Origin of the sequence: Marinomonas balearica (assembly GCF_004362145.1) — a bacterium.
GTDB lineage: Bacteria > Pseudomonadota > Gammaproteobacteria > Pseudomonadales > Marinomonadaceae > Marinomonas > Marinomonas balearica.
In genome coordinates this window covers 3,022-60,692 of record NZ_SNXC01000017.1, presented here as the reverse complement: position 1 = coordinate 60,692, position 57,671 = coordinate 3,022, and the positions used below count along the sequence as shown (strand labels likewise).

The window sequence follows — 57,671 nt, the reverse complement described above, 5'->3', positions numbered from 1 at the left end:
ATAGTCATTTTTAAGACCGTATTTCAGTAATGAAAAAGGCATCGCTTACATCTCCGTCTGCATTTGAGCTGAAAAGGGTTTATTGGTCGGTAAGTTAATTTGATTTTTAGCTGCGGTTAATGTGTTTTGCATCAAACACGCGATCGTCATGGGCCCTACTCCGCCGGGCACAGGGCTCAGCGCTGACGCAACACCAGAAACAGAGTCAAACTCAACATCCCCTACTAGTTTTCGTTTTCCATCTCGGCTTATTGCATTGATTCCCACATCAATGACAACAGCCCCTGTTTTCACCCAGCTCGACTTAACCATTTCAGGTTGGCCGACTGCAGCAATCAATATGTCGGCTTGTTGGCACAATGACTCAATATTTTGAGTGCGAGAATGAACAACTGTGACCGTGCAATTGGCTTGCAACAATAACTGTGCCATTGGCTTGCCAACGATATTAGAACGCCCGATCACCACAGCGTGTTTTCCAGAGAGGCCACTTAGACAGTCGCCAAAATGTTGACGCAACATCAGCATGCAACCGAGTGGCGTACACGGCGTTAGACTCGCCTCTCCTGTACCAAGACGTCCGACATTTTGAGGGTGAAATCCATCTACGTCTTTTTCAGGCGCAATGGATTCGATCACCTTTTTCTCACAAAGGTGAGAAGGCAACGGCAACTGAACCAATATTCCATGAACATTTGGGTTGGAATTTAACTGCTCAATCACACCATCTAACTCGGATTGAGAGCAGTCTTCACTGAGGTAATGCTCAATTGAGTTAAGCCCCGCTTCTTTTGCGCGTTTTACTTTACTCGATACATACACCTGACTCGCTGGATCGTGGCCGACTAGAACCACGGCCAGACCGGGAACCACATTATGGCTCGCTTTAAACTGTTCAACCTCTTTAGTCAGTCCCTGAATAAGACCATTCGCAAGACGTTTCCCGTCAATTCTATCCGCCACGTTGCCACCTTATCTAAACTGTCGTTTGGTTTTCTGCTTCATTACCTAAAAGACGTATTGAAGGTTATTTAAAAACAATCGTTTTATTGCCGTACATGAATACACGATGTTCTAAGTGCATACGCACCGCATTTGCTAAAGCAACGGTTTCCGTATCGCGCCCAACGGCCACGAGACGCTCAGATGAATAAGTATGATCAACAGGCTGAACCGCTTGCTCAATGATTGGGCCTTCATCTAAATCTGAAGTGACATAATGTGCGGTCGCACCAATTAGCTTAACGCCACGTTCATGGGCTTGGTGGTAAGGCTTAGCACCTTTGAAACCGGGTAGAAAAGAGTGATGGATATTAATCGCACGACCGTGCAATTTTTTACACAAGGAATCCGAAAGAATTTGCATATAGCGAGCCAATACAACCAAATCGGTATTGGTCTCTTCAACAATTTGCATCAATGCATCTTCTTGATCGAATTTATTCTCTTTGGTCACAGGCAAATGGACAAAACGAATACCTTCGCGCTCCGCCATAGATCGTAGGTCTTTATGATTTGAAACAATGGCTGTGATTTCCATCGGAAGCTCACCTTTACGGTGACGATAAAGCAGATCATCCAAACAGTGATCAAACTTGCTGACCATTAGTAGCACCCTGACTGGCTCATCCATATCATAGATACTCCAATCCATATTAAAGCGCGAAACTTGATCATCCAAACCTGCTCGAATACTGCTAATAGAATTATCATCAGACTCGACCTTACACAGAGCACGCATGAAGAAGCGTTGGGTGTCTTCATCATCGTATTGATGCATTTCAGAAATATAGCACCCGTGATCTGCCAAATAGGTAGAAACGGACGCCACGATTCCACTTGTTGCATCACATGAGGCTTTCAGTACGAACTCTTTCGGTTGAGACATGAATCACTCCTCTAAATCTTTAAATACATATATGAATAAACTTTTTGTACTTATCACTTTAAATACAGGTTTAAATTCAATATATTGAAATAAATTTTATTTTGAAAACAAAATCACAATATTTAAGTAACTATCACCTAATTTTATTCAAATATGAAAAATATTTTTACATGAGGAAGAAAATGCCGGAATCCACCAACAATAAGGTGCCTGATTACTACGTACCAGCATTGGCACGAGGGCTTCAAATCATCGAAATGTTTGATAAGGAAAATCGAGTATTAAGCACTCAAGATTTTGCAGACCAACTAGGAGTAAGCGCATCATCAACGTATCGTATTGTTCAAACCTTATTGGACATGGGGTATCTGAAAAAAGTCACACGCAATGCTTACGAACTGGGACCGCAGGTTGTTTCCAGAGGCTTTGCTTTTTTGGCGGGGAAAGATCTTGTCGACATTGCTGCTCCTCACTTAAACGCACTGCGCGACAATACTTCTATCTCTTGTCATTTGGCCATACGTGATGGGTTAGACACTGTCTATATCTACCGAGCGCAAGCTGCACAGCGTTTATCAGTAAATATGCCTGTCGGCGCTCGATTACCTTGCCATTCGAACGCCATGGGAAGATTACTATTGCAGCAGTTAAGCGACATTGAGTTCAATGCAATGTATCAGACCATTCAACTAGACCGTTATCCAGGACCTCACCCTCAAAGCCTCCCAGAACTGAAAACACTGTTAAAAAAAGAGTGGCATCAAGGATATTCTAGTAACCGATCTGACAACGCTACCGCAATCGCCGTACCTGTGACCAATTATTTAGGGAAAACCGTTGCTGCGATCAACATTTCTGGCGCGGACCAAATCATGAACAATCAGGAACAATTTGAAGAAGCAAAAACATTATTGCTGGAAACGGCAAAGGCTATTTCAAAAGAAACACCTTAAAAGATAAAGCGAGATAAGAAAAAGAAAAGAATCGAAAAGAAAAATTTAGGGTGAACATCCATGTTCCATATACATTTAAAGGGGTAAATGAATATGTTGTGTTTAGCGTTTAGCGAACTGAACAGGGCGGATCGTTAAAGACGCTTTTGAAAGACTTACAACACACTTAACGATCTTGCGGATTCCCGCTTTAATCCACTTTGCGAACAACAAATGAGCTTCTAGTTGAGCATGAAAAAAGTCTAGCTCAATATCAGATACATGAGCATTTGATTTTGGTTTAGCTAGGTAATAGTCGTTATTTAAATTCATTTGTGGCTCCAATATGGTGAATTTGATTGGAGACGATCATATCTTGATAAGATATATCTGCTCTCGTTGTCATTAAGAGGCATAATATCGACAAGCAATTAGCATAACAAACGATATAATCTTAGGTAATAGATTATTTTTTCTCACCTTATTAAACTGACGACGAAAAAAAATGCACCTCCCTATAAAGAAAGTGCATTCTTACGAGCAACACCCTGTTAGACCACCATTAACGCATCACAAATGGATTTCCCATCGGCTCACTGGAAGTACTGATCCAAGTCGTTCGTATACGAATATAATCTTGAATAGCCTGTATCCCGGCTTCTCGCCCATACCCTGATTGATTCACTCCACCGAAAGGAGCAATAGGCGAAACCGCTCGATACGTATTTACCCAACAAATACCGGACTGAATTTTTTGCGACACTCGCATAGCTCTGGACAAGTTTTCCGTAAAAAGGCCAGATCCTAGTCCAAATTGAGAATCGTTGGCTAGCACAATTGCCTCTTCCTCGGAGTCAAAACAAGCAATAGACAGAACGGGGCCAAACATTTCAACTTTTAGGGTTTCAATATCGTCGGTGGGACACTCAACAATCGTCGGTTCAAAATAATGTTCGGATCCAAGGTCTGACAGTCGCTGGCCACCGCTTAATATTTTGGCACCTTGCTCCTTCGCTTTCACAAGGGTGGATTCAATGCACTCAATTTGAGCCATAGTACACAAAGGCCCAATATGCGTTGCTGAATCAAGCGGGTTACCTACTACAATTTGCTTGGTTTTTTCCAGCAATAAGGCGATGATTTTGTCATAAAGTGGCCTTTGTACGTAAACGCGAGATCCTGCGACACAAGACTGACCCGAGGCTCCAAAGTTACCGGCGATAATGCCGTTTGTTGCGCTTTCTAAATCCGCATCATCAAACACTAAAATTGGAGACTTCCCGCCCAGTTCAAGCGATGTGACCGCAAAATTATTCGCCGTATTACGAACCACATGTTTTGCGGTTTCCGGCCCTCCGGTAAACGCCAATCTGTCGATATCTGGATGGGATGTTAAAGGAATCGCACAGCCTTCGGCATCTCCCGTAATAACCGACACAACACCATCCGGAAAACCTGCTTCGCCGATTAGTTTAGCAAATTCTAAAATCGCAGCGGGGGCGACTTCTGATGCCTTTATCACCACAGAGCAACCCGCAGCCAATGCTGGAGCCAGTTTCGTCGCGGTAAGAAACATTTGAGCATTCCACGGGACAACCGCGGCGACCACTCCAATGGGTTCCGGCTTGGTAAACACATGCATATCTGGCTTATCAATTGGCAATGTTTGCCCTTCGATTTTGTCAGCAAGCCCAGCATAATAACGATAGTAATTTGCAACATACTTCGCTTGAGACATGGTTTCGGCTGCCAGTTTGCCGCTGTCGGTCGTTTCAATCTCCCCAAGCGTTTGCGAATGCTGTTCCAATAGATCAGCCAATTTATACAGCAAGGCTCCTCGCTGGGTTTGCGTTAATCCACCCCAGTTAGATTGAGACAATACGCGACGCGCCGCTTTTACAGCACGATCGACATCGTCTACTTCAGCACAAGCAAATGTTGCCCATTTCTGCCCTGTGGCAGGGTTAATGGAATCAAATACCCTACCTTCTTTTCCCTGCACCCATTCCCCGTCGATTAGCAACGGATAATGAGGATAGTTTTGCTCCGACATAAATTACTCCTTAACTGAATGCAGGCATGACTTCATCAATGAATCGGCGCAATGAGATTTCTTTCTCGCTACGGCTCATACCGGAGTCGGACCAGTATGAGAACTCATCGTATCCTAGATCTTCATAATGCTTCAAACGCTCAATAATTTGCTTTGAAGTACCAATCATTAAGTCTTTGCGGATAGCTTCTTTCTTATAGAAAGGATGATTTTCAATTTCGTCTTTTGTTAAAGACTCAATCAGACCATGATTGATGGGTCTTTCATTTTTAAACCATGCACCAAAATAACAATAAAATTCATGTAATTTCGCTGCGGCACGATCTAACTCGGACTCGTCATTTGCAACATAAGCATGTTGTAAAATCATGATTTTGGTACGACGATCGAATTTATTACACGCCTCATTGTACTTAGCTATTAGGGTCTCGACTTCATCCAGACCTTGCCAAAGGGGGGTTACTTGTACATTACAGTGGTTACTGAGAGCAAATTCATGACTGTTAATATCGCGCGCAGCGACCCAAATTGGCGGACCATCTTCGGTAAGCGGTTTAGGAGCCGAAGTCGTTTTAGGAAATTGGTAGTGCTTGCTGTCCTGTGTGTGATTTCCTTTCCATAAACCTTTTATCGCTGGCACCATTTCACGGAGGCGTTCGCCGGCCTCCCATGCATCAATGCCCCCTTGAACCATGCGTTCATATTCAAACGAATAAGCACCACGAGCGATACCAAGCTCTAGCCGTCCCCCCGTCACGATATCCGTCATCGCAGCTTCTCCAGCAAGCTTTATCGGGTTCCAATACGGAGCAACGACCGTTCCCGTTCCAAGACGTACATTCTTAGTGCGGTGTGATAGGTCAATCAGGTTTAAGAAAGGATTGGGAGCAATGGTAAAATCCATTCCATGGTGCTCACCCGTCCAGATGGTGCTCATACCACCTTCGTCAGCTATTTGGCACAACGAAATAAACTCATCATATAAATCTTGCTGACGCTGATGTTCGTCAACACGCTCCATATGAGCAAAAAGTGAAAATTTCATCGCACCTCTCCTTCTTTTTCATTACCAATATACAAACGAAATACGCCATTTTGTTTTTCTTCTACATAGCGCGACACCATCGACGCGATGTCTGAAGAAGCAAAAGTAACGCCACTTAACGCGTCAAATGACACAAATTCGCACTCTGCAACATCGCATTTTGAATTTGCTTCGGCTCGGTAGTAGGCACTAAAACTGCCAGTTTGGCTTTTTTCATATACGGAGAAAACCTGACCTACCTCGGCACTGATCCCGATCGAATGGAAGTATTCTTTTAATGAGGATTGTGAAGAGCGCCCCGCTGCCATGGATGTTTCTGGCAAGCTATATCCTTCAGAGGTTTTTTTGAGTAATAGAGCATCTTGATATTCCACTAAGCTTCCGACTTGAGCGATAGCCGCGTCAGTATGTTCTTCCGCTTTGTGCTCCATCCCTAGGCTGAAATACCCGCCTTTCGCGTAGCCTAATCCAAATTTCTCAGAACTTGAGAACCCTTTTACTTCACCAATAAGAAGCAAATGATCGCCAGCAGGCACTTTTTGGAATGAAGAACACGAAAAATGCGTAACCGCTCCGTCTATCAATGGAGAGCCAAACTCATCTTCGTGCCACGCGACTTGAGCAAAACGATCGCCTTTTGAACCTGCAAAAATATTGGATGCGTCTTGCTGATCTTCGGCCAATATACTTACGGCAAAATGATCACACGACTCAAAGATATCATAGCTTGATAACCTCGTTGCAGGGCACACCAACAATAATGGCGGATCCATAGAAACAGAGGTAAAAGAATTCGCAGTAAAACCGACTTTTTCGCCACTTTTACTGACGGCGGTAACAATCGTTACGCCCGTTAAAAACGATCCGAAAGCATTACGTAATTCGCGTACATCAAAATCACTCATAAAAACCTCCTATGCTGAATTAAAACAGCGCTTAGAGAATTCGATCACTAATGGGTTTATTTCATCTGAATGGGTCATTGGAGCCATGTGGCGAGCTTGCTCAACAACATAAACTTGCCCGCTCGGGCACAACTGGGCCATTCGAGACGACATTAAGGGAGAAGAATTTGGATCTCCTTCGCCAGTTATAAAAAGAGTTGGCAAGGCTAGATTTTCAAGATCGGTGTCTAACGGGCCATCATTCATACAAAATATTTCATACGCTTGGCTATAACCGTCTAGGTTGGCCTGACTCAACCATTGAGCACAAAGTTCAGCGTTTATTTTGCTTTCTCCCTCAAGAGGGAAATCAAACCAGCGTTTTACCGGTGCAGTGACATCCAAACTGTCGATGTCTTGTTTTATTTCTTGAACTCGCTCATAAACTGCGCGCTTTGCAGCTTCTGAACGCTGATACACTGAGTTCATTGCGATGATACCTCGACAACTTTGTGTGTTTCGAATACCAAAATTTAACGCAATCATTGACCCCATAGAGTGCCCTGCAATTACAACAGGCGCTTGGATGTCGCACTCAATCCATTTAGCAATCACATCTGTGTAGGCTGAAATCGACGTGCACTCAGGCATCAATTCACTTTCTCCGTGTCCTGGCATATCGACCAGGTACACGGTGAATTGCTCAGCTAAAACGTCCAATTGTCGGAACCAAGCTTCCAACTTCAACCCCACACCATGAATTAGGACAAGTGGATCACCTTGCCCTAATGTCACATACGACAGTCCTGTAATGGACTTAGACCGCTGCGGGATTTTCAATGTCATGTCCCAACTCCTTAAGCTCTTGATAGCGATCACCGATTCTATGATGAGGACGACCGCCCGAAGAGCCGCCTAAAACAACGACGATTTCATCGGCACACGGCGCATCATTAATATTGAATTGCAGTGTTAAGTAATGAGAGCGGCGTCCCCCATCGTTTTTATCCATCATTGGAACAGAAATAGGCGCATTTGCCGGCCCACGAGTATTGGTAAACGACAAGAATGACTTAGCCTCTACCGCTTCACGATAGAAATTTCCGAAATGTAAGGTGTGAATCAGTGCGGAGGCGTGTTCAATTTCGCCGTTTAACCCAACGACTGCCGCTTTACCAAATGCTTCTATGTTTTCAGCGCCACCCGCCAACTCGCAGATTTTGTTCGTTAGCAGTTCACCCAGTTGTGGGCCGTAATCTCGTACAACAGGGCGCAAATCTTCAACGTATTGACCTGCCCACGGGTTTTTTACAACAGCAGCAACTGCAAACATACGCAGAGGCTTCTCTGCTTCTTTAAAACCCTCAATGAAAGTTTCTTCTTCAAAGCTCACTATTTTTCGAATTTCTAAACTCATACTCAATTCCTAACAGTTGTATTTTGTCGGTGTATCAATGACCTCTTTATCGTTATGCAGCCTCGAACTTCGTGAGAAGTTAAGCGTGCGATAAAGACAAACGCACTAAAGACAAAGAGTGACAACACAGTCACGATGTCATATGGTATACCATAATATGGAAACATAAACATACTATCTAATATTGTGCAATCATAAATGTGCTAAAATCGCTCTACTATTGATTTGTATTGAGGAAGGAAAAGTCGAATGTTAAAGGTCGAGCGCCCGAAAACACTCAAAGAAAATGCCTTAGAATCTTTAAGGGACGCAATTACCGGGAATGTGCTAAAACCAGGAGCCCGACTAGTTGAACGCAATTTGTGTGAAACAATGGGAGTGAGCCGAACCGTCGTAAGAGAATGCATCCGGCACTTAGAAAGCGAACGGCTCGTGGTTGGCATTCCTAATTCTGGTTTTGTCGTCGCATCCCTGAGCGAAGACGAAATAAAAGAAATATACGAAATCCGTGCTCTTCTTGAATGTTCAGCAGTGACAGCCTGTTGTGAGAAAGCCTCGAAAGACGTTATCGATACTCTGTACCAACTGCAAAAAGAAATTGCATCTTCGCTTGAAAAAGATGACATAAAAACAGGGCTTGTACTGACAACAGAGTTTTACGAGCTCATCTTTAAAACCGCCGAACGACATGTTTCTTGGGATCTCGTCGCGCAGCTAAATTCTAGAATATCAAGATTGCGAGGGTTAACTCTCAGCACAAGTGGTCGTAAAAAGTCAGGACCTAAAGACCTTTACGACATTGTAAAAGCGATGGAAGAAAAGAACGCAAAAAAAGCAGGCGATATCTGCGCTAGACACTTAAAGGAAGCATACGAAATAACCACTCATCTTGATCAGAACGGTCAAAAAGGTTAAGCCGATGAAAAAAGCGAGATAAAGATACACTCAACCGCTTAAACCCTCTCGACTTGATCGCTACTTTCTCTAATGAGATGAAAACAACGGAGGCTGATTTTCAGCCTCTTTCAATCACTATGAGGTAACAGATGAACAAAGAACGATTTGAACTAGGCTTGGAACAACGTAAATCGACTTTAGGTGCGGAATACGTTGAAAACAATCTTGCAAAAGCAGATGACTTTAATCGCCCTTTTCAAGAAGCAATGACAGAGTGGTGCTGGGGATTCGGTTGGGGTGACGATGCCATTGAGCCGAAAACACGCTCTATGATGAATCTAACCATGATAGCTGCGCTTGGAAAGATGGAAGAATGGGAACTCCACCTTAATGGAGCCATCAATAATGGCGTCTCTCTTGAAGAAATTCGCGCGATCATTCATAGCATCGCCATCTACTGCGGGGTTCCTCAAGGAGTAGAGTGTTTCCGACTCGCTCGACCAATTCTTACTGAACGTGGGCTGTTAGCCGCAAAGGATTCAGAATAAAAGAGGTGTGATTTTATGAAAGGATATTGGATCGCTTTTGTTGATGTTCATAACCAAGATCAATATCAAGATTACCTCGCTTTAGCGCCAGATGCGCTAAAAAAATACGGTGCAAAAATGCTATCAAGAGGTGAAAACGTTACCGTTATTGAAGGGTTTGATTCTGCACCTGATCGTGCCGTTGTATTTGAATTTGATACCTACGAAACAGCGTTAGCCTGTTACCAGTCTCCTGAGTATCAAGCCGCAAGAGAGCACAGAAAAGATTGCTCTCACGCCCATATTCTTATTATGAAGGGACTCGCGTAAATTCCGCCCAACATTGGGCAAATAACATTTGTCCGTTCACCATCAACCGTGCTCACTTAAATGGCACGCTACTGTGTTACTGCTCGATGAACGATCATCGAGCCCCCTCTTTTTCCCAATTTTCTAACACGATCGAAAATACTTTGATCAATGAAATTTAAGTACATAAAAAAAACCACATCAGTACTTGCATAAAAAATGGTATACCATATTATGGAACTTCAAGGTTATTTTTCACTCAACTAAAAACACCAATAAGAGTGCTAATAATCATGTATCCAGTGGCAACAACCATTGCATCAATTGTTTCAAACCAAAAACTATTTAAAAGCACAAAAGGAACAGAACATGATGATGAACACAATACGAGGAGCGATCATTGCCGCAGCATGCTGCGCAGGCGTTACTCAAGGTTATGCACAAGAATCCGTAAACTTTGTCAGTTGGGGCGGCTCTACACAAGACGCTCAAAAAGAAGCTTGGGCAACCCCTTTCACAGGTAAAACAGGCATCAAAGTCATTCAAGACGGTCCAACAGACTACGGCAAACTAAAAGCCATGGTAGAAAGTGGCAACGTTCAGTGGGACATAGTCGACGTAGAAGTTGATTTCGCCTACCGTGCAGCGAAAGAAGGCCTACTTGAACCGCTTGATTTCTCCATTATCGATAAATCAAATATCGACCCTAGATTCGTATCCGATTACGGTATCGGCTCCTTCTATTTCTCATTCGTACTCGCGTACAACATGGGCAAAATTTCAGGTCAACCAGCGGGATGGTCAGCATTGTTCGATACTGAAACCTTCCCCGGCAAGCGAGCACTTTACAAATGGCCAAGCCCTGGCGTAATCGAGTTAGCCTTACTTGCTGATGGTGTTTCCGAATCCGATCTATACCCTCTTGATCTAGATCGTGCGTTCAAAAAGCTTGATACCATCAAAAAAGACATTATTTGGTGGGGTGGCGGTGCTCAATCTCAGCAGTTGCTAGCCTCAGGCGAAGTGTCAATGGGACAATTCTGGAACGGTCGTATGTTTGCCCTGCAAGAAGACGGCATACCAGTAGGCGTGAGCTGGGAACAAAACCTTGTAATGTCTGATTTCCTAGTCATTCCAAAAGGCGCTAAAAACAAAGATGCTGCAATGAAATTTTTAGCCTACTCCACCAGCGCACAAGGTCAGGCAGATTTTGCTGAATTAACGGCATTTTCTCCGATCAACAAAGAAAGCGATTCTATGATCAGTGAAGACTTAATGGCATTTATGCCAACAACTTACGCTGATGATCAGGTGTCTCTAGATTATAAATATTGGGCTGAGCATGGCCCAGATATTGCTAAAAGCTGGAATGAGTGGCTACTGAAATAGACCTTAATAAGCTTCGGTTTTAACTTTGGTTTTATTGCCCTGATAGCGACTTCATTATCAGGGCAATTCATCAGTCCACTGTTTTAGGAAGGCCTGCGCCATCCTGCTTTGTCCAGAATTAAAAGCCCAGTATTAAGAGAACTCCATCTGCACGATACACATCGTATAGCACTGTTTTCACGCTTTAAGGTACGCAACCATGTATATGACTTTGTCGAGAAAAAAGTGGCGGGAAGGTACTCTATTAATCCCTATTCTGCTGTTTTTATGTGTATTTTTTCTCATCCCCCTAGCAGGTCTTTTACTCAGAAGTTTAACTGAGCCAAGTTTCGGCTTGCAAAACTTTGAACAACTTCTAGCCACATCGACCTATGTTCAAGTTCTTTCTAACACCTTTCTCGTAGCCACTCTGGTGACCGTTATTTCACTCGTGCTCGGTTTCCCTCTCGCTTGGTGCATTACGCTCATGCCAAATGGCTGGGGACGCTGGCTTCTGGGTGTGATTCTCTTGTCAATGTGGACAAGCTTGCTTGCTCGAACGTATTCATGGTTGGTATTGCTTCAAACCTCCGGTGTTATAAATAAAACCTTAATGGCGATTGGGATTATTGACGAGCCCATCACAATGGTTCACAACCTAACCGGCGTAATTATCGGTATGAGCTACATTATGATCCCATTCGTTGTTTTGCCTTTGCAGGCGTGTATGAGTGCGATCGATCCAATGGTTTTGCAGGCAGCTTCGATTTGTGGCGCGCCAGCACGCACCGTTTTCTTTAGAATTTTCTTACCTCTTTGTAAGCCCGGTCTATTTTCAGGCGCTTTAATGGTGTTTGTTATGTCATTGGGTTACTACGTTACTCCGGCATTACTAGGAGGCGTTGAGAACATGATGTTGCCTGAATTTATCGTTCAGCAAATCCAAACCTTCTTAAATTGGGGGCTTGCAAGTGCGTCGGCCGCATTGCTCATCATTCTAACGATTGTGATGTTTTACTTTTATCTGAAAGTACAAACAGATTCACCCGTTTCAACAAATACAGGAGCCTAGTTATGCTACTTTCTCAAGGTTCTATGGGATGGAAGCTTAAATCATCGCTGTATGTAATCACTGGCGCGATTGCGGCTTTTTTAGCGCTCCCTATCTTCTTTATCGTTGCTTTGTCGTTTGGCTCGTCTCGTTGGTTGGTGTTTCCACCGCCAAAATGGACGTTAAAATGGTACGAAAAGTTTTTTGAAAACCCACAGTGGATCGACTCGGCAATGACAAGCCTCCAAGTCGCTTTGCTGACATCCGTTATCGCAACACTAATCGCGCTGCCTGCGTCGTTTGCTTTAGTACGCGGAAAATTTAAAGGTCGGGACTACTTATACAGCCTTTTTACCCTTCCGATGATTGTCCCTGTGGTGATCATTGCAGTCGCCGTTTATGGCGTCTTTTTAAACTTAGGCCTAACAGGAACGCTGTTTGCTTTTGTCGTGAGTCACGTCATTGTTGCTTTACCGTTCGCCGTCATCTCGATTATCAATTCATTACGCTTATTCGATAAATCCATTGAAGACGCGGCAGTAATCTGTGGAGCACATCGTCTACAAGCCATTTTCAAGGTGACTTTCCCTTCTATTAAACCGGGTATCTTCGCAGGCGCTCTATTCGCCTTTCTTGTTTCATGGGATGAGGTTGTAATCAGCGTCATGATGGCCAGTCCAGAATTGCAAACACTGCCAGTAAAAATGTGGTCGACATTACGACAAGATCTTACACCTGTCATCGCGGTTGCATCGACCCTTCTTATTTTTCTTTCTTTAATCATTATGGTTATGGCTGGCCTTGCCCGTCGATACAGCAACCGTTAACCACTCACTAGGAGAATCGATATGAGCTTACAAACAAACAACGGCACTTCTTCCCATTCCCCTTTAGTGTGTTTACAGTCTCTAAACAAGGAATACGGCAACTTTACCGCGGTTGATCACATCAATCTAAACATTCAAAAAGGTGAGTTTCTTACCTTTTTAGGCTCCAGTGGGTCTGGTAAAAGTACGACGCTGTCTATGATTGCTGGGTTCGAAACACCGACCTCTGGCGAAATATTATTAAACGAACATTCGCTTATTCAAATTCCATCGCACAAACGCGGTATAGGAATGGTGTTTCAACACTACTCCCTGTTCCCTCATATGAACGTGCGTGACAATATTGGCTTCCCTTTAGATATTCGAAAGATCCCAAAAGCGGAACGAGATAAGAAAGTCGATGACATTCTAAAGCTGGTTCAATTAGAAACATTTGCAGATCGTCGCCCTTCCATGCTTTCAGGAGGTCAAAAGCAACGCGTTGCGATTGCTAGAGCACTTGTATACGAGCCAGATATATTGCTGATGGATGAACCATTAGGAGCCTTGGATAAAAAACTACGAGAAGACTTGCAAGATGAGTTGCGTTTACTCCATAAAAGACTTGGCATCACCATCATTTACGTCACACACGATCAGGATGAAGCCATGCGTTTATCAGAGCGCATCGCAATCTTCAAAGAAGGTAAAATCGTTGGTTTAGGCACAGGCAAAGACTTATACCGTAAACCACCCAATGCCTTTGTTGCGTCTTTCTTAGGAAGCTCTAACTTCCTAAAAGTAAAAGTAAGTGGGCCTAACTCTGCCACATTTGAAGGACAAACAATCCAGTTAGACAGCGAGCACGACGTTCCATTTAATCAACAAGCACTGCTTATGATTCGCCCTGAAAACCTTCAGGTTCTTAGCGAAGACCAAGCAACGCAGTCTCCCATACAAACCGATGAGAACGAGGCGTTTGGTACGGTTAATGAATCCGTCTTTTTAGGGGAGAGCCTGACATGCAGTATCACTACTGCCGACGGGTCTTTGGTCACGAGTAAATCCATTGCGACAGACCTTCCAGAAATTGAACCCGGAGCCAAAGTTCGATTGCGTTGGAAAGTTCAGCACAGTTCAGTGTATTCAAAATGGGAACGCAGTGACATTGAGAAGGACGCTTCTTAACTAGAAGGCTTTTGTTATCCAACGCACTCTGCGTTCGTATGAGTTCCATTAGAGAAGAAGATTTCGAACGAATATCATACGACCCAAAGTGCGCTTCTTGCCTCCGTTCCGCGTACGTTAACCTTTCTGATATTTCATTTTAACGATCATCTTCGTTAAATTCTCAAATGTCTCCGCTGTAGATTCTAACAATAGCTTGTTTGAGAGCCATTTCGGTATTGCACCAGCAGCGCTTCCACGACCTTGATACGATATTTGGACACGCTGATCGCTTATCGTTTTAATACGCCACATACCAGACACTTGCTCCATCCGAACGTAGGCAGGATCTTGAGGGAAATCTTGCCCTACATCGGTCACTTCGATTCGATAGCCTTTTCCGTCTCCATCAGACACAACATAAGAGTACGTCACCATATCTCTATCCCGCACAGGCCACGGCGCATTGTAATAGGAATGAACTAATCGCTCTTTTATTGACGGGCGAGCTTTCACCACAACGGCTTTGCAGTTTGCTATCCACTGAGAAGCAGCGTCGGTATCCTCCAGAAGCTTAAGCAATGCGTCTGGCTTAGACCTCACCGTCGCAATCGCTTTGACCTCTAGACCTACCTCCGTTAGCCGCGAATACACAGCCACTGAGGTGCTTTTTGAATATAGCTTCCATTCTTGCGAGTATGCACTTGCAGTAAAAAGCAGCAAGCAAAAACCCACTCCATTGAATCTTATGTTTTTTAAGATGAACGACATGAATAGAGTAAACTCTGGCCAAGTATCAAGATTAACGTACTCGTCGGCACATTCTTAAACAAGCACTAAAACGACAAATCTCTGCCTTCATTCAGGTATTGCTTAAAAAGACCATGGAAATGTGAAACAAAAAATAAGGCAAAAAAAACCACGCCGTTAAGCGTGGTAAAATTTGGGTAATGAGGCGAGATCAACCCTTCTAAGCGTTTCCAAGGAATCACCTTATCCATTTCTAAAAGAAAGCGTTCGCGTTTTGTTTGTTTACGCTTGCAGTTATGTTCGGCATCGGAAAAGCTGAGTTGATCCATGGTATTGTTCCAAGTCGAAAGAAATAAAGAGAATCATGCCATAAGTTCGTCTTTTTTCAGAGGTTCCTTAGAAAAGTGATAAACCACCCAAATTACTGACTGATATTGGGCTTTTCAGAATGTTAAGGCATGCAGCTCTACTTGATCGCATGTTTCCTAGGGTTTGAAAAACAAGAGTGGGCCAACATGAAGCTGGCCACAATTGCTCAACTAAGACTTTGCTCTGCGTAGACGGCGAAAAATTGGTACGACGCACAATATCAGACATAGACCAAAAAGCACTTTAGAAAGCGGAGATGCAATAAGTGCTGTGAGATCACCTTGATGGATCAACATTGTCAGTCGCAGGTTTTGTTCAATCATGTTTCCAAGAACGAGACCCAAGACAATCGGTGCAAGTGGGAAGTCCAGACGATTGAGAATATAGCCAACTATACCCATTCCGAACATAATCCATACATTGAACATGTCATTGGATAGTGCATAAATCCCAACGAGTGTCAGGCACATGATCATTGGCGCAAGGATCACTTGTGGTAAGCGCATTACTTGAGAAAATAGACGTGTCGCAATATTTCCACCCAGTGCAAAGAGCATGAAAGAAGTAAAGAGCATCTGCCACATAAAGCCGTAAACAATGTCCGGTGTATCGCGGAATAATTGCGGACCAGGCTGTAAGCCATGTACCAAAAGACCTGCGAGTATCACTGCAGAAACGCCACTTCCTGGTACTCCTAGAACCAAGGCGGGGATCATTGCGGCAGAGTTGTCCGAGTTGTTGCCGGTTTCCGCAGCTGCGACGCCGCGAATATCACCTTTTCCAAAAAGTTCTGGGTTCTTGGCTGTCCGGCGAACTTCATTGTAAGCGAGAAAAGCCGCCATCGACCCACCTGTCGCAGGTAATATACCGACACCAATACCGATCAGGGATGAGCGCAACCATGTAGGCAATAAGTACTTGAAATTTTTAAAGAATCCATCGTCAGGATGACCTTTGATTTCGATTCGTTCTGTATTTTCGCTGTATCGTTTTTCAATCATTCGAATGGCCGGCGGGATTGCATAGAGTCCTGTTAGAATAACCAGTAGGTTAATGCCGTCGATAAGCTCGAGTCGGCCGAATGTAAAACGCTGTTGTCCCGTGACAACATCCGATCCAACCGTCCCAAGAAGCAAGCCAATTGCAGCAGCAATCAAGCCTTTGATCGGATCTTTTCCAAGTAGTATTGCGATGGACGACATGCCCAAGATCCCAAGCCAAAAATACTCCGAAGGTCCAAAGAGTAAGGTGACCAAGACTAATGGTGGTGCGAGCGCCATTAATGAAATCGCACTGAGCGCTCCACCGATCGCAGAGGACCAACAGGCCACTTTAAGTGCTAGAGCTGCACGGCCCTGTTTAGCCAATGGGTAGCCATCGAAAGTTGTCACAATGGAGGGTGGAGTGCCCGGTACATTGAGCAAAATAGCCGGTACGGCGCCACCATACATAGCACCGTTGTATATGCCAGCCATAATCCCTAGCGCCACAAGAGGTGACATTGAGAATGTCAGTGGGATTAATACCGCAATCGCCATCGTCGCGGTCAGGCCTGGAAGTGATCCGACTACCATTCCGGCAAGGGTGCCAACGACCATAGCCAGAACATTGTGCCATGCAAGAACAGCAGGAAGAGCGTGAAAAATAGCTTGAAGCGTTTCCATCATATGTCCTTAAAAAGAGGTCGAGAGAAGCGTTACAAAGAACTCTTCAGGTAGAGGCCGTTCAAAGAGCGCCACAAAAATCGCATACACAAAAATGCAGAACCCGAGTGCCGAGCAGATAAGAGGTATGGGTTTATGATATCCAGCGCCCTTGGCTATGCCGATGATCAAGATGAACGAAGTAGTGAAAAAACCAAGGTAGGGTAAGGTCAAAAAATACAGCGCCAGCATTGCAAACCCGATGAACATACGTTTGCCTGAAATCGCAAATCGCCATTGTTTTGCTTCATCGTTAAGAAAATGTGCCGCTTTGCCTATAATGCCGCGAACGAGCAAAGCCGTGGATAATATACCGATGATCAAGAGCAGCGCTGCTGGGAACATGCGTGCGTCCGTAGGCAGATCACTGATTTGAAACCATCCGATAATTACCAATAAAATCATGCCCGCTGCGGCGGAACATTCGGCTATACGAAAGCTCATAGAGTTGCTCCTAATGTGGAATCTAATAGGGTCACAGCGCTCTGCACTGTGACCCATTGAAAGCCTTGTGGCTTATTTACTCCAAGGCGTTGCCGCCCAAGCTGCATCTAAAGATGCGCTAACTTGGGAAAGGAACACATCGTAATCCGCACCACCGATATAGTGCACTGGAACACCAGCTGCTTTCGCTTTGGCAAGATATTCCGGATCATTAACCGCTTTTTCAACCGCTGCTGACAAGATCGCAACCACTTTAGGGTCTGTTCCTGCCGAAACTGCAAGGCCACGCGAAGAACCAGAGATAACATCTACGCCTTGCTCACGGAATGTCGGTGTGTCCGGCGACATTGCATTGCGCTTATCACTCATGACACCGAGTAGACGCATTGAACCATCTTTAACATACTCAGTAGCTTCAGACAGGTTAAAAGCTGCGACCTGAATATGGCCACCCAAAAGTGCTGTTCGCAAAGGTGCTGTTGCGCCGAATGGTACGTGGTTGAATTTGGCGCCTGTTGCCGCTTCAACACCAAGGATGGCAATATGTTCTGATGAACCAATCGAACCGGATGTACCGATTGGCAAAGCGCCTGGATTTTTTGTGCCGTAATCGACCAGATCTTGTAGAGTTTTTAATGTGCTGTCGGAGCGCACAACGATCACACCTGGATCATATACAAGGTTGGCAACACCAGTGAAGCTTTTAGGGGAATAGGCTGTGTCGCGTTCGTAAGAATAGCTGTACATGGCAGGCAAGTTGATGAAGCCCATCGTATAACCATCTTTTTTTCCTGTCGCGAGCAATGAGAAACCAACTTCGCCCCCTGCTCCAGGTTTGTTGATGATTACCAGATCTTCGCCAAGGTATTTCTCGATGTAAGGCTCGATTGTTCGAGCAGCAACATCTGTGCCGCCGCCGGGATTAAATGCCACTATTACGTCTATGGCATGGTCTGGGTAATTTTGGGCTATGGCAGCGGTCGAACTTAGCACCGTAAGGCCAATAGCTGCGATTAATGAAAGTGAAAATCTAGGTTTGGTCATGTAAGTTTCCTTTTGCTATGGTTGAAGCATTTGAGCCACTTTTGCGGTCTTTTCTGGGAAGCAGCTTTTTGCTTGCGTCTTCCCACTCGTCGCCCTCAAGTTCAGGGCTATTGTACGCTTGAAGGCGTTCAAAATAGATCTCAGCGTCACTTGCAAACAATGCAGCGACAACGCCGCGCATGAGTCGATCTGCGCCTGAAGAAATGGCTGGAATGTCGCCAGACAGCTTGCCGTGGGACAGCATTGCAGCATCATTGAAGCAATGGATTCGTGACAACATCGGGCAACATCCTTGCTGCTTTTCTAGAAATTCGAAGGTGTCGCCCAGATAGGGTGCATCCAACATGCCCGAAAGAGGCTTGCCCATCGATGGATCGTAAACGCCGTCTTTCCAAGTGCGAATGTGCTCGGAAAAGGCCGAAAATTCTGCTCGCCCTGTAAAATCATTACGAAAGCCAGTGGCGGCTATCAGAAAATCTGCCTCAAAGGTATGAAGCGGCGTTTTGACGGCAATCTGACCGTCTATTTCGACCACATCTTCTACAGGGCAGCCCAAAAATATACGGGCATTTTCGTGCTCTGTGACGCGCAATGTGGATGGACGTGGTGGTGGAACTTGCTGTTCGTTTACATAGGCAAAGTATTTGTATTTCCACTCGTCTGGCAAGAAACGCATGCCATTCACAACGCCTTGCGAGCTAATGCCTGTCATCTTGTTGATGCGCGGCATCTCTTTGCGGCGGATCAACATATCGACATGCGCCGCACCCGCTTCAAGCGCTGTCGCAGCATTGTCCATTGCTGACGCGCCAGCTCCAATAACAACCACACGCTTGTTTATTAATGTGGAAAAATCAATGTGATCAGCACTATGCGACCAATATTGGTGATCGACCTTTTTCAAAAAGGCAGGAACTGCACCGCCGCCAAGTCCAGAGCGCCCAGTCGCTAAAACGAGGTGACGGCAGTATTGGATACGACGGCCTTTGTTGTCTTCGATGCTCACTGCTATGATATTTTCCCCCGCGTCCTGAACATCAAAAACACGAGTTTCATTGACAACTGGTAGAGATAAAACTTCGCGATACCACCGTAGATAGTCCATCCAAACATTTTTTGGGGCGAGCGTCAGCGCCTCAAATCCATCTTCTCCCCATTGTGCCTCATACCACGCACGAAAGGTCAGAGAAGGAATGCCAAGACTAGGTCCCGCGAGCGTTTTTGGTGAGCGCAAGGTCTCCATTCGTGCAAAGGTTTCCCATGGTCCTTCTAGTCCTTTTGGCGCTGTATCGTACAGCACTATATTGTCCACACCTGCCAGCTTGAGTTTCGCAGCACCAGCAAGACCACACATCCCCGCACCAACAAAAATCACATCCCAAACGTGCTGGCCATTATGATATTTTTGTTCGACCCACGACTTCGAAGGCAGCTCCAAAAGCGTTAAATCTTTAGCGATCTGTTTATTGAGTGTGGCGATACCGTCAGGATTATTTGTCATATAAGTGCCTTTTAATTGGAGTGTCCGAGGGGATGCATAAGTCGATTGGCCCAGCCGAAGATTGCTATGGCATGGATAAGGTCGATGATTTCGAGCTTATCCATGCCTGCCTCAGTGAGCGCATCAATGTGTGAGTGGTTGGCTTGAGGCGGCGTTGCGGTTAGAGCTGTGGCAAAAGCGAGAATTCCGCTATCGCGTTTAGACAATGTATCAGTACGTCCCGCAAAGAGCGCGGAAGTGACATCGGTAGAATTGGTTAATCGTGCATGTTGGCGTGCATGAACATTTGCGCAGTAACGGCATCCGTTAGCCAATGACGCAGCAAGCGCGCCAAGCTCGCGGTCTTCTCTAGGCAGACCACCTTCAGCATACATGATGGCGTTAAACAGTTTTGTTCGTGCCACATAGCTTTCAGGATCATGAGCAAGTGTTAGCACATAGGGTGATACCTTTGATGCCGATGGTGTTACTTTCATCGCGGCTAGTTGCTCTTCGGTTGCATCTGCTAGCTCAACCGGAGGCAAATAGGGAGACCATGTTAAAGGCTTTAGTCTGATTTTGATGATTTTATTCATGATGCGTCTCCAAAAGTGACAGCCCATGAACTAAGCGGATTTGAAAGCACACATAGGCACAAAGTTCCGACAGAGCGATGATCTGAGGCACAGAAAAACCAACAGTTTGAAGATCTGACAAGTGCTGTGCCGATGCTTTGGAGGGCTCTGATGCGATCATATCCACATGCGCTGCAAGTACCGCCAACTTTGGATCTGTGCAAATTTCTCCGGCAGAAAATGCCTTCAAGCTCTCATCCGTAGGAATAGGGTATCCCTTAAGCTGGCTGTCAGGGTTTGCGGCGGTTTTCGTAATCCTGCGCGCGACTGCGACACGCAAATCATGTAATAAATCAAGGGGATCATTGGGCGTAAGTACCGCGTATCGGCAGTCTTTTGCACCCTCTATAAATTCAGGTCGAAACATACGCCCAATTCGAACCAAATTATTGGGCGCGAGCTCCGCGTTTATACCTATTGTGTCTGAAGTATCGATCATTTAACTTCTCTTTGTAATTCGCGCCTTCATATTGATGCGCAATATGACTAGAATGGATTGTGGGTATCCTTTTATGCATTTAATATATTATGCATCTAATAGATCATAAGTAGATAATTATGTCACATAAGAATAATGAGATGCCAGATATTCGTGGTATTCAAGCTTTTGTCGCCGTTATGGCATCGGGCTCCATGACAGGTGCTGCAAAACAATTAGGCATCGGACAGCCTGTTATTACTCGTGTAATTCGTGATTTGGAAGCAGCGATTGGCTTTCCTGTGTTTGAACGCAATGGACCTCGAATTTCCCCAACCCCTAAAGGTTTGCGATTTTTTGAAGAAGCTCAACGACTCTTAACCGGTTACGAACAGCTCGCAGACAGAGCAGCTGCAATACGCGACACACAAGTACGTTCTCTCACGATTGCCGCAACGCCTACGATGGCTGCCGGCCTTGTCCCAACCATGCTTTCGTTGATGGCTAATGAACTTCCGGCGATAGTCTCTCTTATGACATTAGACGCCGAACATTTATCTCAGTCTTTGCAATCAGGTGCGGTTGATTATGGCGTTTGTGCTTTACCATTATCCCACGCTGGCTTGGAGTGTTTAGCCATATCCACATCGCGATTGGTTGCTGTTTTGCCGCAGGATGACCCATTGGATATGGTGTCTTTTGAACAATTTTCTGAACGTCGGCTTTTAACGCTCGCCAATAGCTATCGTATACGCCACAAAATCGACATGGTTCTTAATGACAAAGGCGTCATAGCGAATGAGGTTCTGACTACCAATAATTCGCTTAATGCAATTTTAGCAGCGCGCGAAGGGCTCGGAATCGCGATTGTCGATCCTGTTTCGGTATATGGCATCGGCCTTCACGGAATCAAAGTCGTCCCCACTGAACAAGAAATTCCTTACGAATGGGGTCTATTTCGTCGTGTTGGACAGGATGATATTTCTTTTGTTGATATATTGAGAAAAGGCTTTCTCGAGGCGTCTAAAAAAGTCTCTGAACAAGTTTTATAACTTAAGGAATGTGGTTTCAAAGATGATGTTTTTGTTAAGAATATTATCCTTTTTTGATTTTTTTTCGTGTTTTCTTTCATATACATCCACTAAGCATAGTTGGACCATGTTAAGGAACATGCGAACAAGTCCTAGCCATGCAATAATCGCGCTTTACGTCTTAGAGCCTCAACCATGTCACACCCACTCACTTTTGCCGCCAGCGAGTTCAACAACAAACGCCGTAAAACACGTAAGGAGATTTTCCTTTCTCGCATGAATAAGTTGATGCCTTGGGATCAACTAGAAGCGGTTATTGAGCCGTTTTATCCTAAACCAGAGAATGGCAGAAGACCTTATCCGCTATCAACCATGTTCCGCATTCACTGCATGCAACAACGTCAAATCTCTGCCTTCATTCAGGTATTGCTTAGAAAGACCATGGAAATGTGAAACAAAAAATAAGGCAAAAAAAACCACGCCGTTAAGCGTGGTAAAATTTGGGTAAACATATGTGGCAGGATATGAAAGGATGACTTCCTCACATATCCAAAAGTGGGAGTTAGAACTTTTGTCCTGGTACCCAGGTTGTGCCCGCAAGGGGGACGCGAGCCATAGCAGCAGACTCTACAGTTAATGCCACTAGGTCTTCTGGTTCCAGGTTGCGAAGATCGTTTTTACCGCATGCTCGAGCTAATGTTTGCGCCTCAAGAGTAAGCACTCGGAGGTAATTCGCTAAACGACGACCCGCGTCCACTGGGTCGAGACGTTTCATTAACTCGGGATCTTGCGTCGAAATACCCGCAGGGTCTTTACCCTCCTGATAGTCGTCGTAATAGCCTGCAGCGGATCCAATCTTCTTGAATTCGTCGTCCCACTTAGGATCATTACACCCTAATGCAACCAACGCTGCTGTACCAATTGCGACAGCATCCGCACCCAATGCCATACACTTAGCGACATCAGCACCATTTCGAATACCACCTGAAACTATAAGCTGTACTTTTCGATGCATGCCCATTTCTTGCAGAGCTTGTACTGCTTGCGGAATGGCCGCCAATGTAGGAATACCTACGTGTTCGATAAAGACATCTTGTGTCGCTGCTGTGCCGCCTTGCATACCGTCTACAACGATAACGTCTGCACCCGCTTTAACCGCAAGTTTCACATCATAGTAAGTACGTGTTGCGCCTACTTTGATGTAAATTGGCACTTGCCAATCGGTGATTTCACGCAGTTCTAAAATTTTAATCGCCAAGTCATCAGGACCTGTCCAATCAGGGTGACGACATGCAGAACGCTGATCAATCCCTTTTGGTAAGTTACGCATCTGTGCAACACGATCCGTAATTTTTTGCCCTAGCAACATGCCGCCGCCGCCAGGCTTAGCGCCCTGGCCCAGTACAATTTCAATCGCATCGGCTTTACGCAAATCATCTGGGTTCATTCCGTAGCGAGAAGGCAGATATTGATAAACCAATTTTTTAGACTGCCCACGCTCTTCTGGTGTCATCCCACCGTCACCTGTAGTGGTAGACGTACCTGCCATTGATGCGCCGCGACCTAGCGCTTCTTTAGCATTTGCAGACAAAGCACCAAAACTCATTCCCGCAATCGTGACAGGTATGTCCAATTTTATAGGTTTTTTAGCGAAACGATCACCTAATGTAACAGAGGTATTACAAGTCTCACGATACCCTTCTAATGGGTAACGAGACATACTTGCTCCCAAGAAAAGTAGGTCGTCAAAATGAGGAAGTTTACGCTTCGCGCCAAATCCTCGAATATCATAAATACCGGTTTCCGCTGCGCGACGGATCTCTGCCATTGTTGAGCGGTCAAAAGTCGCTGATTCGCGTAAATTAGGGTTGTGTGTATCGTTACTCATAATCAAAATCTCTTTCAACAAGTTAGTAGGCAGATGCATTGTCGACTTTAAAAGTATACAGCTCGCGTGCAGAGCCATAACGTTTAAAGCTCGCAGGGTCTTCTTCAACGCCTGCCTTTGCCAATAATGCAGTAAGCTCCGCTATGTGTTCTTCGCGCATCTCTTTTTGAACGCAATCAGCACCAAGTGATTTTACTTCGCCTTTTACGTAAATATGCACTTCGTAAAGCGAATCACCCAGCGCTTCACCAGCATCACCGCACACGACTAAGCTACCGGATTGCCCCATAAAGCAACTCATATGCCCAACGTTGCCTTTTACGACAATGTCCACTCCTTTCATTGAAATACCACAACGGGCACCGGCATTGCCTTCAACGATCAACATACCGCCGTGCGCAGTTGCACCCGCCGCTTGAGACGCATCGCCTTTTACTCGAACCACACCAGACATCATGTTTTCTGCAACGCCTTGACCGACGTTACCGTGTACCGTAATGCTCGCTGTTTTATTCATTCCCGCACAAAAATAGCCAGCGTGTCCGTGGATGTCGACCGCCAGTTCGCTGTCTAGGCCAACGGCTAAGTTATGCGAACCTTTCGGATTAGTGACAACCCATTCAGCTTGAGTCATTTTATCTTTTTGTGCGTGTAACGCATGATTCAGTTCGGTGACTGTGTTTGTAGATAGATCAAACGTATTCATTATGTTCTCCAAATTCCTCTAAAAGCCTGCCCAGATTAGCGCTTAGTGACGTTCCCAGATGTAAAAGGTCGCCGGTTCTGGCTCCCAGACTTTTGCGTTTTCAATGCCCGGCAGAGAAGCAAGCGCTTGATACTCTGAAGCCATTGCAACGTAGTCGTCGGTTTCTGCTAAAACAGCTGGTTTACAAGCAATCGGGTCGCGCATTACGGCAAAACCATTTTTAGTACCAATGGTAAAGGTGAAGAATCCATCAAGATCTTTAAGCGCACTTTCCAGTGCGTTTTTCAAAGTATCGCCTTCGTTCAAACGCCATGTTAAGTAGCCTGCTGCCACTTCAGAGTCGTTTTCTGTCTCAAATGTAATGCCTTCACGTTTAAGGTTTTCACGCAGACGGTTGTGATTTGAAAGAGAGCCATTATGAACAAGGCAAAGATCGGATCCAGTTGAGAACGGGTGGCTACCTTCCATTGTGACGGCAGATTCCGTCGCCATGCGCGTATGACCGATTATGTGCGTTCCTTTCATACCGCTTAAGCTGAACTTAGAGCTGATGTTTTCAGGAAGCCCTACTTCTTTTAAAATTTCTATTGAACTGCCCGCACTTAAGATCAATACATCTTCATAATGAGTACTCAACCATTCACGTACCGAGGTTTCATCCGCCTGAATCTTAAGAACGGCAACGTTGGCGTTATTCATCCAATCCGCGCTGCACTGCAGTGCTGTCGCCATTTGATCAGTCAATCCTGCCCAATCGAAAGATTCATCAGGATGACGAAGAGTCAGCTTTAACCAACCTTCTCCCACTTCATCGCCGTAAATGGCAAATCCAGCGCTGTCAGGACCTCGATCTGTCATTGAGATCAGCATCGGCTCAAACAACTCGCCCAGTTTGCTTTCAAGTGCGTCGTTTTTTAAGTAAAGGCCGACAATTCCACACATAATTAAACCTCTAAAATGTACTCATTCAGTTATTCGATAAAGGCGTAATTCACGAACAAACTCTCAATAAGTTCTATGAAAAACGCCTTTTCCGGATTTATTAACGTCACTTGAGCGCTATAAAAAAACAGCCTCTCAAGCAACATTGATTAGAAAAATTCTGCGTATCGAGCCGTTTCCCAATCAGAAACATGGCGAGAATATTCATTCCATTCCTGACGTTTCACCTTGATAAATTCAGAAACGATCTCTTCACCCATCTGCTCAATAAAGATCGAATCTGCTTCTAATGCATCCAATGCTTCGTTTAGATTTTGTGGCAAAATTTCGATGTTCTTTTCAATGATTTCGTCCAATGAAAGCGCATACAGGTTGATGTTCATTGGGTCGCCCGGCTCTAGCTGGCGTTCGATGCCATCCATTCCTGCGGCAATCAAAGCAGCGTGGACAAGGTAAGGGTTACAACCAGAATCAGGCAAACGGAATTCAAGACGACCGTAAGGGACTCGAACCAAGGCAGAACGATTATTATCGCCGTAACAAACGTAGGCAGGTGCCCATGTCGCTCCAGAATCATTTCCGCCCACAACCAATCGTTTGTAAGAGTTAACACTTGGGGCTGCAAACGCACAAATGGCTTTTGCATGCGCTAAGATACCGGCCGTAAAGTGATACGCCATTTTCGACAATCCCATGCCGTTAACATCCGAATCGTCATTGAACAAGTTCTTACCGGATTCGTCTGTTATCGACAGATGAAAATGCATACCGTTACCCGTTTTGTCAGCAGCGGGTTTAGGCATAAAGGAACAAATCATGTCCATGTCGTTGGCGATCTCGCCAGCTGCCATTCGTACAAAGGTAAATCGGTCAGCCGATTCTAACGCATCGCCATAGGTGTAATTTATTTCGAATTGGCCGTTGGCGTCTTCATGGTCGATCTGATAAACATCAAAATCGACCGCTTGAAGAGATTCCACCAAGCGCTCTAAGAAAGTACGCGAACGAGATAAGCCTTTATAGTCATAACATGGCTTCGCCAACGTATCGGAACCGTCGACTGGAAGAAGCGCACCGTTCTCGCCTTTTTTAAATAAATAGAATTCAGGCTCAAGCCCTGTCATCAAAGACCAACCCTTTTTTGACAATCTGGTAAGTTGGTTTTTCAATACAACACGTGAGCAATATGGATGAGGATTGTTGTCGACATAACCGTCACACGCAATACGCGCATAGCCCGGTTGCCATGGAACAATGGTCAATGTCGATAGATCTCCACGCGCCATAAAATCAGGACCGTGAGGTTCAAGTCCAAGTCCATTTGTTGCAAACCCCGCAAAACCAGCTCCATTTTCTACAACATCAAATATTTTTGTTGCAGGCACTGATTTCGTTTTCGCAACGCCGTGAATATCAACAAATTGCGCGAGTAAATACTTAATCTTGTTGTCTTCGATAAAGCTTTCAACGGTATCTGGTTGCATTGCTACTCTCCCGATATTTATGACGTTCTGAACGTCGATTAATTCAAATCTACTACAAAACTATAATTCCTGACAGGAATATTTATTTATTATTGGGAAAGCAAAATTTTTGCCATGTCCTTTCCTAAAGGGAATTTTTTATTCTCTTTGGTGTAAGAATCTGATTTTTATGCTGTAATTTCAGCATCGAAACGTAAACTGACACCCACTGACGATCTGAAAAGGTTCAGACACATGGATAAAAATGCACCGTCCCGCCATGCTCAAGCACTAAAAGAGGGCGAAATCAGCCGTGAAAAGCAAAGTTCGCCCAAACTTAAGCTCGAAAGTTACATTGCTCTGCAAGTAAAAAAGCGAAGAGTCGCGCTCGATCTAAAAATTGCGGATGTGGCTAAAATCGCCCAAATTAGCCAAGGAATGGTCAGTAAAATCGAAAATGCGCAAGTATCGACAAGCTTGGATACTCTAAACCGACTGTGCGATGCAATTGGTTTATCCATCTCTCAATTGTTTGCCGATTACGATCGACCTGAAGGCGGTGCTCAGCTCACAAAAGCCGGACAAGGTATGGAAGTCATTCGCCGAGGCACAGATAAAGGGCACACGTACCAATTGCTCAGCTATAACCGGGGAGAAAAACAAGTTTACGAGCCGTTTCTCATTACCATGGACGATGCCAGTGAGGTGTTCCCTACATTTTCACACCCCGGTTACGAGTTTATTCATGTATTGGAAGGGCAACTTCAATATCGCCACGGCAACCATCTATACGAAATGAAACCCGGCGATTCCCTGTCCTTTAATTCTGATATCCCCCATGGACCCGAAGCATTGGAGGTCGTGCCAATCAAAATACTGTCCGTGATTATTCATGAATCAAGCGATAAGTAAGGTTGACTCAAGTTGCGCGGAGAAACCAAGACGAAATAATATTTCGTCTTGGTTCTAAATTCGCTATATTCCCTAAATTCGTTTGTTCACACTCGACATAATCCACCGACCTTCCCACGCTACTATCGTTATCGACAGTACGCTCAAGCAAAGCGCATTCATTTAACGTAAGAAATTAAACATTTCTACTTCTCGCATTTTATTCATTCGGTGGACTTTACATGCAAGACGATCTGATCGAGTTAGACAAACAGCATTATATTCATCCTGTTATTAACTATCGTGCTCATGAAAAACGTGGCGCAACCATTTTTAAATCAGGGAATGGCGCCTATCTAACAGACATTGATGACAACACCTTATTAGATGCATTTTCAGGCTTATGGTGTGTAAATACAGGTTACGGCCACGAAAGTATAGTCAATGCAGCCCAAGAGCAAATGCGCACCCTACCCTACGCAACCGGTTATTTTCATTTCGCGTCGGAACCCGCAATCAAGCTAGCCGCTAAACTGGTTGAGATAACACCCAGCTCGTTGCAACACGTATTTTTCAGCTTAGGCGGGTCTGACGCAGTGGATTCGGCAATTCGCTTTATCGTTCACTACTTCAACTCTTTGGGAAAACCAAATAAAAAGCAATTTATTAGCATCGAACGAGGCTATCATGGCTCTTCCTCTCAAGGCGCTGGATTAACCGCCCTTCCTGTTTTTCATAGAAACTTCGACTTGCCATTGCCCAATCAACATAAGATCCCTTGTCCGTATTCCTACAGATTACCCCACGGCGACGATGCCGACGCCGTTATCACAGAATCGGTTGCTGCGCTGAAAAACAAAGTGAGCGAGCTTGGCGAAGACAATGTTGCCGCATTTTTCTGCGAACCTATCATTGGCTCTGGTGGCGTTATCGTCCCACCAAACGGATGGTTAAAAGCGATGCAGGAGTGCTGTAACGAACTTGGAATCCTATTTGTTGTCGACGAAGTTATCACGGGGTTTGGTAGAACAGGAACCATGTTTGCCTCAGATGCAGAAAACGTAAACCCTGATTTAATGACCATGGCGAAAGGCCTTACAGCGGGCTATGCACCTATGGGAGCGGTCATGATGAGTGACCGCATTTATCAAACTCTTGCTGGAGACGAGACCGAAACTGCGCCTGTTGGTCATGGGTATACCTATTCGGCTCATCCCGTTAGCGCTGCAATAGCCTTGGAAGTGATACGCCTATATGAAGAAGGTGGGCTTCTTGAAAACGCACAAAAAGTGACTCCCATCTTCGAAAAAGGTTTGCAATCACTGCTGTCCCACCCATTGGTTGGTGATGCTCGTAGTCGCGGATTACTCGGCGCGTTAGAACTCGTATCTAACAAACACACTAAATCACAATTCGATCCGAACCTAAAACTTCCTGAAAGAATCTCTGAGGCGGCGTATAAAAATGGCGTCATTTTCAGAAGCTTTTCAGATGGGATTCTAGGGTTCGCTCCTGCCCTGTGTTTCAGCCAACACGATTTTGAATTGCTTTTCGAAAGAGTTAGAAAGACGCTCGACGACGTATTAGCGCAGCCAGACGTAAAAGCCTCATTGCAGTCTTAACTTAGTCGCAAACGTTCACCAACATGTGAGTTTAAATGAGCAGTGCTCGCACCACCCCCAAAAACCTCAATAACCCTTTGGGGGTGGTTCGTAAATATTGAAAAAAGAGTCAAATGTCTTGGATGACGACTTAAAAACTTCCTGATACTATCGAAGTGTATACAATTATTATAAAGAGATACGCAACTCTCTAAGTAAAAAGGAGTTTTTAATGATCGATTCCCCGAAATTAGACCGTATTGATGTCCGCATCCTCAGTCATTTACAAAAAAACGGTCGCATCTCAAATGTTCATTTAGCCGATGCAGTTGGGCTGTCACCAAGCCCGTGCTTAACGCGCGTAAAACGATTGGAAAAAGCAGGCTACATTACAAACTACGGCGCACATATAGAGCTCGAAAAGCTTGGAACCGTCCAGCGCGTCTTTACTCAAATCACCTTAACCGATCATAGACCCGATCATTTCGCGAAATTCGAAGCCTGTATTCGCAAGATTGATGAAGTACAAGAGTGCCATTTGGTCAGCGGAGGGTTCGACTACCAGTTGGTTTTTCTAACTCGAAATGTTGTTCATTATCAAACCGTAATGGAAGAACTGCTTGACCAAAATACCTTCATCGATAAGTATTTCAGTTACATTGTCATTAAGTCTCCTGTCGTAAAACAGTATTACCCTATCGAAAACCTTTTTGAACCGACTGAGTAAAAATACGTGACTCTTCTTATTGTTCCTCTTCTTGTTGTACTCTTTCTTAAATCCCAACCGACATCAAGCCTTTCATAACGGCATAAGCTGCTGGTTTCTTGCTCGAAAACACCAATTTACGTTGTCGGGCATATAAAATACCACCAACTCACCTGTCTCTTGTTCTTAAAATAATCCTTAGAGCCTTACACAATCAGCTCTGCTTTAAAGGTTTGCCACACATCACGTGATTTGTGGACGAGTAAGAATGGAGAGTACCGTTATCATGTCTAGCACACGACCACTGCCAAGTTACCCTATAGAAATCGAATTCCCAGACCTATCTCAGTTTGCAGAAGGGAATATTGGCATTCCTTACCTGTACCATTTTGACAGCGGTGTTTCAGGCCCACACGTCATGATCAACTCGATCACCCACGGAAACGAAGTTTGCGGCGCGATCGCGGTAAAGGAGTTACTTGAACTTGGAATAACGCCACGGCGCGGAAAACTCACTCTCGCTTTTGCAAACGTTGACGCCTATTTTCAATTTGACCCTACCACTCCGGATTCATCTCGCTTTGTCGACCAAGATTTAAACCGAGTTTGGACAAAAGAAATTTTGGATAACCCAGCCCTCGATTCATCCGAAATTCGCCGCGCAAGAGCGCTTCGACCCATTATTGACGACGTGGATTACCTGCTCGATATACATTCGATGCATGAGCGTTGTGCCCCACTTGGTGTCTGTGGCCCTCTGAACAAAGGACTTGAGTTCGTAAAATCTCAGCGGGTTCCAGAATGGATTATTCGCGACGAAGGCCATCCCGAAGGTTGCCGTATGCGAGATTACGCAGATTTTGGTAACCCTGACAGCCCTAAAAATGCCCTGCTCATCGAGTGCGGCCAACACTGGGAAGCCATTTCAGTAGAAGTTGCACGCGATTCATCCGCACGATTTTTGCTTGCACTAAACATAATAGAGCAATCTGATTTACCACAAAGCTGGTATCAGCCCATATATTGCGCAGACCAGAAAGTCGTTCAAGTGACAGAACCGATTGTGGCAGAGACGATGAATTTCGAATTTAATGATCTGTATCTTGGCTTGGAGCTGTTCAAAGAACAAGGCTCCGCAATTGCGGTACAGGATGGAAGAACGATCTCCACCCCTTATCCCAACTGCGTCTTAGTAATGCCTTCGTTACGGCAACTGAGGCCTGGTGTCACCGTTGTACGTTTAGGTCAGCTTCAAGACAGTACTGATAAAGGAAATCATGAATCACAAGAAAGAGGGATTCACTAATGCCTGCACCCTTACTAAGCATTCCATCAACACAGGAATGGACAAACGAAGCCGATGCGGTGGTAATTGGAGGAGGCATTATTGGAGTCTGCACCGCCTACTTTCTAGCAAAAGAAGGAATGACCGTTGCTCTCGTTGAAAAAGGACGCATTGGTGCAGAGCAATCAAGCCGAAACTGGGGCTGGTGTCGTCAACAAAATCGCGATGCACGAGAGCTCCCGCTTGCCACCCAAAGTTTGGCGTTATGGGAAGAAATTGCAAAAGACATCGATATGGATCTTGGATTCAGACGCTGCGGCCTACTTTATCTATCCGACAACGAAGCAGAACTCGATGGCTGGAACCGTTGGAGAGACTTCGCCAAAGGAGAAGGCGTCATCACGCATATGTTGTCCACCAGCGAAGCAAATGAACGCGGAAAAGCAACTCACAAACCGTGGAAAGGCGGTGTATTTTCACCGTCAGATGGTATCGCAGATCCTGCAAAAGCAGCGCCTTTAATCGCAAAAGGCGCAAGTGAAAAATACCAGTGTCGTATTCACCAATTTTGCGCAGCACGGGGAATTGAAACCGCGGCGAATAAAGTAACGGGCGTGATTACAGAAAAAGGCACGATCAAAACCAAGCAAGTCATTATGGCTGGTGGAGCGTGGGCTTCATCATTTTGTAAGCAATTAGGCATTCGATTCCCTCAATCCGCTGTTCGCTCTTCCATTTTGTCTATTATGCCGGGCGCACAAAACATTCCAGACGCCATGCATACCTCAGAAATATCGATCACAAAACGTGGAGATGGCGGCTATACACTCGCAATATCTGGAACCGCCAATGTGGATGTAACACCACAACAAATACGTTTTGCACCCAGTTTCTTACCCATGTTTGCGAAACGCTGGAAAGTGCTTTCCCCCGGTGATTTACAAGGTTGGCTGTCTGGACATGAATCAAGGTCACAATGGCTACTGGATCGTCCCACACCAATGGAAAAAAATCGTATTCTTGATCCTAAACCATCCCAAAAGTTGATAAACGAAACGCTAAGAAGAGCACGGCAAATGCTCCCTGAACTTGGCACCATTCCTGTTCAAGCCTCGTGGGCAGGTTACATCGACAGCACGCCTGACGGTGTTCCGGTCATCGACCAATCAAACAACATTCAAGGGTTTACTCTGGCGGCAGGTTTTTCAGGCCATGGGTTTGGAATTGGGCCAGGGGTCGGCCGTTTAATCAGTGAACTGATATCAGGGAAAGAAACGTTCGTTAACCACCAGCAATACCGATTGGATAGATTAAATAAAAGTGCGTGGGGGAAAGTATCAGAGTTTTAACTCGCGTCGCACTCTGAAAATTCGTGAATAGAACAAAGGCAGCAATAGGCATAAAAAAGCTCAGGCTGTATCTACATCACCTGAGCTTTTTTAGTTTCGTCTCTATTTAGACTTTAGCTCGTGAAGCTCTTCACTAAACCAAATTTTTCGCTTAAATCTTGGGTTTTTAGAGGACATATCAATCTTATAAGGGTTTACCTCTTGGTTATCAGGTAAACCAAGAATGCTAGACAGTTCTTGTGCTAACCACTTCTCTACTTTCAGAACGACCATCTTCTTACGTAAACGCCCTTGTTCGTCACGGTTTAAGATCGTTGGCAAGGTGTTCAGCGTTAGGATTTCGCCTAATGATGGGTGCGCCATTTTTTGACGACCTTCATCGCTTGCATAGAAATGAGAGACTGCAAACACCATACGCTTAGGATTAATTTGCTGAAGGAACTGGCACGATTTAACAACGGTTGAACCCGTACGAACCATGTCATCAAACAAAACAATGCTCGCGCCGTCTAAGCCATCGAAAGTGTGCTCACTCTCTTTATGCAATGCGATGTCGACTTTTCGTTCAGCGGTGCGCTCTTTGTCCAACATAATGAACTTCGCTTTGCTTAAACCAAGTGTTGCGTACATTTGTTTTACGAAATCTCGTGCGCCTTTATCAGGAGCACACAATACAAGACCTTCGCCGTCTTCTCCGTAATGCAATATGTCGGAGTTTAACAAGTAATGAGCATATATCTCGTAAGGGATTAAGTTATGGAAGTCGCCTTCAAAGACTTCAGTAAACATCCTCTGTACAGATTCGGAATGGTTATGAATCGTCATTACCGTGTCAACACCCGAAAGCTTCAACATTTGCGCATAAAGCTTAGCGGTAAATGGCTGACCATCGAACTTTTTGATGTCTTTAACATCGCGCTCAAAGCTGGTTTCACCTAGATCTTTATGAGCACCGCGATCCTGAGCACTGTAGAACAAATCCGGTTCAACAAGTACCACGCGTTCTGCACCGTTTTCCTTCGCTGCACGGGCAATAATCAAGTTTGCCATAGCAAGCTCCTGACGGCTCTTAACATAACCGGCTGTGCTTACGATGATGACGGCTTTACCTTGCAATGAAACTCCAATGTTTTCAAAATCGGTTTCATCAGAGATAAAGCGTGGGCAGAATTCAGAATTCATGAACTGTTTCATGCTGATCAAATCTGCAATATCATCGTGCTGGCCCATAGCGTAGGCAACATCAATTGCAAATGGATTATCAGAGGAGTTACTAACTACAACAACATTAGTTGACTGACTGGTCGACAAAGTCATGAACGATCCTTAGCGAAGGGATAGGGAATTTGCGCAGATTTTAATACTTGTTCACACATTTCGATAGACCTGAATGAGCATAAATCGTAAATATGAGAGGCATTTTATGTCGATAAGCTGTTTTTAAAAAGATTGCGAATCATTAGTATTTAAAAACAACTATCGTTCTTTGTAAAATCAGGCAAATTCCCTCATCCGAGACTCTACTGCTTAAAATGCTCATCTCTATATTGCCTTGGCGTAACTCCACATAGTTTTTTAAAATGTTTAGCTAAATGACTTTGATCGAAGAAGCCCACCTCACCAGCGACGTGTGCTGGTTTGGCTCCTTTTCGGATCAATTTTTGAGCGGCCAAAACTCGAACGCGACAAACATATTGATAAGGAGATACGCCAACATAGGCTCGAAATTGCTTCGCAAAACGAAAGCGATTCATTTGCGATAAATTAGCCAAGTCATCAAGGCAAATTGATTCATTATAAAAGCGGTCTATGTAGCACTTGGCCAATTCAATTGGATTGTCATATATGTCACATAGCTTTGTATCATCTACAAGACTGCTTACCTGATTTAATGTCGCCTGACTCATTTCTTACCCTACTTAATCAAGCTGGCGATTTATTGATACGATTCGAGTGCTGGCTTAGCACTTGCGTGATTCACTACATTCTCGTTTGCACCAGAAATGTCAGCATATTCCAAATGACAAAGAATATGCTGTCCATTTGCCATACTCAGTTTCGAAGGTTCCGTTTGGTTACACGTTCCATTTATTCGCTTTGAACATCGAGATAAAAAGCGACAAAGCGACTCATCGGCAGGCGTTGCATCAATAATGGGTAAACTGCTGCAACTTTGATGTGCGGTTTCCAGCCAACCTTGGCGCATTTCAGGCACTGAATTGATTAACAAATCGGTATACGGATGACGAGGCAAACGCTCTCCTCCTGCTAAACTAAACGACGCGCCTGCAGCTTGCTCAACTTTTGCCCCTGAATAAAGTACAACAACTTCATCACAAATCGACTGAACCGTCCGAATATCATGACTGATAAATAAATACGACAGATTGAGTGTTTTACGAAGGTCAGACATAAGCTCTAATATTGCAGCGCCGACGACGGTATCCAAAGCGGACGTGACTTCATCACACAAAATAACATCGGGTTCTGCTGCAAGCGCACGGGCCAAATTGATACGCTGCTTTTGCCCTCCGGACAATTCAGTAGGACGTCTGTCTGAGATACTTACGGGCAACTGAACTAATGAAAGCAGCTCTGCCACGCGCTCCTCAACCTGCTGGCCTTTCATTCCGTGATAAAACGCCAATGGGCGAGCTAAAATAGCCCCTATTGTAAGTTTGGGGTTCAGCGCGGTGTCTGCATTTTGGAACACATACTGAATTCGGCGCAATTGCTCTTTTGTGCGTCCGTCTAATGTATCACTGAGAGGCTCCCCATCTAGAAAGATATCTCCCTTCGAGCGCGAGTTTAAACCAACAATGCTACGTGCGAACGTTGTCTTACCTGACCCTGACTCACCTATCACACCAATTGTTTGCCCTCGTTCGATCTTAAGATCAATATCATGAAGTACGGGAATCCCCTTAACAAATTCGACTTCAAGATGCTTAACCTCAAGCAATGGCGTATCCTTTTTCTCTCCTAAGCGTTTTTCTGTATTCCAATCTCGTGAGGGTCGATCATGGCGCATCGCCTTAAGTAGACTCGCGGTGTATTCATGCTTTGGCGCGATTAAAATCTCTTGAGTTGTGCTGTTTTCTTGAACCTCGCCGTCTTTTAATACAATAATGCGATCGGCCATCTGCGCGACTACCGCAAGATCGTGCGACACATAAATAGCGGTCGTATTGCGTTCTCTCACGACCTTTTTAAACGCATTGAGCACTTCTATTTGCGTTGTCACATCCAACGCTGTCGTCGGCTCGTCCAATATAACCAGATCAGGGTCCGTGATCAGCGCCATTGCCGCCATCAGTCTTTGCAGCTGACCTCCAGAAACCTGATGCGGATAACGCTCTCCAATATGCTCCGGATCCGGTAACGCCAGCTCGTGAAACAACTTAACGGCTTTTTTTTCCGCTTGGTGGCGCGAGCTGGTTTTATGGATCAACGCGCTTTCAATGACTTGATCCATGATAGTTCTTGCTGGGTTAAAGGCCGCAGCCGCGCTCTGTGCAATGTAAGAAATTGTTCGGCCGCGCACTTTAAGCAACTTACCAGACGACATGGATAAAATGTCATGTTCCCCAACTCTGATACTTCCGCCCACAATATGACACCCCTGACGGGCATAACCCATTAGAGACAACGCAATGGTGGTTTTACCCGAACCGGATTCTCCGATCAGAGCCAATACCTCGCCTTTTTTCAGGCTGAAATCCACACTTTTAACAATGGGAATTTCGACGCCTTTCTTGGGTCTGACAGCGACTTTTAATCCTTTTACATCTACAAGGTTTTCCATATCAGTGACCCTTATCTTGATCAGGTTTAACGCCCAAGCTGTCAATGAGAAGATTTACGCCGATCGTTAATGTTGCGATAGCAACTGCTGGCGCGATCACCGCTGGTGCACCTTCTCCGAGAGCTAAAATATTTTCTCGAACAAGAGATCCCCAATCCGCTTCGGGGGGTTGAATACCCAAACCAAGAAAACTCATTGAGCTCAGCAACAAAACAATAAAAACAAAGCGCAATCCAAAATCGGTTAACACTGGCCTAAACATATTGGGCAACACTTCACGAAAAATAATATACGGGGTTGATTCCCCTCGAAGGCGTGCTACCTGAATAAAATCCAACGTCATCACGTTTACAGCGAGCGATCTCGCGATACGAAAACTACCCGGCATGTATGCAATCGCAGCGGTTGCAATAAGAAGCGGAACCGAAGAACCAAAAGACGCCACCATAATTAAAGCGAACATTTTGCTGGGAATCGATATCAAAGCGTCCTGCGTGCGACTGATCGTTGCATCAACCCAACCACTGTTTGCCGCCGCAATCAGTCCCGATACAACACCCGCTACACACGCACTCACCGTCGCGATAAGCGCGACACCAATGGTATAAGGCGTGCCATGCAATATACGACTTAAAATATCGCGTCCTAAGTAATCGGAACCTAATGGGAATTCAGCAGACATTGGGCCAAACACATCGTAACTGACAAACGCATTGGCATCGTATGGAGAGATAAAAGGCCCAATTACGGCCATCAATAACCAAAAACTGACCAAAATGAACCCGATAGCAGCGCCCAAAGAACGGGTGAAATTAGATGTGATCTGAACGAATAAAGAGGCAGCAGCTGTTTTCATTTACGTAACCTCGGATTTGATACAATTTCGCAAATATCTGCGAATAAAACTAAAATTAAATACCCAAAACAAAACAACATCGCACACGCTTGCACTAAGGGCATGTCACGGGTTGTCACCGAATTGAGCATCAAGGTTGCGATACCGGGATAGTTAAAAATAGACTCAACGATAATGACTCCGCCGAGTAAATAGGAAAGACTCAACGCCACAGCATTTGCAATAGGGCCGATCGCATTGGGCAGCGCGTGAAGCAAAACAATCCGTATTGATGACGCTCCTTTTAACATCGCCATTTCAACATAAGGTGAACTCAATTGATCAATGACGGCGGCGCGAGTCATTCTCGCCATTTGCGCAACTAACACACAACAAAGAGTTAAAACGGGCATCGCATACGCGCGAACCATTTCAGAAAAGCTTGCATCCTCTGATATATGTGAAAGCGCAGACAACCAACCAAGATTGACGGCAAAAATAAGAACTGCGATGGTCGCTATTAAGAATTCAGGAACGGATACCGAAAAAACAGCAAACATATTACTGTAACGGTCAAATGCCGAGCCGCGGTACATGGCCGAAAAAATGCCAATAAAAAGGGCGACAGGAACAGACACTAGTGTAGCAGCGGCAGCAAGTTTCAATGACGCAGGCAACCTCCCTCCAATCAACTCCATAATTGGCATACCGTTCACGAGAGAAGTCCCAGGATCTCCTGAAAGCAAACCGCCTAACCAATCGATATATCGAATATAAACAGGTTGATCTAATCCAAATTCAGCTCGAAGCGCAGCCAAGGTTTCTGGTGTGGCGGATTGCCCTAACATCTCTTGCGCGGCGTCGCCCGGCAATAAGCTAGTAATGGTAAAAACGACAATGGACACGATAAAAAGCGTTAGCACACCAATACCAAGTCGATTCACAATTAACCGTGCGATAGTACTATTCATTGTTCACCTATGATCAAATTTGAAGCGCGTACCGAGTTAGTTCAAATCAACAACTAACTCGGTACATTGCTTATGCAATTTTCAGGCTGTTCTTCACAACTGTTCTTCACAACCTTAGTACATATACATACTGGCGCGTTTACGCTTCCAGCCAAACTTGATCGGCAAACATGTACCCCATAAAGCCACCCAATGGGTGTGGGGTATAACCACCGATTTTACTGTTGTAGGCATCGATAATGCTGTTGAACTGTGGGATACACACACCACAATGCTGATTAACCAACAATTGCATATCACCATACATTTGCTTACGTTTTATCTCGTTTGTCTCGCCACGAGCGGCCAGCAAGAGCTGATCAAACTGGCTGTTTTGCCAACCGGATTCATTCCAACTCGCGTCTGACTGATAGAACATACTAAACACAAGGTCTGCTGTAGGACGAGCGTTAATATTGGAGAAGCCCATTGGGTCCTTCATCCAATGGTTAGACCAATAACCGTCCGCAGGGACACGTTTTATATCCAACTTCAAGCCCGCTTGCTGAGCCGTTAACTGAAGGATTTGAGCCACTTCGACGGAGTTGTCTGCCGCTGCGGAAGCAACAACAGGTAGACTTTTACCCTTCATACCTGACTTTTCTAAATAATATTTTGCTTTATCTAGATCAAACTGTGTCTGTGGTAAATCTGCGTTGTAGTATCGGTGATTGGGCGCAATTGGGTGGTCATTAGCAATAGTACCAAAACCTCGGAACGCAACATTCCGCATCTGCTCACGATTAAACAAGTGCTTCATCGCTTTCACAAAATGAGGGTTTTTAACCGGACCAAAATCATCACGTAAAACCAAATCGGTATAGCCACCCGATGCAGATTCTAAAACAGTACTGATTGGGTTTGAATTGATTCGATTCACAGAACGAGGGTTTACGGAGTTGATAATGTGAACATCGCCTGACAGCAATGCGTTCACACGAGCCGCCTCATCTGGAATTGAAAACAACTCAATTTCATCAAGATAGGGTTGACCCTCTTTCCAGTATGAACGATTGCGCAAACCGACCGCGCGTACTCCAGGTTTAAACTCTTTAACTGAAAAAGGCCCAGTACCGTTAGCGCTCGAAAAGTCCGTTACGCCATCACGTACAATAAGGAAATGCGAGGTCGCGAGCATCGCGGGCAAATCCGCGTTTGGTGAAAGTAGATGAATATGCACTTCGTGCTTGCCAACCGCTTTTACCGAATCCATTTGAGTTGCGAGTTTCATCACTTTCGACCCCACTTTAGGATCTTTATGGCGATTCAACGAGAATACAACGTCGGCAGAAGTCAGCGCCGCTCCGTCATGGAATACGACGTCTTTACGCAGTTTTATGATCCATCTCTGAGCATCTTTGGTCTCAAATGATTCGGCAAGCGACATTCTTGGCGTTAACGATTCATCCATTTGAGTCAAGCCATTATAAAACATGTACGCACGCGCATAATCTGTAGAGTTAGAGCCTCTTGCTGGATCCAAAGTATCGGCGGTAGACCCTGAAGCACTTGCAACTTTCAGTTTGCCTCCGCGCTTAGGTTCAGCACTCGCACCAAAGGTAAGCGACGAGCCAGTCACCAATGCACCAGAACCGGCAGCAACAAGACCGCTGCTCATCATTCCACGCAGTACCTGACGACGAGACACGCCTTCAGTAATGATTTTTGAACCCAGTTGATCGTCTATTAAATGTTTCTTTTCGTCTTTCATCTTATCGGTTCCTTATGTGAGTGGTACGTTTTTATAATTGCTTTTTTATTAAATACTTCTAATGTGCCTTTGATGAATCGCGTTTTAAGGATCACCACTTGATCCAATTAAAACGACTAATGAATCAAATCCTGAAAACGATAGTACGCCCCGACAATAGGGAGAAACCATGGCTTTCCAAAATGCCCAGGAACAGGACGCCAATCCAAATTACGCCAAGGGTTATTGGTTGCTTTTCCTGTTATAACATTGGCCATCACTTTCCCCATGTGAGTGGACATTTGCACTCCATGCCCACTGTAACCGAGCGAAAAATACATCCCCTCATGTTGACCAGCGCGAGGAAGTCTATCGGCCGTCATATCCACTAAACCGCCCCAGCAGTAATCTACTTTCACGTTTTTAAGTACAGGGAAGGTTTCAATCATGGCGTTGCGCAAAATACGACCACTTTTTTGATCCGATACTGGACTCGACATGGCAAAACGAGCACGGCCTCCAAATAGCATTCGGTTATCCGGCGTTATTCGAAAATAGTTACCAATATTTTTAGTCGTAACATAGCTTCGCTGATTCACTAAGAGCGTTTCTAAAACGTCTGGATCAAGCGGCTCGGTAACAATAATAAAACTGCCAACGGAGACTAAACGTCGACGAAAATACTGGAATGGCCCCGATGCAGAACTTCCAGTGGCCAGAAAAATATTATCAACCTGCACTCGACCACGCGTTGATTCGACTTGATAACGGCCGTTTGAACTGCGCTCTATGGTAGACACTGGCGCATTTTCAAAGATCTTTGCGCCGTATCCAACCGCGACGTCCGCAAGCCCTTTACCAAATTTTCCCATGTGCATTTGCGCACTGGTTGTTTGAAGCAATCCACCGTAAAAGCGATCTGTGCCTGTTTCTTCGCAAACTTGCGCAGGCGTTAGCAGTTTCACATTCGGGTCAACGTCGCTCACCAATCGATCGTAAGCACGTTTTAGAGCCTCATAGTGAGCGGGCTTTGCCGCTAATTTTATTCGGCCATTTCGAGAAAAATCGCAATCGATGTTTTCGTCTTTAACCAAGGTTTCAACCGAATCCACCGCATCGAGATAGGCACGATAATAGTCCGTAGCGTTCTTTTGGCCGATTTTACTCGCTAAGCTACCGTAATCGTGTGCAAGTCCAGCATTGCATTGACCGCCGTTGCGGCCTGACGCCTCGCCTATAACACGGCCACCTTCAAATAGAACGACTGAAACACCTTGTTTCGCCAGTTCAACGGCAGCGGATAACCCCGTGTAGCCACCACCAACAACTGCAACATCATAATGGCCAACTGCGCTGCCCTGCTCTCCCTTTGAAAAGCCGCTCACCGAGTCTAACCAATAGGAACTTAACTTCATTTTTCATCCTATGTTTGTTGCAGATACATATTTGTTATAAATACATGTTCGTTATAGCGACACTAAACGCCAAGCAGATCCGCTAACTCAGCCAAATCATTGACTTCTTGGTACTCGTAAAACGGCGTTGATGGTTCGTGCCCGCGATTGACAAAGATTTTATTTTTAATACCCATGTCATTTGCGGTCATAAGGTCGTAACGTAGACTTGACGAGACATGCAGAAGATCTTCCGGTTCACAACCAAGTTGCTCTAACATGTATTCAAATCCCTTCATTCGCGGCTTATAAGATTGCGCTTGCTCGGCGGTATAAACTGCGTGAAAAGGAGCCCCTAACTTTTCAATGTTATGAGGAATCTGATCGTCCATAGCGTTAGTTAAAGCGACCAACTTGTATTTGCTAGCTAGACGTTTAAGCGCATCAGGAACATCTGGGTGCGCTCCCCACGTTGGAACCGCGTTGTAAAAAATCATGCCTTCGTCGTCGCGGTATTCGATCCCCCAACGCTTGCACGTACGCTTCACTGCATTACATACAACTTGGTCGTACGGTTTCCAATCACCCAACACTTCATCTAATCGATACGCCGAGAAATCCTTTACGAACTGATCCATGTCTTCAGCACTGATTCGATCTTCAAACACTCTTCTGGCTGTTGGTCCCATTTGAAAACGGATCAAGGTGCCATAGCAATCAAATGTTATGTACTTCGGGTTTAACTCACTCATCTTATCTACTCCGGTTAGCGACTTTTGCTAAGTTAAGCTGTCACCGATTCTTAATTGTCAAAACTCACTAAATATGTGATGAAACTATTACAACACCTATTAAGAAGCGTTTTAGCGTGATTTCGTCCGACAGAAGCGCATTTTTGATGGAATTTCACATACGCCTCGGCACATTATTCCGAACTAAAAATTCACAGCCTTACTCGGAAAAGTCGATCAATACGCTTTTTGTCCTGCGGTTTGCTTCGTAGGCTTGGCGCCCCAAATCTTTGCCGATACCAGAACTTTTAAAGCCACCTGTTGGTATCGCGAAATCCCAACTCCGGCCATACCTATTGACCCAAACTGTCCCTGCGTCCAGCGATTTCACCATTCGCATTGCTCGATTTAAATCGGCAGTATGTACTCCAGCGGATAAGCCATATGAAGGGTGAGAGGCTAATTGAAGGGCTTCTTCATCTGTTTCAAACGTTTCTACGCACAGTACCGGACCAAATATTTCGTTTCTCACGGCGTCCATTTCCATATTGACGTTGGTCAAAATAGTTGGCTTATAAAAAGCAGACGAATCTGTTCCGCCCACCATGCAACCTCCGGTAAATAGGCTCGCGCCTTCTTCAACCGTTTTCCGCACTACAGTGTCTATTCTGTCGGCTTCTTTTAAAGAAATAATGGGGGATAACGTTGCATTATTTTCCCAAGTTGATTGGGCGACTTGCTCTTCAAAAACCGACGAAATACGCTCTATTAACTGCTCTGCGACGCCTGCTTGCACAAGTAAGCGCGAACCGGCAACGCAAACCTGACCGGAGTTTGTCGTAATCGCACCTGATATACGGCGTGCTACTTTATCTATGTCTTTAATATCGTTGAACACCAGCTGAGGGCTTTTACCCCCTAATTCCAGCGTAACAGGCTTAGTGCCAGACTGAGCACACGCCGTCATAACAAGCGCGCCCGTTCGAGTCGATCCAGTGAAAGTAACTTTGGAAATGAGTGGATGCCGAGCCAGTGTATCTCCAACCAACCCATCACCTTGAATAACGTTGAAGATCCCCGGCGGTATGCCTGCTTCAACGGCAAGCTCTGCCAATCGAACCACACTAAACGGCGTCATTTCCGACGGTTTTAAAACAACGGCATTTCCCGCAGCAATCGCTGGCGCGACTTTCCAAGATGCCATGACGAGAGGGAAATTCCACGGAGCAATCGCTCCCACAACACCAAAAGGTTCAGTAATGGTCATACCCAAATGATCGTCTTGTGTGGGAATGACATCGCCGCCACATTTATCTGCATATTCCGCATAAAAACGAATCCCTTCGGCGCAAAAGGGAATATCCCAATTTACCGTAGCACTGATAGGTCGCGTCGAACCAACTGACTCTAGTTGTGCAAGCGTCGTTACGTCCTGTTCGATTAAGTTTGCCCAGCGCTTCATTGCTTTGGCCCTATCGCGTGGCGAACGATTTGCCCAACCACTCTCTTTAAATGCTCGCCATGCATTCTCAACAGCTTGATCAACCAGATCGTGACTGGCGTTAGGAACGGACGCATAAAGCACAGCATCCGAAGGACGCATCACATCTATCGCCTCTCCACCCTCTACCGCGATTCCGCCGATAAAGTGATTATTTGGAATTCGAACCTCATCTGGGTTAAACGACAACATTTTTAATCTCCACTGTCTTTGTCGAGGATGTTGGTAAAAGCGTGAGGCTCCACAATTAAAAGAGCTCTAACATAACGCTTTAACAATAAATTGAACTGCCTACTATTCTATGCAGGTCTCGTCAGCGTTTTATGCCGTTAGAAACGCAATGATCGATACAAAACGTACTTTGTTCTCTCGATATTTACTCGTTCATGCCGAATGTATTTTTGGGTGCTCTACCCAGTAGAAATTCCATTCTGACGGTGACAAACTGTTCTTTAATCAAATCAAAAAACCGAGGATCAAAGGGTGCTAACCGAAACATCGAAGCGTCTACAAACTTATGAATTGACTATTCGCGAACTCAATGAAGAAGATTTAGATAAATTGCATGAACTTTCTGTCGCTGTACGGTGGCCACATCGTCCTAATGACTGGAAAATGCTTATATCATTGGGCGGTAAAGGTTATGTTGGTTGTGACTCGATTGGCCGAATTGTTGCCTCAGCAATGTGGTTTCCTCACGGTGAAAATTTTGCAACAATTGGGATGTTGATTACATCACCAAGGCTACAAACCTTAGGAGCAGGTCGCTGGATGATGAAACATGTTATGCGCGAATGCGCAGGCAAACACATCTTACTCAACGCCACAAAAGCGGCTTACCGTTTATATGAATCGTTGTCATTTCGTCCTATTCACACTGTTTACCAACATCAAGGAATTGCGTCTCCAAGCGTTGGTGTACCGGAACCTGATAACGCTCACATTCGAGAACTAAAACCTTCAGACATTCCTTCGATTGTGTCACTTGATCAATGCGCATTTGGGCACAATCGCGAGAATGTTATCAAGACCATTATTGAATGCGCACAAGGTACTGTTTTGATTCGTTCCGGCCAAATAGAAGCCTTTGCATTATGTCGAAAATTTGGACGCGGTCACGTAGTAGGACCTATTGTCGCCAAAAACAACGACGATGCGATTGCACTAACAGCACCTCACATCAGCGAGCACTCCGGCTCGTTTTTGCGCATAGACACCACCCAAACAACCGGAACATTCAAAGAGTATCTTACCCGTTCTGGACTGTCGGAATATGATACGGTTACCGCAATGACAAAAGACTCTTTTACGCCACATCAAGGACAATTCACTTGCTATGCATTAGCAAGTCAGGCCTTAAATTAACGCGATTTATTTCTAGCGATTCTCTTATTGACGCACAATCACAGGGGCGTGTTATATACACTGCCTTGTGGTCCGTGTTCCGATCATTTTGAACCTCTTTTTGACCCTGTATTGGAGAGCACAGTCGTCATGCAAAGGTCTCAAAATATTGTGCTGTAAAGGCATCTAAGTTCGGCATATGCTTTAAGATAAACGGTGCTTTTTCACACTCCATGTCGTTTTTATGATCAATCTGAATTTTGGCAAGAATGTCCTAGTTTTTTGCCGTCACCCTATCCACAATATTTCCTATTCGTGCTGCCTAAATTCAAGGTTTCTCTCTTTTAAGACACACATTAGTCCCTTTACCATTTCACTTTCAGGAGTTCTCTATGGCACTTGTTCAAGACCAACCCAAAGACACATCGGCGAACATCGAATCACCGATTAACTACCGTCCTATGACCGATGAAGACCTTCCTATCGCCTATGAATTATCCCAAGTGGTGAAATGGCCTCATCGAATGGAAGATTGGAAAATGGTCATGCGCTTAGGGAATTCGTTTGTTGCCGAGGAAGACGGTACGCCAATTGGAACGGCTCTTTGCTGGAGCCACGGTGACAAACATTCCTCATTGGGAATGGTGATTGTTTCTCCAGAGAAACAAGGTCGTGGTATCGGCCGTAAGCTGATGAATCAAGTATTGAACAATATTGGCGATGACAAGAGCGTTATTCTTTTTGCCACACCTTCAGGACAACCCTTGTACGAAAGCTTTAACTTCAAAGCGACAGGGAAAGTACATCAGCATCAGGCGATTGTTCAGCAACCCTCTTCTAGTGCACCTTTAGAAAGCGGATCACTTCGTTTAACCACTCTTGAAGACCACAAAAGCATCATAGCATTAGCGGAACAAGCCTGCGGAATAGCAAGAAGCGAAATGATTGCAGACGTAATGAGCTTTGGTGAAGGCATTGCTCTTGAAGAAAATAATCAGATCACAGGCTTTGCACTCATGCGCCCTTTCGGAAGAGGATACGCAATCGGCCCAGTGATCGCCTCCACTAAGGAGAACGCAAAAGCGCTTATTCAATATTGGGTAAACGCCTACGAAGGTCAATTTGTTCGTATCGACATCCCTGCTGACAGCAACCTTAGCTCGTGGTTAACAGAAATTGGGTTACCACAGGTCGACACCGTTGTTGAAATGGTACGTGGAGAGTCTCCAGAAAGAGATGAAAAAATACGTCAGTACGCCTTAGTGAGTCAGGCTCTCGGCTAATTTTTTGGCTTTCGCGCTATATACTCACCTCACGATGCTTTAAACTTAGTTTAAACGTTAAATGAAAATTGATACCCCAGCTCAATGCCTAACGATCGCATTGAGCTTTGCTATATCTAAGGAAACAGGTTGTGAAAAAAGTATTTATTGATGGTGAAACGGGCACAACAGGCCTGCAAGTTAGAGATCGTCTTCTTAATCATCCTCACATTGAAATTATCAGTATTGATCCTGCCAAAAAACGTGATGTTGAAGAAAAACGTCGTCTAATGAAAGAAGCCGACGTAACCGTACTGTGTTTACCTGATGAAGCGGCAAAAGACAGTGTTATCCTTGCAAAAGAAGAAGGCTGCCGAATTCTAGACGCAAGCTCTGTACACCGTGTTGCGGATGGCTGGGTATACGGCTTACCAGAACTGGATGAGAGTCAACGAGCAAAAATTGCAGATGCTCAGTTCGTATCAAACCCCGGCTGCTACCCAACGGGCGCTATTCTTCTATTAAAACCTTTGGTTGAAGCAGGCTTACTGGCTGCAAATGGAAACTACTCCATCAATGCTGTTTCGGGCTACAGCGGCGGCGGCAATGCATTGATTGACCGTTACGAAAACGGCAACGATGCGCCTGTATTCGGTGCCTATGGTTTGAACTTTAATCACAAACACCTGCCAGAACTTAAAGTCTGGTCTGGTCTGGAAAAAGCGCCAATATTCGCTCCAAGTGTGGGAGATTTCCGTCAAGGCATGCTGACATTCCTCCCTATGCACCTAGACGGCGACACGACGATGGCGCAGCTCCACGCAAAATTAACCGAAACGTATGATAACGAATCGTTTGTGGCTGTAAATGAGCTTAACCTGATTGCAGATGACGCCGCGCCATTCTTGACACCTCATGGTGTAGACAATACAAACAACGTCGAACTGTCTGTATTAAGCGCACCTGACAACCAATCGGGCGTGATCGTCGCTAAGCTTGATAACTTAGGCAAAGGCGCCTCTGGCGCAGCTGTTCAAAACTTAAACATCATGCTCGGCTTCGACGAAGGCATCGCGGTTAACCTTTAGAGAGTGTAGAGCGACCGCTCCAACGTACTCATAACCGAATACAAAAACGCCAGCGTCCCCGCTGGCGTTTTTCGTTTACAAATAGAGCCTTGTCTCACGTCACGAACGCGCCTCGCTCAATTCCCCTGATGTTTATTGTAAAACTCCTTCGTTTCTTCAACACAATCCTCATACTGACGACTCATTGATGGATATTCATTACACTGCTGTACGGCGCTATTACGAGCGACATCTTTAACGAAATTTGATTTCCAATTTTTATCTACATTAAGATTAGAGCATGCAGTACAAAGGCATAACATTAGTGAAGCAACAACGAGTTTCATTGATACATTCCTTATTATTTGATCGTGAAAATGAAGTCAAAGGCTGAAAAGTTTTATCACGGATAATTTTTAAAGCTCTCTCCAACTTCGATACAAGAAGTAAGTCGATATATCAAACAATACAGAATAGTTAAATATAGAGACAGAACAGCGAGAGTTTCTTATATTTTATGCTTGTTTTCAAGATTTGAAAAAAGACCCTACGCCCTTCGGGTTATGAGCCCAACGAGCTACCAGACTGCTCCATCCCGCGACTGAATACCTAATATGGGCATAACAGATACGACTTTTATATTGATTCTAGATATTTGAAATGGTTGCGGGAGCCGCTTATTTTTGAAGAGAATGAACCGACGACTTTAGTCGATCTTATATTGGTTGCGGGAGCCGCGTATTTTTGAAGAGAGTGAACCGACGACTTTGGTCGATCTTAAATTGGTTGCGGGAGCCGCTTATTTTTGAAGAGAGTTAACCGACGACTTTGGTCGATCTTAAATTGGTTGCGGGAGCCGCGTATTTTTGAAGAGAGTGAACCGACGACTTTGGTCGATCTTAAATTGGTTGCGGGAGCCGCGTATTTTTGAAGAGAGTGAACCGACGACTTTGATCGATCTTAAATTGGTTGCGGAAGCCGCGTATTTTTGAAGAGAGTGAACCGACGACTTTGGTCGATCTTAAATTGGTTGCGGGAGCCGCGTGTTTTTGAAGAGAATGAACCGACGACTTTGGTCGATCTTAAATTGGTTGCGGGAGCCGCGTATTTTTGAAGAGAGTGAACCGACGACTTTGGTCGATCTTAAATTGGTTGTGGGAGCCGCTTATTTTTGAAGAGAGTGAACCGACGACTTTGGTCGATCTTAAATTGGTTGCGGGAGCCGCGTATTTTTGAAGAGAGTGAACCGACGACTTTGGTCGATCTTAAATTGGTTTCGGGAGCCGCATATTTTTGAAGAGAGCGAACCAACGACTTTGGTCGATCTTAAATTGGTTGCGGGAGCCGCGTATTTTTGAAGAGAGTGAACCGACGACTTTGGTCGATCTTAAATTGGTTTCGGGAGCCGCGTATTTTTGAAGAGAGTGAACCGACGACTTTGGTCGATCTTAAATTGGTTGCGGGAGCCGGATTTGAACCGACGACCTTCGGGTTATGAGCCCGACGAGCTACCAGACTGCTCCATCCCGCGACTGAATACCTATTATGGCAATAACAGGTACGACTCTTACATTGATTCTAGATATTTGAAATGGTTGCGGGAGCCGGATTTGAACCGACGACCTTCGGGTTATGAGCCCGACGAGCTACCAGACTGCTCCATCCCGCGACTGAATACCTATTATGGCAACAACAGGTACGACTCTTACATTGATTCTAGATATTTGTAATGGTTGCGGGAGCCGGATTTGAACCGACGACCTTCGGGTTATGAGCCCGACGAGCTACCAGACTGCTCCATCCCGCGCCTAAATATCTATTTTCAATAAAAGATATACGCTGTAACTGATAAAAAATGCACCAATTCTTCCTACTGTTCGAATTGGTTGCGGGAGCCGGATTTGAACCGACGACCTTCGGGTTATGAGCCCGACGAGCTACCAGACTGCTCCATCCCGCGACATATGATTTACGTTCGTAAATCGCTTTTATCATGTGAACTACACTATGGCTTTCGCCTTTAAATGCTGCTTTCATCATGTCGCTTACTTAAGTACAGCGAACCGATGACCGTGGTCAATTTTAAATTGGTTGCGGGAGCCGGATTTGAACCGACGACCTTCGGGTTATGAGCCCGACGAGCTACCAGACTGCTCCATCCCGCGCCAAATTAATTTGCGCAAACATTCAATACTTGAGTTCACTTCGATGACGATCAATTTTTAGTTCAGCTACTGTCTATTTCTGGAAAAATAAATCAATAACATTTACGCACTAAAATTGGTTGCGGGAGCCGGATTTGAACCGACGACCTTCGGGTTATGAGCCCGACGAGCTACCAGACTGCTCCATCCCGCGTCAACGAGGTGCGTATTATAGGGAAGTAAACTTAGAGGTCAAGAGATTTTTTGAAATGAATTCAAATTGTTATGTTTATTCAATTCGAACTGAGAGAAGTACTTACTGATTCCAGATCGTTTTGATTGGTGACGCTTTGAATATTGAGCGAGTACACTTCGAGCGTCGCAAGACATGCCTTTCCAATTCACTAAGCACTGCTTAAGCCTCTGCTCGGTTGCAGAATATGTAACCCAACCATTTACTCCGTCTTCTACTCCTAACGATACACCAAACTCACTTACCAAAAGAACAGGCTTACCTAATGCATTGGCAACATCTATGACCTTGCTGTCAGGATCTATTTCACTCGATATCATTAAAAGACCGACGTGTTTAAAGCACGGGTTATATTCTTCAAAAATATTTTTCTTGGTGAATAAAGAAGTAGTGAGTCCAATTTTTTTGATCTGGTTCTCATATGCCCTTAAGTTTGGATCGTTTGTTACGAGCCCTACAGTAAGTAGTTCGCCATCCGTCTCATTAGCATCACAATAGACATAATTCGATGACAAACTTTCTGAGGACCAAATGTCTCCACCTAATAGAAAGCGAGTCATAGGTTCAAGCCTTACTTTTTTCTTTGAACTGCGGTCCATATGAAGAGGAAGTTGATTAGTGTAGAGCGGGCAACGAAGCGCAGGCTGGATTAATCGCCCTAAAACGGATGGGTGAGAACCAAAGCAAATAAGTCTATTGGGGTTCAAAGCTGAAATATGATCCAGTAGGCCTCTCATACTGGCTTTGAATTTACCTTTTACAGGATCATTTTGATCGGACAAGGCAAGAAATTGTACCTGCGTAGAAAACTCTGAGAGTTCGGATTTCAAGCTCTCAATAAAATTCAGCAAAGAGATCGGCGGTTCTCTTCCATCCCATAAAATCAACATGTCTAACATACAGTACTTTCTCACGGATAACATATAGAAGTGTAACGCTTTAAAGACCGCACGCTAGTCTCTACAGGGTGGATTTTTGCAAGCAGATGTAGCACCTAGTAAGGTTATGTAAAGCTAAAATAAGCCTCTATAATTAAGTTATTATTCTTTAAAGAGATATCAAAATGTTCTTTACAAAAGACAAAATGAAAAAAACAACCATAGTTTCATCCGACGAGGCCCTGCCTGGTAGGCAGAATGCAATGCCGATTACTGGTATCAGCGCAATTAACGAGGATAACCTTAAACGCCAACCTAATAAGGACGAAAAAGAAATCATTATTGGAATGGGGTGTTTTTGGGGAGCCGAGCGCAAGTTCTGGAACATGCCGGGGGTAACGGTAACAAGCGTAGGTTACGCGGGAGGGCATACTCCTAACCCAACGTATGAAGAAGTATGTTCTGGGCTTACAGGACACTCAGAAGTCGTTAGAGTTCTCTTTGACACCAAGGTCACATCTCTTCAAACAATTTTGCAAACATTTTGGGAAAACCATGATCCCACTCAGGGAATGCGCCAAGGTAATGATATCGGCAGTCAATACCGATCCGTCATTTACACTTCAACTCAAGAAGATTTAACGACGGCAAATGACAGTAAACTAAACTATCAGGCATTACTAAACAAAGCAGGGTATGGTCCCATCACAACCGAAATAGAAGCACTTTCTATTTACTATTTTGCAGAGGAATACCATCAGCAGTACTTATATAAAAACCCTAACGGTTATTGTGGGCTTGGTGGAACGGGCGTGAGCTGTCAAATCGGATTGGCATCTAAATAATCAAATTCACTCCATAAAAGACCAATAAAAAAGCTGGTGTCGATTTCTCGATCACCAGCTTTTTTTGTTCTACATAAACAGACTAGCCATCTACGTTTATAGTGTATTCCTGATCATTGAAAAGGACTGTAATACTTCCGGACGAGTCGATATCAGAATCATTGCCGAAGGTAGCAATCTGCTTAGTATAGTACTCGCTCTCTACTACTCCAACTCCGTCTTCTGTAATCGACAAGTTGTCACTCAAGTACGCCTGAATATCATCAGTGTCTTCAGGTACGGTTAGCAATTCAGATACATCTAACACATCCTCATCAGCATGGAAATCTACGAGAACATCGCCCGCATTATCGTCAGCGAGGATGAATAAGTCGGTTCCCTCACCACCTTCAAGCGTATCCTTGGCGTGTTCACTACCGCCATAAAGAACATCATCTCCGGCTCCACCAATAAGGCTGTCAGAGCCGCCTTCCCCATCGAGGTAGTCGTTACCATCACCGCCTTCTAGCGTGTCCTTACTGGAGCCGCCCAAAAGAAGGTCATCTCCATCTCCACCAAACAGTTCGTCTTTGTTAGACCCTCCATCAAGAACATCGTTTCCATTCCCGCCATACAGTTTGTCATTTCCTGAATCGCCTTGTAATAAGTCGTCTCCGTTGCCGCCCTCCAGAGTATCATTCTGAGAGCCGCCAACTAACCAATCATCTCCACCCTGACCGAATAGTTTGTCATCACCAGAGCTACCGACGAGCTTATCGTCACCATCTTCACCGTATAATTCGTCATTCTTAGAACCGCCGTCAATCTCATCGTTGCCGGACGTTCCTTCGACAGTATTTTTCTTCCAATGTTCAAAACCACTAATACTGCTATAGTCGGTCTTCGAGTGATCTATGGCACCTTCTAATTCCGCTTTATCAGACCAATCTCCTGAAGGAGTATTAGAGCCGCTATCTGAATCATCGTCAGAGTCATTATCTGAATCATCGTCAGAGTCTCTTTCAGCGTTATCAGTGTCAGTATTAGATCCATCTTCAGGCGAAGTATGAGTTGTTGGATAAGCATCACTACCAAGGTAATCGTACTCTCCTGACTCATCAGCAAGCTCAACAGTTAATTGGTGTCCTCCATACTGATCCCAGTAAACAATCTCGATATCATGACTTCCGCTTTCTTTTACTTCGAATGTCGCATAACGTGTCGTTGCTGATTGGACACTAGCATATTCAGCGACAACCTCACCATCAACCTTAATCTGATAACCATCATCCGCCGTTACCTTAAATGTATACGTACCTTCTTCTAACGTAACCGATCCTGACAACTTAATTACGGAGTCATCAGTACTTTGTTGATCATTGTATGTCAGAGTAGTTGAATCATCCCCAATGAAGTCCTCAAGATGATCGTCCATACCTAAATCACGGTTACCACTTCCCTCAGTGTAGTTGATTTCCGTTGCAATAAAGGTTGCATTTGGAGACTCAGCATTATCAATAACTTGCAACGCTTCCGTGATGCTATCAATATTCCCCCCCACTCCGTCATTTGAACTGCTACTGTAGTTATAGAACTCTGCAGACAGCCCTGAGCTACTACTCGTATCAATATCGTTGTCAGCAGGTACTGTTACTGTCTCAGTCGTTACAGCGCTAGAACCACCTTCCGAACTCGTTACAGTAACCGCAATATCGACGTCATTCGAAACACCATCTTCAACAGCGACATTAAGACCACTTAGCTGACTTTCAACCAAGGTGTAACTACCGTCTTGATTAGGCTCGATAGTGTCGCCATTTTGATCCTGTAGCGTCACGCCATCAGTCAATACAGCAATGCTATACGTCAATGTCTCACTACCGTCTGCATCTGTTTGAGCAGCAGAGATAGTAAGTGGATATAACGTATCGCTACTCGAAGTCAATGTTGCTTGGATATTAGAAATGTCAACTTCTTCATCAGATCCAGTGCTGTCGACATTAAATTCAATGGCAACTTTACCATCACTGTCCAATTGAACTGTGTAGGTATTACTTTGCGACTGACTGCTGCTGTCATGCTTCATGTCATAGGTAAAGCTTTCTAGCAACACACCGTTTGAAGAGACTTCATAACTATCGGCATACTTACCGCTAGAATCCCAGCTACCAGAAATTTTAGAGGCAAAAGACAGGGTAACTGTCTTACCTGCATTCTCACTGCCGAAGTCAAACGTTCTCGTTTCAACGTCTTCGTTATTCGTATCTTTACCTAAGTCACTTACATTGTCCGCATCTAACGTTGTAACCGTTGAGCCTCCAGAGGTCGCATCACCGAGTGTTACTGTCAGGCTCGGTGCATCAGCAACTGGCGTAATATTCAAATCAAGCGTCGACTCTGAGCCTGTATTGGTCGTGTAGGTCACTTGCGGAACCGTGCCAGACCAGTCATCGACCGGAGTGAACTCGTACGCGCCGCTTGCCTCGATTGTTAGCGTACCAACACCTGCAATAGTAATCGTTGATCCTGCCGTTGCGTTTTGCTCGTCCACCGAGAAAGATGCGATTTCGAGTGTTGAGTCTACATCAGAATCGTTCGCTAACAATCCATTCGCACTTGATACGGAAATACTTGTATCTTCCTGTGAAGAACCTACATCAGAAGCCAATTCAGACACATCGTCAACAGCGGTAACATTTACTGTTGTCTCTGCGGTCGCGGTTTCTCCATTTCCATCAACTACGGTATAACTGATCGTAGCCTCGCCATTGAAGTTCGCAGCAGGCGTGAATACAACCTTACCATCAACGATTTCAACAGAACCTTGACCGCTCGTTAGCTCAGCAGCATCAACACTTAATGCATCGCCATCTAGATCAGAATCATTTGCAAGAACATCAATCGTAATCGCAATGTCTTCTTCTGTAGTTACCGTCTCATCCTGAGCGGTTATACCGCCTATCTCAATAGTCAAACTCTCTGAGCTGTTGCTATTACCGGCTGAATCGGTCGCTACGACAGTAATGTCATGATTTCCATCAGACAATTCAGAGGATGGAGTGAACGTCCAGTTTCCATCAACAAGTTGAGCATCTCCAAGCTTATTAACACCATCAAATACCTCAACAGATGACACATCTGAGTCAATACCAGAGATATTAAATGTTGGCGTAGTATCATTCGTAACACCATCGGTATTAGAAGAACCTGTATCGCTATCTGGGTCAATCGAAACAGTAGGCTGACTTACAGAAGTATCCGCAGGCAATGCCGTTGCGCTAACGTCGTTAGAGACATTACCCGCTGCATCAGATAAAGACGCAATGATTGTAGCTTCTGGTAACACCTCAACTTCAATGCCACTGTCGATCATCACTTGTGTAAGTTTAACCTCAACAGGTTGACCATTGCTGACGCTGTAGGTCAAGGTATCACCTACTTGAGAACCGGTGACAGAGATAGTCGCCGTTACCGTGCCGTCTTCACCAAGTTCCTCTGCGTTGTAAACACCATCCTCAGATCCATCACCTGCTATAGCGATCGTTGGCGTCGCAATCTCTGTATCGACGCTATAAGTAGTAGTGCCAATTGAATCTACTGTATTTCCAACAGCATCGCTTGAACTCACAACCGCAGTAAGCTCTTTCTGCTCAGAAAGGTCAGAACCCGCTATTTTAACGGACCAAGAGCCGTCTGCCCCAACGGTTGTTGTGTAAGTAATGTGGTTAACTATAAGAGAAACAGTATCGTTTTCTGATATGTCACCGCCAGATGCATTACCCGTCACTAGCACTTCGTCATCCGCAGCTTCCGTTGCATTAATCACATTGTCGGATGCAATAGGATCTATAGTGACCTCACCTGCTTCGGCGGATAAATCCATAAGCGCTTGGGCTTTGCCTTCCTCAGAAATGTTGCCATATTGATCCATCAAAATAGCGGCAACTTGAATTGTATTGCCATCACCAGGATTAGCAAACGATGCAGATACTGAACCAGCCTCAAGCATGTTAGAGTCAATTGTAATTTGAATTAACGTCTCATAATCAGTAACTACAATTATATCCCCTTCCACAGTACCAGATGGCAGACCTACAGAAACATCAACATCATTATCAAGCTCTTTACTGCTAATTATTCCATCTGGCCTTGTACGATTCCCAGTCTGTATACCTTCAAAATCTTCTGTGATCGTCACCGTCGGTGCCGCTGTCGCCGTGGTGTCACCCATCGTCGCTTTGTCTGTACCTTTATCTGACGTGTTACCCGCAATATCCGTAATGGTCGCCGTCACGCTCAACTCTTCGCCATCCGCTGGACGATCGTATTCGAACGTCACTGTGCCCGCGTCGATTTGATCTTGCGTTAACGTCTCCGCGTCTTGGCCGCTCACGTTCAATACGTCGCCAGCAACCGCACCCGCTGGCAAACCAACACTTACGTTCACTTTGTCAGCGCTGCCAATTTCAGTGTTGCTGATCGTGAGATCGTCGTTATCATCCTCTATGATCTTGACCGTAGGTGCCGCTGTCGCCGTGGTGTCACCCATCGTCGCTTTGTCTGTACCTTCCGCTGACGTGTTACCCGCAATATCCGTAATGGTCGCCGTCACGCTCAACTCTTCGCCATCCGCTGGACGATCGTATTCGAACGTCACTGTGCCCGCGTCGATTTGATCTTGCGTTAACGTCACCGCGTCTTGGCCGCTCACGTTCAACACGTCACCTTCAACCGCGCCAATTGGCAACCCAACACTTACGTTCACTTTGTCAGCGTTGCCTATTTCGGCGTTGCTGATCGTGAGATCGTCGTTATCATCCTCTATGATCTTGACCGTAGGTGCCGCTGTCGCCATGGTGTCACCCATCGTCGCTTTGTCTGTACCTTCCTCTGACGTGTTACCCGCAATATCCGTAATGGTCGCCGTCACGCTCAACTCTTCGCCATCCGCTGGACGATCGTATTCGAACGTCACTGTGCCCGCGTCGATTTGATCTTGCGTTAACGTCACCGCGTCTTGGCCGCTCACGTTCAACACGTCACCGGCAACCGCGCCAATTGGCAACCCAACACTTACACTTACATTCACCTGCCCATCAATTTCGGTGTGGCTAATCGTACCGTCGTTGTTCGTATCTTCTGTGATTTCCACAGTCGGTTTGAACAACTCGTCAACCGTATAAGTCGATCCACCAATTTTGACATTTTCAACATCAATAAGCAGAACTACATCGTTCGTATCACCGCGAGTGATTTGAAGGTTGCCATTGTCATCAACAACAAAGGTTGCTTGATCAACATCGAAATTGTTGAAGATCACAGTATCCGTTCCAGCACCGCCATCTACTGTCAGCGAATCATTCGCATCATCCGAACTAATGGTTATGGAGTCATTACCAGAACCGGTCATAACATAATCATCGTCAGCTTCAGCCGAGATGCCACTCCATGTACCATGCCAGTAGTGAGCGGTATTTGAAAAGTCGCTGGTATTACCAGCAGTATCGGTTTGTACCGCTTTAAAGAACTCATTGTCGTTGACTGGCACATCGTTGAGGTTAGACACATCCAAAGACCAAGTGCCGTCTTCTGATACTGTCGTCGTTACTTCTGACAACTCAGTATATTCACCAGTTTGAGTGTCGTTACCATGGCTTGTCGAATTAGCAATAACCCACAACGTAACCGTTGCACCGGCTTCACCCGTACCATGCAATGTAACAGTTGAGTAATCGGAACCCGCAGAGTCATCTGTAATATTAGTGATGACTGGAGGTTCTACAGAAGTATCCAACGTCGCATCTTTGCTGCCTGTCGCCGCGTTGCCCGCTGTATCTGTCACGTCCGCAACCACTGTGATGTCGCCATCAACCAGACCCTTACC

49 protein-coding genes, 6 tRNA genes and 2 pseudogenes (1 of these 57 running past the window's edge) are annotated in these 57,671 nt (G+C 45.0%); 19 read left to right on the top strand and 38 right to left on the bottom strand.

The window, feature by feature from the left end:
• From DFP79_RS17605 to purU, 3 genes are all read right to left on the bottom strand, one after another.
• A protein-coding gene (locus tag DFP79_RS17605) for an FAD-dependent oxidoreductase (protein WP_133505253.1) crosses the window boundary here: on the bottom strand, positions 1–42 show its start. Its footprint begins 1,206 nt before the window's first position; the window shows 42 of its 1,248 coding nt (coding positions 1–42); the start codon lies at positions 40–42; the stop codon falls past the left edge of the window.
• A 3-nt stretch (positions 43–45) separates the two neighbouring features.
• Positions 46–963, bottom strand: a complete 918-nt coding sequence (gene folD, locus DFP79_RS17600; protein WP_133505252.1) for a bifunctional methylenetetrahydrofolate dehydrogenase/methenyltetrahydrofolate cyclohydrolase FolD — start codon at positions 961–963, stop codon at positions 46–48.
• Positions 964–1,027: 64 nt separating this feature from the next.
• Positions 1,028–1,888, bottom strand: coding sequence for a formyltetrahydrofolate deformylase (gene purU, locus DFP79_RS17595; protein ID WP_133505251.1), 861 nt, complete (start codon positions 1,886–1,888; stop codon positions 1,028–1,030).
• A gap of 182 nt (positions 1,889–2,070) precedes the next feature.
• Between purU and DFP79_RS17590 the strand changes: the two genes are divergently transcribed.
• On the top strand, positions 2,071–2,841 hold the full coding sequence (locus DFP79_RS17590; protein WP_133505250.1) for an IclR family transcriptional regulator: 771 nt from the start codon (positions 2,071–2,073) through the stop codon (positions 2,839–2,841).
• A gap of 102 nt (positions 2,842–2,943) precedes the next feature.
• On the opposite strand, the gene DFP79_RS17585 is transcribed toward DFP79_RS17590, so the two are convergent.
• The 6 genes from DFP79_RS17585 to DFP79_RS17560 form a co-directional block, all read right to left on the bottom strand.
• Positions 2,944–3,153, bottom strand: a complete 210-nt coding sequence (locus DFP79_RS17585; protein WP_133505249.1) for a hypothetical protein — start codon at positions 3,151–3,153, stop codon at positions 2,944–2,946.
• Positions 3,154–3,382: 229 nt separating this feature from the next.
• Positions 3,383–4,873 (bottom strand): aldehyde dehydrogenase, encoded by a 1,491-nt coding sequence (locus DFP79_RS17580; RefSeq protein ID WP_133505248.1) that lies wholly within the window; start codon positions 4,871–4,873, stop codon positions 3,383–3,385.
• 10 nt (positions 4,874–4,883) lie between these two features.
• Positions 4,884–5,918, bottom strand: a complete 1,035-nt coding sequence (locus DFP79_RS17575; RefSeq protein ID WP_133505247.1) for an LLM class flavin-dependent oxidoreductase — start codon at positions 5,916–5,918, stop codon at positions 4,884–4,886.
• The gene (locus DFP79_RS17570; protein WP_133505246.1) at positions 5,915–6,823 is read right to left on the bottom strand and encodes a flavin reductase family protein; all 909 of its coding nucleotides are present in this window, start codon (positions 6,821–6,823) and stop codon (positions 5,915–5,917) included. The genes DFP79_RS17575 and DFP79_RS17570 overlap by 4 nt, the downstream gene beginning before the upstream one ends.
• A gap of 9 nt (positions 6,824–6,832) precedes the next feature.
• Entirely contained in the window at positions 6,833–7,648 is an 816-nt protein-coding gene (locus DFP79_RS17565) for an alpha/beta fold hydrolase (RefSeq protein WP_133505245.1), read from the bottom strand.
• Entirely contained in the window at positions 7,620–8,219 is a 600-nt protein-coding gene (locus DFP79_RS17560; protein WP_133505244.1) for an amino acid synthesis family protein, read from the bottom strand. Before DFP79_RS17560 ends, DFP79_RS17565 begins: the two co-directional genes overlap by 29 nt.
• Before the next feature lie 249 nt (positions 8,220–8,468).
• Between DFP79_RS17560 and DFP79_RS17555 the strand changes: the two genes are divergently transcribed.
• From DFP79_RS17555 to DFP79_RS17525, 7 genes are all read left to right on the top strand, one after another.
• Positions 8,469–9,134, top strand: a complete 666-nt coding sequence (locus DFP79_RS17555) for a GntR family transcriptional regulator (protein WP_133505243.1) — start codon at positions 8,469–8,471, stop codon at positions 9,132–9,134.
• Positions 9,135–9,265: 131 nt separating this feature from the next.
• A complete protein-coding gene (locus tag DFP79_RS17550; RefSeq protein WP_133505242.1) occupies positions 9,266–9,664 on the top strand; it encodes a carboxymuconolactone decarboxylase family protein in 399 nt (132 codons plus the stop codon).
• A 15-nt stretch (positions 9,665–9,679) separates the two neighbouring features.
• Positions 9,680–9,973 carry a DUF1330 domain-containing protein gene (locus tag DFP79_RS17545; protein ID WP_133505241.1) on the top strand — a complete coding sequence of 98 codons (294 nt, stop codon included), beginning with the start codon at positions 9,680–9,682 and terminating at the stop codon, positions 9,971–9,973.
• 348 nt (positions 9,974–10,321) lie between these two features.
• Positions 10,322–11,341 carry an ABC transporter substrate-binding protein gene (locus DFP79_RS17540; protein ID WP_133505240.1) on the top strand — a complete coding sequence of 340 codons (1,020 nt, stop codon included), beginning with the start codon at positions 10,322–10,324 and terminating at the stop codon, positions 11,339–11,341.
• 199 nt (positions 11,342–11,540) lie between these two features.
• On the top strand, positions 11,541–12,392 hold the full coding sequence (locus tag DFP79_RS17535) for an ABC transporter permease (protein ID WP_133505239.1): 852 nt from the start codon (positions 11,541–11,543) through the stop codon (positions 12,390–12,392).
• Between the two features lie 2 nt (positions 12,393–12,394).
• Positions 12,395–13,198, top strand: a complete 804-nt coding sequence (locus DFP79_RS17530) for an ABC transporter permease (protein ID WP_133505238.1) — start codon at positions 12,395–12,397, stop codon at positions 13,196–13,198.
• Positions 13,199–13,219: 21 nt separating this feature from the next.
• A complete protein-coding gene (locus tag DFP79_RS17525; RefSeq protein ID WP_133505237.1) occupies positions 13,220–14,365 on the top strand; it encodes an ABC transporter ATP-binding protein in 1,146 nt (381 codons plus the stop codon).
• Between the two features lie 117 nt (positions 14,366–14,482).
• On the opposite strand, the gene DFP79_RS17520 is transcribed toward DFP79_RS17525, so the two are convergent.
• The 8 genes and pseudogenes from DFP79_RS17520 to DFP79_RS17485 form a co-directional block, all read right to left on the bottom strand.
• Entirely contained in the window at positions 14,483–15,115 is a 633-nt protein-coding gene (locus DFP79_RS17520; protein ID WP_133505236.1) for an START domain-containing protein, read from the bottom strand.
• Between the two features lie 173 nt (positions 15,116–15,288).
• Positions 15,289–15,423, bottom strand: a pseudogene (locus DFP79_RS18115) (IS5/IS1182 family transposase); the annotation flags it as partial.
• A 210-nt stretch (positions 15,424–15,633) separates the two neighbouring features.
• The gene (locus tag DFP79_RS17510) at positions 15,634–17,061 is read right to left on the bottom strand and encodes a tripartite tricarboxylate transporter permease (RefSeq protein WP_243730308.1); all 1,428 of its coding nucleotides are present in this window, start codon (positions 17,059–17,061) and stop codon (positions 15,634–15,636) included.
• 75 nt (positions 17,062–17,136) lie between these two features.
• Positions 17,137–17,610 carry a tripartite tricarboxylate transporter TctB family protein gene (locus tag DFP79_RS17505; protein ID WP_166637737.1) on the bottom strand — a complete coding sequence of 158 codons (474 nt, stop codon included), beginning with the start codon at positions 17,608–17,610 and terminating at the stop codon, positions 17,137–17,139.
• A 72-nt stretch (positions 17,611–17,682) separates the two neighbouring features.
• A complete protein-coding gene (locus tag DFP79_RS17500; RefSeq protein ID WP_133505232.1) occupies positions 17,683–18,654 on the bottom strand; it encodes a Bug family tripartite tricarboxylate transporter substrate binding protein in 972 nt (323 codons plus the stop codon).
• Positions 18,641–20,155, bottom strand: coding sequence for a flavin-containing monooxygenase (locus DFP79_RS17495; protein ID WP_133505231.1), 1,515 nt, complete (start codon positions 20,153–20,155; stop codon positions 18,641–18,643). The genes DFP79_RS17500 and DFP79_RS17495 overlap by 14 nt, the downstream gene beginning before the upstream one ends.
• A gap of 11 nt (positions 20,156–20,166) precedes the next feature.
• Positions 20,167–20,730, bottom strand: a complete 564-nt coding sequence (locus tag DFP79_RS17490) for a peroxidase-related enzyme (RefSeq protein WP_133505230.1) — start codon at positions 20,728–20,730, stop codon at positions 20,167–20,169.
• On the bottom strand, positions 20,723–21,208 hold the full coding sequence (locus DFP79_RS17485) for a hypothetical protein (protein ID WP_133505229.1): 486 nt from the start codon (positions 21,206–21,208) through the stop codon (positions 20,723–20,725). Before DFP79_RS17485 ends, DFP79_RS17490 begins: the two co-directional genes overlap by 8 nt.
• 119 nt (positions 21,209–21,327) lie before the next feature.
• On the opposite strand from DFP79_RS17485, the gene DFP79_RS17480 reads away from it, so the two are divergent.
• Together DFP79_RS17480 and DFP79_RS17475 are read left to right on the top strand one after the other, a co-directional pair.
• A complete protein-coding gene (locus DFP79_RS17480) occupies positions 21,328–22,239 on the top strand; it encodes a LysR family transcriptional regulator (protein ID WP_133505228.1) in 912 nt (303 codons plus the stop codon).
• 174 nt (positions 22,240–22,413) lie between these two features.
• Positions 22,414–22,617, top strand: a pseudogene (locus DFP79_RS17475) (transposase); the annotation flags it as partial.
• 163 nt (positions 22,618–22,780) lie between these two features.
• Here the strand turns inward: DFP79_RS17475 and DFP79_RS17470 are convergent.
• From DFP79_RS17470 to glnT, 4 genes are all read right to left on the bottom strand, one after another.
• Complete coding sequence (locus tag DFP79_RS17470; RefSeq protein WP_133505227.1) at positions 22,781–24,106, bottom strand: FMN-binding glutamate synthase family protein; 1,326 nt, start codon at positions 24,104–24,106, stop codon at positions 22,781–22,783.
• 22 nt (positions 24,107–24,128) lie between these two features.
• Entirely contained in the window at positions 24,129–24,812 is a 684-nt protein-coding gene (locus DFP79_RS17465; protein WP_133505226.1) for a GltB/FmdC/FwdC-like GXGXG domain-containing protein, read from the bottom strand.
• Positions 24,813–24,854: 42 nt separating this feature from the next.
• On the bottom strand, positions 24,855–25,754 hold the full coding sequence (locus DFP79_RS17460; protein ID WP_133505225.1) for a class II glutamine amidotransferase: 900 nt from the start codon (positions 25,752–25,754) through the stop codon (positions 24,855–24,857).
• A 149-nt stretch (positions 25,755–25,903) separates the two neighbouring features.
• Positions 25,904–27,238 (bottom strand): type III glutamate--ammonia ligase, encoded by a 1,335-nt coding sequence (gene glnT, locus DFP79_RS17455; protein ID WP_133505224.1) that lies wholly within the window; start codon positions 27,236–27,238, stop codon positions 25,904–25,906.
• A gap of 234 nt (positions 27,239–27,472) precedes the next feature.
• On the opposite strand from glnT, the gene DFP79_RS17450 reads away from it, so the two are divergent.
• The 5 genes from DFP79_RS17450 (at position 27,473) to DFP79_RS17430 (ending at position 33,049) form a co-directional block, all read left to right on the top strand.
• Positions 27,473–28,129 (top strand): helix-turn-helix domain-containing protein, encoded by a 657-nt coding sequence (locus tag DFP79_RS17450; RefSeq protein ID WP_133505223.1) that lies wholly within the window; start codon positions 27,473–27,475, stop codon positions 28,127–28,129.
• Between the two features lie 221 nt (positions 28,130–28,350).
• On the top strand, positions 28,351–29,730 hold the full coding sequence (locus tag DFP79_RS17445) for an aspartate aminotransferase family protein (protein ID WP_133505222.1): 1,380 nt from the start codon (positions 28,351–28,353) through the stop codon (positions 29,728–29,730).
• 211 nt (positions 29,731–29,941) lie between these two features.
• The gene (locus DFP79_RS17440; RefSeq protein ID WP_133505221.1) at positions 29,942–30,436 is read left to right on the top strand and encodes an Lrp/AsnC family transcriptional regulator; all 495 of its coding nucleotides are present in this window, start codon (positions 29,942–29,944) and stop codon (positions 30,434–30,436) included.
• Between the two features lie 265 nt (positions 30,437–30,701).
• Positions 30,702–31,721 (top strand): M14 family metallopeptidase, encoded by a 1,020-nt coding sequence (locus tag DFP79_RS17435; protein WP_133505220.1) that lies wholly within the window; start codon positions 30,702–30,704, stop codon positions 31,719–31,721.
• On the top strand, positions 31,721–33,049 hold the full coding sequence (locus DFP79_RS17430) for an NAD(P)/FAD-dependent oxidoreductase (RefSeq protein ID WP_133505219.1): 1,329 nt from the start codon (positions 31,721–31,723) through the stop codon (positions 33,047–33,049). Before DFP79_RS17435 ends, DFP79_RS17430 begins: the two co-directional genes overlap by 1 nt.
• 102 nt (positions 33,050–33,151) lie before the next feature.
• On the opposite strand, the gene DFP79_RS17425 is transcribed toward DFP79_RS17430, so the two are convergent.
• The 9 genes from DFP79_RS17425 to DFP79_RS17385 form a co-directional block, all read right to left on the bottom strand.
• The gene (locus tag DFP79_RS17425; protein ID WP_133505218.1) at positions 33,152–34,366 is read right to left on the bottom strand and encodes a phosphoribosyltransferase family protein; all 1,215 of its coding nucleotides are present in this window, start codon (positions 34,364–34,366) and stop codon (positions 33,152–33,154) included.
• A 203-nt stretch (positions 34,367–34,569) separates the two neighbouring features.
• Entirely contained in the window at positions 34,570–34,956 is a 387-nt protein-coding gene (locus tag DFP79_RS17420) for a helix-turn-helix transcriptional regulator (RefSeq protein WP_133505217.1), read from the bottom strand.
• Positions 34,957–34,985: 29 nt separating this feature from the next.
• A complete protein-coding gene (locus tag DFP79_RS17415; RefSeq protein ID WP_133505216.1) occupies positions 34,986–36,854 on the bottom strand; it encodes an ABC transporter ATP-binding protein in 1,869 nt (622 codons plus the stop codon).
• Between the two features lies 1 nt (position 36,855).
• Complete coding sequence (locus tag DFP79_RS17410; protein ID WP_133505215.1) at positions 36,856–37,710, bottom strand: ABC transporter permease; 855 nt, start codon at positions 37,708–37,710, stop codon at positions 36,856–36,858.
• Positions 37,707–38,660, bottom strand: a complete 954-nt coding sequence (locus DFP79_RS17405) for an ABC transporter permease (RefSeq protein WP_133505214.1) — start codon at positions 38,658–38,660, stop codon at positions 37,707–37,709. The genes DFP79_RS17410 and DFP79_RS17405 overlap by 4 nt, the downstream gene beginning before the upstream one ends.
• 139 nt (positions 38,661–38,799) lie before the next feature.
• A complete protein-coding gene (locus DFP79_RS17400) occupies positions 38,800–40,410 on the bottom strand; it encodes an ABC transporter substrate-binding protein (RefSeq protein WP_133505213.1) in 1,611 nt (536 codons plus the stop codon).
• Positions 40,411–40,526: 116 nt separating this feature from the next.
• The gene (locus tag DFP79_RS17395; protein WP_133505212.1) at positions 40,527–41,804 is read right to left on the bottom strand and encodes an NAD(P)/FAD-dependent oxidoreductase; all 1,278 of its coding nucleotides are present in this window, start codon (positions 41,802–41,804) and stop codon (positions 40,527–40,529) included.
• A gap of 62 nt (positions 41,805–41,866) precedes the next feature.
• Entirely contained in the window at positions 41,867–42,535 is a 669-nt protein-coding gene (locus DFP79_RS17390) for a haloacid dehalogenase type II (protein WP_133505211.1), read from the bottom strand.
• 199 nt (positions 42,536–42,734) lie between these two features.
• A complete protein-coding gene (locus DFP79_RS17385; RefSeq protein WP_133505210.1) occupies positions 42,735–44,207 on the bottom strand; it encodes an aldehyde dehydrogenase family protein in 1,473 nt (490 codons plus the stop codon).
• A gap of 291 nt (positions 44,208–44,498) precedes the next feature.
• On the opposite strand from DFP79_RS17385, the gene DFP79_RS17380 reads away from it, so the two are divergent.
• The 3 genes from DFP79_RS17380 to argC all read left to right on the top strand — a co-directional run bounded on the left by DFP79_RS17380 (position 44,499) and on the right by argC (position 47,709).
• Positions 44,499–45,380, top strand: a complete 882-nt coding sequence (locus DFP79_RS17380; RefSeq protein WP_133505209.1) for a GNAT family N-acetyltransferase — start codon at positions 44,499–44,501, stop codon at positions 45,378–45,380.
• Positions 45,381–45,751: 371 nt separating this feature from the next.
• Positions 45,752–46,642: a GNAT family N-acetyltransferase gene (locus DFP79_RS17375; protein ID WP_133505208.1), complete on the top strand. Its 891-nt coding sequence runs from the start codon at positions 45,752–45,754 to the stop codon at positions 46,640–46,642.
• Between the two features lie 131 nt (positions 46,643–46,773).
• Positions 46,774–47,709, top strand: coding sequence for an N-acetyl-gamma-glutamyl-phosphate reductase (gene argC, locus DFP79_RS17370; protein ID WP_133505207.1), 936 nt, complete (start codon positions 46,774–46,776; stop codon positions 47,707–47,709).
• A 1,433-nt stretch (positions 47,710–49,142) separates the two neighbouring features.
• Here argC and DFP79_RS17365 read toward each other — a convergent pair.
• The 7 genes from DFP79_RS17365 to DFP79_RS17335 all read right to left on the bottom strand — a co-directional run bounded on the left by DFP79_RS17365 (position 49,143) and on the right by DFP79_RS17335 (position 50,984).
• Positions 49,143–49,219 (bottom strand) — tRNA-Met (locus tag DFP79_RS17365).
• Between the two features lie 61 nt (positions 49,220–49,280).
• Positions 49,281–49,357 (bottom strand) — tRNA-Met (locus DFP79_RS17360).
• A 61-nt stretch (positions 49,358–49,418) separates the two neighbouring features.
• A tRNA-Met gene (locus DFP79_RS17355) sits at positions 49,419–49,495 on the bottom strand.
• A 76-nt stretch (positions 49,496–49,571) separates the two neighbouring features.
• Positions 49,572–49,648, bottom strand: a tRNA-Met gene (locus tag DFP79_RS17350).
• Between the two features lie 128 nt (positions 49,649–49,776).
• Positions 49,777–49,853: transfer RNA gene (locus DFP79_RS17345), tRNA-Met, on the bottom strand.
• Between the two features lie 116 nt (positions 49,854–49,969).
• Positions 49,970–50,046, bottom strand: a tRNA-Met gene (locus DFP79_RS17340).
• A gap of 38 nt (positions 50,047–50,084) precedes the next feature.
• Positions 50,085–50,984 (bottom strand): hypothetical protein, encoded by a 900-nt coding sequence (locus tag DFP79_RS17335; protein WP_133505206.1) that lies wholly within the window; start codon positions 50,982–50,984, stop codon positions 50,085–50,087.
• Positions 50,985–51,148: 164 nt separating this feature from the next.
• Here DFP79_RS17335 and msrA point away from each other — a divergent pair, with 164 nt between their 5' ends.
• Positions 51,149–51,808, top strand: coding sequence for a peptide-methionine (S)-S-oxide reductase MsrA (gene msrA / locus DFP79_RS17330; RefSeq protein ID WP_133505205.1), 660 nt, complete (start codon positions 51,149–51,151; stop codon positions 51,806–51,808).
• 82 nt (positions 51,809–51,890) lie between these two features.
• On the opposite strand, the gene DFP79_RS17325 is transcribed toward msrA, so the two are convergent.
• On the bottom strand, positions 51,891–57,629 hold the full coding sequence (locus DFP79_RS17325; RefSeq protein WP_208111453.1) for an Ig-like domain-containing protein: 5,739 nt from the start codon (positions 57,627–57,629) through the stop codon (positions 51,891–51,893).
• Positions 57,630–57,671 lie beyond the last annotated feature (42 nt).

Excerpts from the sequence above, each read along its gene's own strand:
- purU (WP_133505251.1), bottom strand. The coding sequence starts at position 1,888 with ATGTCTCAACCGAAAGAGTTCGTACTGAAAGCCTCATGTGATGCAACA.
- DFP79_RS17590 (WP_133505250.1), top strand. The coding sequence starts at position 2,071 with ATGCCGGAATCCACCAACAATAAGGTGCCTGATTACTACGTACCAGCA.
- DFP79_RS17585 (WP_133505249.1), bottom strand. The coding sequence starts at position 3,153 with ATGAATTTAAATAACGACTATTACCTAGCTAAACCAAAATCAAATGCT.
- DFP79_RS17580 (WP_133505248.1), bottom strand. The coding sequence starts at position 4,873 with ATGTCGGAGCAAAACTATCCTCATTATCCGTTGCTAATCGACGGGGAA.
- DFP79_RS17575 (WP_133505247.1), bottom strand. The coding sequence starts at position 5,918 with ATGAAATTTTCACTTTTTGCTCATATGGAGCGTGTTGACGAACATCAG.
- DFP79_RS17570 (WP_133505246.1), bottom strand. The coding sequence starts at position 6,823 with ATGAGTGATTTTGATGTACGCGAATTACGTAATGCTTTCGGATCGTTT.
- DFP79_RS17565 (WP_133505245.1), bottom strand. The coding sequence starts at position 7,648 with ATGACATTGAAAATCCCGCAGCGGTCTAAGTCCATTACAGGACTGTCG.
- DFP79_RS17560 (WP_133505244.1), bottom strand. The coding sequence starts at position 8,219 with ATGAGTTTAGAAATTCGAAAAATAGTGAGCTTTGAAGAAGAAACTTTC.
- DFP79_RS17555 (WP_133505243.1), top strand. The coding sequence starts at position 8,469 with ATGTTAAAGGTCGAGCGCCCGAAAACACTCAAAGAAAATGCCTTAGAA.
- DFP79_RS17550 (WP_133505242.1), top strand. The coding sequence starts at position 9,266 with ATGAACAAAGAACGATTTGAACTAGGCTTGGAACAACGTAAATCGACT.
- DFP79_RS17545 (WP_133505241.1), top strand. The coding sequence starts at position 9,680 with ATGAAAGGATATTGGATCGCTTTTGTTGATGTTCATAACCAAGATCAA.
- DFP79_RS17540 (WP_133505240.1), top strand. The coding sequence starts at position 10,322 with ATGATGATGAACACAATACGAGGAGCGATCATTGCCGCAGCATGCTGC.
- DFP79_RS17535 (WP_133505239.1), top strand. The coding sequence starts at position 11,541 with ATGTATATGACTTTGTCGAGAAAAAAGTGGCGGGAAGGTACTCTATTA.
- DFP79_RS17530 (WP_133505238.1), top strand. The coding sequence starts at position 12,395 with ATGCTACTTTCTCAAGGTTCTATGGGATGGAAGCTTAAATCATCGCTG.
- DFP79_RS17525 (WP_133505237.1), top strand. The coding sequence starts at position 13,220 with ATGAGCTTACAAACAAACAACGGCACTTCTTCCCATTCCCCTTTAGTG.
- DFP79_RS17520 (WP_133505236.1), bottom strand. The coding sequence starts at position 15,115 with ATGTCGTTCATCTTAAAAAACATAAGATTCAATGGAGTGGGTTTTTGC.
- DFP79_RS17510 (WP_243730308.1), bottom strand. The coding sequence starts at position 17,061 with ATGGTCGTTGGCACCCTTGCCGGAATGGTAGTCGGATCACTTCCAGGC.
- DFP79_RS17505 (WP_166637737.1), bottom strand. The coding sequence starts at position 17,610 with ATGAGCTTTCGTATAGCCGAATGTTCCGCCGCAGCGGGCATGATTTTA.
- DFP79_RS17500 (WP_133505232.1), bottom strand. The coding sequence starts at position 18,654 with ATGACCAAACCTAGATTTTCACTTTCATTAATCGCAGCTATTGGCCTT.
- DFP79_RS17495 (WP_133505231.1), bottom strand. The coding sequence starts at position 20,155 with ATGACAAATAATCCTGACGGTATCGCCACACTCAATAAACAGATCGCT.
- DFP79_RS17490 (WP_133505230.1), bottom strand. The coding sequence starts at position 20,730 with ATGAATAAAATCATCAAAATCAGACTAAAGCCTTTAACATGGTCTCCC.
- DFP79_RS17485 (WP_133505229.1), bottom strand. The coding sequence starts at position 21,208 with ATGATCGATACTTCAGACACAATAGGTATAAACGCGGAGCTCGCGCCC.
- DFP79_RS17480 (WP_133505228.1), top strand. The coding sequence starts at position 21,328 with ATGTCACATAAGAATAATGAGATGCCAGATATTCGTGGTATTCAAGCT.
- DFP79_RS17470 (WP_133505227.1), bottom strand. The coding sequence starts at position 24,106 with ATGAGTAACGATACACACAACCCTAATTTACGCGAATCAGCGACTTTT.
- DFP79_RS17465 (WP_133505226.1), bottom strand. The coding sequence starts at position 24,812 with ATGAATACGTTTGATCTATCTACAAACACAGTCACCGAACTGAATCAT.
- DFP79_RS17460 (WP_133505225.1), bottom strand. The coding sequence starts at position 25,754 with ATGTGTGGAATTGTCGGCCTTTACTTAAAAAACGACGCACTTGAAAGC.
- glnT (WP_133505224.1), bottom strand. The coding sequence starts at position 27,238 with ATGCAACCAGATACCGTTGAAAGCTTTATCGAAGACAACAAGATTAAG.
- DFP79_RS17450 (WP_133505223.1), top strand. The coding sequence starts at position 27,473 with ATGGATAAAAATGCACCGTCCCGCCATGCTCAAGCACTAAAAGAGGGC.
- DFP79_RS17445 (WP_133505222.1), top strand. The coding sequence starts at position 28,351 with ATGCAAGACGATCTGATCGAGTTAGACAAACAGCATTATATTCATCCT.
- DFP79_RS17440 (WP_133505221.1), top strand. The coding sequence starts at position 29,942 with ATGATCGATTCCCCGAAATTAGACCGTATTGATGTCCGCATCCTCAGT.
- DFP79_RS17435 (WP_133505220.1), top strand. The coding sequence starts at position 30,702 with ATGTCTAGCACACGACCACTGCCAAGTTACCCTATAGAAATCGAATTC.
- DFP79_RS17430 (WP_133505219.1), top strand. The coding sequence starts at position 31,721 with ATGCCTGCACCCTTACTAAGCATTCCATCAACACAGGAATGGACAAAC.
- DFP79_RS17425 (WP_133505218.1), bottom strand. The coding sequence starts at position 34,366 with ATGACTTTGTCGACCAGTCAGTCAACTAATGTTGTTGTAGTTAGTAAC.
- DFP79_RS17420 (WP_133505217.1), bottom strand. The coding sequence starts at position 34,956 with ATGAGTCAGGCGACATTAAATCAGGTAAGCAGTCTTGTAGATGATACA.
- DFP79_RS17415 (WP_133505216.1), bottom strand. The coding sequence starts at position 36,854 with ATGGAAAACCTTGTAGATGTAAAAGGATTAAAAGTCGCTGTCAGACCC.
- DFP79_RS17410 (WP_133505215.1), bottom strand. The coding sequence starts at position 37,710 with ATGAAAACAGCTGCTGCCTCTTTATTCGTTCAGATCACATCTAATTTC.
- DFP79_RS17405 (WP_133505214.1), bottom strand. The coding sequence starts at position 38,660 with ATGAATAGTACTATCGCACGGTTAATTGTGAATCGACTTGGTATTGGT.
- DFP79_RS17400 (WP_133505213.1), bottom strand. The coding sequence starts at position 40,410 with ATGAAAGACGAAAAGAAACATTTAATAGACGATCAACTGGGTTCAAAA.
- DFP79_RS17395 (WP_133505212.1), bottom strand. The coding sequence starts at position 41,804 with ATGAAGTTAAGTTCCTATTGGTTAGACTCGGTGAGCGGCTTTTCAAAG.
- DFP79_RS17390 (WP_133505211.1), bottom strand. The coding sequence starts at position 42,535 with ATGAGTGAGTTAAACCCGAAGTACATAACATTTGATTGCTATGGCACC.
- DFP79_RS17385 (WP_133505210.1), bottom strand. The coding sequence starts at position 44,207 with ATGTTGTCGTTTAACCCAGATGAGGTTCGAATTCCAAATAATCACTTT.
- DFP79_RS17375 (WP_133505208.1), top strand. The coding sequence starts at position 45,752 with ATGGCACTTGTTCAAGACCAACCCAAAGACACATCGGCGAACATCGAA.
- DFP79_RS17335 (WP_133505206.1), bottom strand. The coding sequence starts at position 50,984 with ATGTTAGACATGTTGATTTTATGGGATGGAAGAGAACCGCCGATCTCT.
- msrA (WP_133505205.1), top strand. The coding sequence starts at position 51,149 with ATGTTCTTTACAAAAGACAAAATGAAAAAAACAACCATAGTTTCATCC.